This is a genomic window from Nocardia sp. NPDC051321 (assembly GCF_044455225.1).
Lineage (GTDB): Bacteria > Actinomycetota > Actinomycetes > Mycobacteriales > Mycobacteriaceae > Nocardia.
The window spans coordinates 1-57035 of sequence record NZ_JBITEM010000017.1 but is presented as its reverse complement, the minus strand read 5'-3'; the positions used below and the strand labels follow the sequence as shown (position 1 = coordinate 57035).

50 protein-coding genes (1 of these 50 running past the window's edge) are annotated in these 57035 nt (G+C 67.6%); 20 read left to right on the top strand and 30 right to left on the bottom strand.

Annotated features, from left to right (window positions below; translation table 11 throughout):
- The 3 genes in view from ACIA8C_RS34985 to ACIA8C_RS34975 are tightly spaced (at most 15 nt apart) and all read right to left on the bottom strand, a layout consistent with a single transcriptional unit that may run on beyond the window.
- Positions 1-3812: the 5' portion of a condensation domain-containing protein gene (locus ACIA8C_RS34985; RefSeq protein ID WP_397142263.1), read on the bottom strand. It extends 1204 nt beyond the left edge of the window; 3812 of the gene's 5016 nt are visible here — the first part of the coding sequence; its start codon is at positions 3810-3812; its stop codon lies beyond the left edge, outside the window.
- Positions 3796-7098 carry a type I polyketide synthase gene (locus ACIA8C_RS34980; RefSeq protein WP_397142261.1) on the bottom strand — a complete coding sequence of 1101 codons (3303 nt, stop codon included), beginning with the start codon at positions 7096-7098 and terminating at the stop codon, positions 3796-3798. Before ACIA8C_RS34980 ends, ACIA8C_RS34985 begins: the two co-directional genes overlap by 17 nt.
- Before the next feature lie 15 nt (positions 7099-7113).
- On the bottom strand, positions 7114-7950 hold the full coding sequence (locus ACIA8C_RS34975) for a type II CAAX prenyl endopeptidase Rce1 family protein (protein WP_397142259.1): 837 nt from the start codon (positions 7948-7950) through the stop codon (positions 7114-7116).
- Between the two features lie 660 nt (positions 7951-8610).
- Between ACIA8C_RS34975 and ACIA8C_RS34970 the strand changes: the two genes are divergently transcribed.
- The gene (locus tag ACIA8C_RS34970) at positions 8611-10023 is read left to right on the top strand and encodes an MDR family MFS transporter (RefSeq protein WP_397142257.1); all 1413 of its coding nucleotides are present in this window, start codon (positions 8611-8613) and stop codon (positions 10021-10023) included.
- Here the strand turns inward: ACIA8C_RS34970 and ACIA8C_RS34965 are convergent, their stop codons facing one another.
- From ACIA8C_RS34965 to ACIA8C_RS34950, 4 genes are all read right to left on the bottom strand, one after another.
- Entirely contained in the window at positions 10024-11010 is a 987-nt protein-coding gene (locus ACIA8C_RS34965) for an endonuclease/exonuclease/phosphatase family protein (RefSeq protein ID WP_397142255.1), read from the bottom strand.
- Positions 11011-11157: 147 nt separating this feature from the next.
- Positions 11158-11412 (bottom strand): 2Fe-2S iron-sulfur cluster-binding protein, encoded by a 255-nt coding sequence (locus ACIA8C_RS34960; protein WP_397142253.1) that lies wholly within the window; start codon positions 11410-11412, stop codon positions 11158-11160.
- The gene (locus ACIA8C_RS34955; RefSeq protein ID WP_397142251.1) at positions 11409-12752 is read right to left on the bottom strand and encodes an oxygenase MpaB family protein; all 1344 of its coding nucleotides are present in this window, start codon (positions 12750-12752) and stop codon (positions 11409-11411) included. The genes ACIA8C_RS34960 and ACIA8C_RS34955 overlap by 4 nt, the downstream gene beginning before the upstream one ends.
- 3 nt (positions 12753-12755) lie before the next feature.
- Positions 12756-13775, bottom strand: a complete 1020-nt coding sequence (locus tag ACIA8C_RS34950; protein WP_397142249.1) for an oxygenase MpaB family protein — start codon at positions 13773-13775, stop codon at positions 12756-12758.
- A 95-nt stretch (positions 13776-13870) separates the two neighbouring features.
- Between ACIA8C_RS34950 and ACIA8C_RS34945 the strand changes: the two genes are divergently transcribed.
- The gene (locus ACIA8C_RS34945) at positions 13871-14488 is read left to right on the top strand and encodes a TetR/AcrR family transcriptional regulator (RefSeq protein WP_397142247.1); all 618 of its coding nucleotides are present in this window, start codon (positions 13871-13873) and stop codon (positions 14486-14488) included.
- A gap of 93 nt (positions 14489-14581) precedes the next feature.
- Here the strand turns inward: ACIA8C_RS34945 and ACIA8C_RS34940 are convergent, their stop codons facing one another.
- A complete protein-coding gene (locus ACIA8C_RS34940) occupies positions 14582-16027 on the bottom strand; it encodes an amino acid permease (protein WP_397142245.1) in 1446 nt (481 codons plus the stop codon).
- A 187-nt stretch (positions 16028-16214) separates the two neighbouring features.
- Between ACIA8C_RS34940 and ACIA8C_RS34935 the strand changes: the two genes are divergently transcribed.
- Positions 16215-16976, top strand: coding sequence for a siderophore-interacting protein (locus ACIA8C_RS34935; protein ID WP_397142243.1), 762 nt, complete (start codon positions 16215-16217; stop codon positions 16974-16976).
- A gap of 54 nt (positions 16977-17030) precedes the next feature.
- Here the strand turns inward: ACIA8C_RS34935 and ACIA8C_RS34930 are convergent, their stop codons facing one another.
- Positions 17031-17795 carry an alpha/beta fold hydrolase gene (locus tag ACIA8C_RS34930; protein ID WP_397142576.1) on the bottom strand — a complete coding sequence of 255 codons (765 nt, stop codon included), beginning with the start codon at positions 17793-17795 and terminating at the stop codon, positions 17031-17033.
- Positions 17796-17999: 204 nt separating this feature from the next.
- Here ACIA8C_RS34930 and ACIA8C_RS34925 point away from each other — a divergent pair, with 204 nt between their 5' ends.
- Positions 18000-18257, top strand: coding sequence for a hypothetical protein (locus tag ACIA8C_RS34925; protein ID WP_397142241.1), 258 nt, complete (start codon positions 18000-18002; stop codon positions 18255-18257).
- A gap of 58 nt (positions 18258-18315) precedes the next feature.
- On the opposite strand, the gene ACIA8C_RS34920 is transcribed toward ACIA8C_RS34925, so the two are convergent.
- From ACIA8C_RS34920 to ACIA8C_RS34910, 3 genes are read right to left on the bottom strand one after another with little or no spacing between them, the layout of a single operon-like run.
- On the bottom strand, positions 18316-19365 hold the full coding sequence (locus ACIA8C_RS34920; protein WP_397142239.1) for an ABC transporter substrate-binding protein: 1050 nt from the start codon (positions 19363-19365) through the stop codon (positions 18316-18318).
- A 3-nt stretch (positions 19366-19368) separates the two neighbouring features.
- A complete protein-coding gene (locus ACIA8C_RS34915) occupies positions 19369-20256 on the bottom strand; it encodes an ABC transporter permease (RefSeq protein WP_397142237.1) in 888 nt (295 codons plus the stop codon).
- Complete coding sequence (locus ACIA8C_RS34910) at positions 20246-21052, bottom strand: ABC transporter ATP-binding protein (protein WP_397142235.1); 807 nt, start codon at positions 21050-21052, stop codon at positions 20246-20248. Before ACIA8C_RS34910 ends, ACIA8C_RS34915 begins: the two co-directional genes overlap by 11 nt.
- Before the next feature lie 146 nt (positions 21053-21198).
- On the opposite strand from ACIA8C_RS34910, the gene ACIA8C_RS34905 reads away from it, so the two are divergent.
- Both ACIA8C_RS34905 and ACIA8C_RS34900 read left to right on the top strand, forming a co-directional pair.
- A complete protein-coding gene (locus ACIA8C_RS34905; protein WP_397142233.1) occupies positions 21199-22887 on the top strand; it encodes an ATP-binding protein in 1689 nt (562 codons plus the stop codon).
- Positions 22869-23558 carry a response regulator gene (locus ACIA8C_RS34900; RefSeq protein WP_397142231.1) on the top strand — a complete coding sequence of 230 codons (690 nt, stop codon included), beginning with the start codon at positions 22869-22871 and terminating at the stop codon, positions 23556-23558. The genes ACIA8C_RS34905 and ACIA8C_RS34900 overlap by 19 nt, the downstream gene beginning before the upstream one ends.
- A gap of 10 nt (positions 23559-23568) precedes the next feature.
- Here ACIA8C_RS34900 and ACIA8C_RS34895 read toward each other — a convergent pair whose 3' ends face one another.
- From ACIA8C_RS34895 to ACIA8C_RS34885, 3 genes are all read right to left on the bottom strand, one after another.
- Positions 23569-24018 (bottom strand): MarR family winged helix-turn-helix transcriptional regulator, encoded by a 450-nt coding sequence (locus tag ACIA8C_RS34895; RefSeq protein ID WP_397142229.1) that lies wholly within the window; start codon positions 24016-24018, stop codon positions 23569-23571.
- On the bottom strand, positions 24011-24454 hold the full coding sequence (locus ACIA8C_RS34890; protein ID WP_397142227.1) for an SRPBCC family protein: 444 nt from the start codon (positions 24452-24454) through the stop codon (positions 24011-24013). Before ACIA8C_RS34890 ends, ACIA8C_RS34895 begins: the two co-directional genes overlap by 8 nt.
- 64 nt (positions 24455-24518) lie before the next feature.
- The gene (locus ACIA8C_RS34885; protein WP_397142225.1) at positions 24519-25082 is read right to left on the bottom strand and encodes a carboxymuconolactone decarboxylase family protein; all 564 of its coding nucleotides are present in this window, start codon (positions 25080-25082) and stop codon (positions 24519-24521) included.
- Between the two features lie 68 nt (positions 25083-25150).
- Here ACIA8C_RS34885 and ACIA8C_RS34880 point away from each other — a divergent pair, with 68 nt between their 5' ends.
- A complete protein-coding gene (locus ACIA8C_RS34880; RefSeq protein ID WP_397142223.1) occupies positions 25151-25525 on the top strand; it encodes a winged helix-turn-helix transcriptional regulator in 375 nt (124 codons plus the stop codon).
- A gap of 17 nt (positions 25526-25542) precedes the next feature.
- Here the strand turns inward: ACIA8C_RS34880 and ACIA8C_RS34875 are convergent, their stop codons facing one another.
- The 3 genes from ACIA8C_RS34875 to ACIA8C_RS34865 form a co-directional block, all read right to left on the bottom strand.
- Positions 25543-25929, bottom strand: a complete 387-nt coding sequence (locus ACIA8C_RS34875) for an LppP/LprE family lipoprotein (RefSeq protein WP_397142221.1) — start codon at positions 25927-25929, stop codon at positions 25543-25545.
- A gap of 206 nt (positions 25930-26135) precedes the next feature.
- A complete protein-coding gene (locus ACIA8C_RS34870) occupies positions 26136-26837 on the bottom strand; it encodes an HAD family hydrolase (protein ID WP_397142219.1) in 702 nt (233 codons plus the stop codon).
- Positions 26834-28390, bottom strand: coding sequence for a mannitol dehydrogenase family protein (locus ACIA8C_RS34865; RefSeq protein WP_397142217.1), 1557 nt, complete (start codon positions 28388-28390; stop codon positions 26834-26836). Before ACIA8C_RS34865 ends, ACIA8C_RS34870 begins: the two co-directional genes overlap by 4 nt.
- A 586-nt stretch (positions 28391-28976) precedes the next feature.
- Between ACIA8C_RS34865 and ACIA8C_RS34860 the strand changes: the two genes are divergently transcribed.
- The 7 genes from ACIA8C_RS34860 (at position 28977) to ACIA8C_RS34830 (ending at position 36727) form a co-directional block, all read left to right on the top strand.
- Positions 28977-30026: a Gfo/Idh/MocA family oxidoreductase gene (locus tag ACIA8C_RS34860; RefSeq protein WP_397142215.1), complete on the top strand. Its 1050-nt coding sequence runs from the start codon at positions 28977-28979 to the stop codon at positions 30024-30026.
- Positions 30027-30143: 117 nt separating this feature from the next.
- On the top strand, positions 30144-31049 hold the full coding sequence (locus tag ACIA8C_RS34855) for a bile acid:sodium symporter family protein (RefSeq protein WP_397142213.1): 906 nt from the start codon (positions 30144-30146) through the stop codon (positions 31047-31049).
- 39 nt (positions 31050-31088) lie between these two features.
- Complete coding sequence (locus tag ACIA8C_RS34850) at positions 31089-32786, top strand: serine/threonine-protein kinase (RefSeq protein ID WP_397142211.1); 1698 nt, start codon at positions 31089-31091, stop codon at positions 32784-32786.
- Between the two features lie 47 nt (positions 32787-32833).
- Positions 32834-34390 carry an AMP-binding protein gene (locus tag ACIA8C_RS34845; RefSeq protein ID WP_397142209.1) on the top strand — a complete coding sequence of 519 codons (1557 nt, stop codon included), beginning with the start codon at positions 32834-32836 and terminating at the stop codon, positions 34388-34390.
- A gap of 9 nt (positions 34391-34399) precedes the next feature.
- Positions 34400-35197: a M50 family metallopeptidase gene (locus tag ACIA8C_RS34840; protein ID WP_397142207.1), complete on the top strand. Its 798-nt coding sequence runs from the start codon at positions 34400-34402 to the stop codon at positions 35195-35197.
- Positions 35198-35214: 17 nt separating this feature from the next.
- The gene (locus ACIA8C_RS34835; protein ID WP_397142205.1) at positions 35215-36099 is read left to right on the top strand and encodes a DUF5995 family protein; all 885 of its coding nucleotides are present in this window, start codon (positions 35215-35217) and stop codon (positions 36097-36099) included.
- 67 nt (positions 36100-36166) lie between these two features.
- Complete coding sequence (locus tag ACIA8C_RS34830) at positions 36167-36727, top strand: DJ-1/PfpI/YhbO family deglycase/protease (protein ID WP_397142203.1); 561 nt, start codon at positions 36167-36169, stop codon at positions 36725-36727.
- Between the two features lies 1 nt (position 36728).
- Here ACIA8C_RS34830 and ACIA8C_RS34825 read toward each other — a convergent pair whose 3' ends face one another.
- A complete protein-coding gene (locus ACIA8C_RS34825) occupies positions 36729-37238 on the bottom strand; it encodes a gluconokinase (RefSeq protein WP_397142201.1) in 510 nt (169 codons plus the stop codon).
- A 13-nt stretch (positions 37239-37251) separates the two neighbouring features.
- On the bottom strand, positions 37252-38202 hold the full coding sequence (locus ACIA8C_RS34820; RefSeq protein WP_397142199.1) for a dihydrodipicolinate synthase family protein: 951 nt from the start codon (positions 38200-38202) through the stop codon (positions 37252-37254).
- 114 nt (positions 38203-38316) lie between these two features.
- Between ACIA8C_RS34820 and ACIA8C_RS34815 the strand changes: the two genes are divergently transcribed.
- Positions 38317-39237 carry an LLM class F420-dependent oxidoreductase gene (locus tag ACIA8C_RS34815; protein WP_397142197.1) on the top strand — a complete coding sequence of 307 codons (921 nt, stop codon included), beginning with the start codon at positions 38317-38319 and terminating at the stop codon, positions 39235-39237.
- 1 nt (position 39238) lies between these two features.
- Positions 39239-40108 (top strand): class I SAM-dependent methyltransferase, encoded by an 870-nt coding sequence (locus ACIA8C_RS34810; protein WP_397142195.1) that lies wholly within the window; start codon positions 39239-39241, stop codon positions 40106-40108.
- A 1-nt stretch (position 40109) separates the two neighbouring features.
- On the opposite strand, the gene ACIA8C_RS34805 is transcribed toward ACIA8C_RS34810, so the two are convergent.
- Positions 40110-42161, bottom strand: coding sequence for a CocE/NonD family hydrolase (locus tag ACIA8C_RS34805; protein ID WP_397142193.1), 2052 nt, complete (start codon positions 42159-42161; stop codon positions 40110-40112).
- A 265-nt stretch (positions 42162-42426) separates the two neighbouring features.
- Between ACIA8C_RS34805 and ACIA8C_RS34800 the strand changes: the two genes are divergently transcribed.
- Positions 42427-43332, top strand: coding sequence for a dienelactone hydrolase family protein (locus ACIA8C_RS34800; RefSeq protein WP_397142191.1), 906 nt, complete (start codon positions 42427-42429; stop codon positions 43330-43332).
- A 7-nt stretch (positions 43333-43339) separates the two neighbouring features.
- Here ACIA8C_RS34800 and ACIA8C_RS34795 read toward each other — a convergent pair whose 3' ends face one another.
- The 3 genes from ACIA8C_RS34795 to ACIA8C_RS34785 form a co-directional block, all read right to left on the bottom strand.
- A complete protein-coding gene (locus tag ACIA8C_RS34795) occupies positions 43340-44842 on the bottom strand; it encodes an FAD-dependent monooxygenase (protein ID WP_397142189.1) in 1503 nt (500 codons plus the stop codon).
- Positions 44839-45423, bottom strand: coding sequence for a TetR/AcrR family transcriptional regulator (locus ACIA8C_RS34790; protein ID WP_397142187.1), 585 nt, complete (start codon positions 45421-45423; stop codon positions 44839-44841). The genes ACIA8C_RS34795 and ACIA8C_RS34790 overlap by 4 nt, the downstream gene beginning before the upstream one ends.
- Before the next feature lie 73 nt (positions 45424-45496).
- Complete coding sequence (locus tag ACIA8C_RS34785) at positions 45497-46396, bottom strand: LysR family transcriptional regulator (protein ID WP_397142185.1); 900 nt, start codon at positions 46394-46396, stop codon at positions 45497-45499.
- A gap of 118 nt (positions 46397-46514) precedes the next feature.
- Between ACIA8C_RS34785 and ACIA8C_RS34780 the strand changes: the two genes are divergently transcribed.
- On the top strand, positions 46515-47633 hold the full coding sequence (locus ACIA8C_RS34780) for a PQQ-dependent sugar dehydrogenase (protein WP_397142183.1): 1119 nt from the start codon (positions 46515-46517) through the stop codon (positions 47631-47633).
- A gap of 11 nt (positions 47634-47644) precedes the next feature.
- Here ACIA8C_RS34780 and hutI read toward each other — a convergent pair whose 3' ends face one another.
- The 5 genes from hutI to hutH all read right to left on the bottom strand — a co-directional run bounded on the left by hutI (position 47645) and on the right by hutH (position 54593).
- A complete protein-coding gene (gene hutI / locus ACIA8C_RS34775; RefSeq protein WP_397142181.1) occupies positions 47645-48790 on the bottom strand; it encodes an imidazolonepropionase in 1146 nt (381 codons plus the stop codon).
- Entirely contained in the window at positions 48778-50082 is a 1305-nt protein-coding gene (locus ACIA8C_RS34770) for a formimidoylglutamate deiminase (protein WP_397142179.1), read from the bottom strand. The genes hutI and ACIA8C_RS34770 overlap by 13 nt, the downstream gene beginning before the upstream one ends.
- Positions 50079-51314, bottom strand: a complete 1236-nt coding sequence (locus ACIA8C_RS34765; protein ID WP_397142177.1) for an allantoate amidohydrolase — start codon at positions 51312-51314, stop codon at positions 50079-50081. The genes ACIA8C_RS34770 and ACIA8C_RS34765 overlap by 4 nt, the downstream gene beginning before the upstream one ends.
- A complete protein-coding gene (gene hutU, locus ACIA8C_RS34760; RefSeq protein WP_397142175.1) occupies positions 51311-52963 on the bottom strand; it encodes a urocanate hydratase in 1653 nt (550 codons plus the stop codon). The genes ACIA8C_RS34765 and hutU overlap by 4 nt, the downstream gene beginning before the upstream one ends.
- Positions 52964-53033: 70 nt before the next feature.
- Positions 53034-54593 (bottom strand): histidine ammonia-lyase, encoded by a 1560-nt coding sequence (gene hutH / locus ACIA8C_RS34755; protein ID WP_397142173.1) that lies wholly within the window; start codon positions 54591-54593, stop codon positions 53034-53036.
- 87 nt (positions 54594-54680) lie between these two features.
- On the opposite strand from hutH, the gene ACIA8C_RS34750 reads away from it, so the two are divergent.
- A complete protein-coding gene (locus ACIA8C_RS34750) occupies positions 54681-55463 on the top strand; it encodes an IclR family transcriptional regulator (RefSeq protein ID WP_397142171.1) in 783 nt (260 codons plus the stop codon).
- Here ACIA8C_RS34750 and ACIA8C_RS34745 read toward each other — a convergent pair.
- Positions 55460-56254 carry an SAM-dependent methyltransferase gene (locus ACIA8C_RS34745; RefSeq protein WP_397142169.1) on the bottom strand — a complete coding sequence of 265 codons (795 nt, stop codon included), beginning with the start codon at positions 56252-56254 and terminating at the stop codon, positions 55460-55462. The genes ACIA8C_RS34750 and ACIA8C_RS34745 overlap by 4 nt on opposite strands.
- A gap of 249 nt (positions 56255-56503) precedes the next feature.
- On the opposite strand from ACIA8C_RS34745, the gene ACIA8C_RS34740 reads away from it, so the two are divergent.
- Positions 56504-56956, top strand: coding sequence for a MarR family winged helix-turn-helix transcriptional regulator (locus ACIA8C_RS34740; protein ID WP_397142167.1), 453 nt, complete (start codon positions 56504-56506; stop codon positions 56954-56956).
- Positions 56957-57035 lie beyond the last annotated feature (79 nt).

Below are 57035 nucleotides of genomic sequence, written 5' to 3'. Positions count from 1 at the left end.
TACAGTTCAGCCCCGGCCGCTACCGCGCCGAAGGAGTTCAGCACACCGGCGTCGAAGGTGTAACGGGCGGGCGCGGCCACGACGTCGTCGGGCCCGATACGCAGCCGCCGCGCGTAGGTGACGGCGTGAGCCAGCGCGTTGCCGCTGCTCTGCGCCACACCTTTCGGGCGGCCCGTCGAGCCGGACGTGTGCAGGATGTAGGCGAAATCGTCGGCGCTGATATGGGACTTCGCCCAGGTCGACAGGTCGTTGGTGGGCACCGTGCTCAGTGCGGGCCCCGGTCGGTCGGTGCGCCCGGACGCGGCGAAGACATGCGCGCCCCCGGCGACCGAGCGGGCCAGCTCCACGAGCGACGGATCGCACAGTAGCGCGGAAACGTCGGCCTCCTCCAGGATTTCGATCAGCCTGGCCTGCGGCGCACGCGGGTCGAGGGGCACGTACGCCACCCCCGCGCGCAGGGCCGCCCACACCGCGACGAAACTCTCCGGCGTGTGGTCGTAGAGCAGCGCGACGCGGCTGCCGTCGAGTCCGGCGCCGATCAGCTCCTTGGCGATAACGGCGGTGATCGCGTCGAGTTCGGCGAAGCTGGTCGTCCGGTCGCCCGCGCGCAGCGCCGGTGCGCTTCCGCGCAGGTCGATCACGGCGTCGAGCCGATCGATCAGCCGCTCGTCCGGATCCGCCTCGGGCACCATCGGGGAGCCGGGCAGGGCCCAGATCGCCTCGGCGGCAGCCTGATCCGGGTTCTCTAGGCCGATCTCGCCGACGAGTCGTTCCGGGTCGGCGACGATGCTCGCGAGCGCGGTCGCGTAGTGCCGCAGTGTCCGAGCGGCGGTCGGCGCGTCGTAGAGGTCGGCGCTGTATTCCAGGACGAGCTTCGTCGGGCCGTCGGTCTCGTCGACGGTGAGGTCGAGGTCCATCTTGGCCGTCGTGCGCGGCGCGTCCACCAGTTCGACGTCGAGGCCCGGCATGCCGAGAGACGGTGGGGGCGTGTTCAAGTAGTTGAACATGACCTGGGCGAGCGGGGTGCGGCTCATGTCCCTGGTCGGCACCATCGCCTCGATGACCTTCTCGAACGGCAGGTCCTGGTTGGCGTGCGCCGAAAGGACGGTCTTGCCGACGCGCGCGACCAGCGCGGTGAAGGTTTCCTCGGGGTCGACTTCGGTGCGCAGCGCGAGGGTGTTCAGGAAGCAGCCGACGAGCGGCTCGACGGCCGAGCGGGTGCGCCCGGCGATCGGCGAGGCGACGATCAGATCCTGTTGGCGGGTATAGCGATTCAACACGGTGTAGAAGGCGGCGAGCAGCACCGCGAAGGTGGTGACGCCGCTGCGGGCCGCGAGCGCGCGCACCTCGGCCATCACCTGCGGGTCGACCCCGAGCCGCTCGACCGCGCCACGAGAGGTGCGGCGCGCCGGACGTGGCCGGTCTCCGGGGATCTCGGTGACGGTCGGGTCGGCCAGCTCGGTCCGCCAGAAGTCCAGCTGTCCGTCGAGCCCGTCGGCGTTGCCGCGTTGCCAGCCCGCGTAGTCCGCGTACTGCACGACAAGCGGCGGTAGCTGCGATGGCACACCCGCGACCTGCGCCTGGTAGTGCGCCGAAACCTCGTGGCTCAGTACGGCAATGGACCAGCCGTCACACACGATGTGGTGCAGCGCGATGGCGAGCAGGTACTCGCCGGGCCCCGACTTGATGAGGTGGTATCGCCACACCGGTCCTTCGGCCAGATCGAACGGTGCGCGATAGACGCTTGCCGCGAGCTCGGCTTCGGCGGTGCCGCGCCGCTCCGGTGCGAGGGCGCTGAAGTCCGTGAACTCCAGTGGCCGTGGCGAATACGGGCGGATCACCTGACGCAGCTGCCCGTCCTCGGTGGTCCGATAGACGCTGCGCAGCACCTCGTGCCGTTGTTCGACAAGTGCCAGCGCCTTTTCCACCGCGGCGACGTCGAGCTCGCCGCGCAACCGCAGGCCGCCGGGCATGATGTAGGTCGCGTTGCCCGGATCCATCGTCTCCAGGAACCACAGGCGTTCCTGGGCGTAGGACACCGCAAGCAGCTCGCCGCCGGTACGCGGCGCGGCGCGCAGCGGCGGCAGCGAATCCTGCTCGGCGGACGCGGCTTCGATCAGCCGCGCCGCCGTCACGATCGTCGGGCTCTCGAACAGCTCGCGCAGCGAGATACTGACACCGAACTCGTCGAGGATCTGCGAAATCACCCGGGTTGCTGCCAGCGACGTGCCACCGAGCAGGAAAAAGTCGTCGTGGCGGCCGATTTCGGCACGCTCCAGCGCTTGGGACCAGAGGCCGGCGAGGCGGATCTCCCGCTCGCCGATGGGGGCCTCGAACACCACGTCGTCGGCGTCGTCCGAATCCGATTCGGCTGCTTCGTCATTCACGGTGTACGCACGCACCGGCAGCGCGGCGAGCAGCTCGTCCACCGGAGTTTTCGGTGCGGCTGCGGCCGCCGCCGCGATCGCGAGGAAGTCCTGCGCCAGGTCCGCCGCGGCGGTCGCGCCGAGCAGCTTCGTGTTGTACGTCAGGTGACAGACCAGTTCCGGCCCCGACTCGGCGACGTGCATGACGAGGTCATAGAGCGTGGCGCCGGTGTCGATGGTCTGCCACTCGACCGTCAGTCCCCACTCGCTCAGATCGGGGCGCTCCAGCATCTGCTGCACGAACAAGGTCTGGAATACCGGGCTGTAGGCCGGATCCCACGGCCCGCCGATGGCCTCGACGACCTGCTCGAACGGGACGGTCTCGTCGTCGTAGGCCGCCATCGCGCTGTCCCGGGTGCGGCGCAGCAGATCGAGGAAGGTCTGCCCGTCGGTGAGATCGGCGCGGACCGGGACGGTATTCACGAAGTGCCCGATGGTTTTCGCGAGTTCGGCGTACGGCCGGGCCGCCATCGGGATGCCGACGCAGAAGTCGCGCTGGCCCGTGCGCTGCGCCAATGTCAGCTCGTAGCAGGCCAACAGGAAGACGAACGGCGGAATCCCGTTGTCCGCCGCGCAGGCACGCACCGCGTCGACCACCTCGCGGGGGAACGAATTCTCCACGCGCGCACCGTTGTTACCCACGCGCCGCGGTCGGCGGCCGACGGAAAGGTCCAGCGGCGGCGCATCGCGCAGCAGCGCGGCGCGCCGCTCGACCGCCACCGTTTGCGATGCGGGCGTGCCGTGTTCGGCATTCCACACCGCGTAGTCGGCGTACTGCCGCGGCGGCACCGACAGGATGGTCTCCGCGCCGTGCCGGACGGCACCGTAGGCCGCCCACAGCTGATCGATCAGCAGCGCGATCGACAATCCGTCCAGCACCAGGTGATGCGCGACGACCGCGAGTATCCACTCCTGTTCGGCCAGCCGGATCAACGCCCAGCGCACCGGCGGCCGGTCCGCCAGCTCGAACGGCGCGGCGGCCAGGGACTCGAGCAGCTGCTCGACCGCCGCCGCCCGCGCCTTCGCGGGCACCAAGCGCAGATCCGGTGTCTGCCAGTCGGCACCCGCGACGTCGACGACCTCGGCCCGCAAACCCTCCGGCGTCTCCTTGAACACGGTGCGCAACGAGTGCTGCTGCGTGGTGACCGCGTCGGCGGCCGTACGCAACGCCGCGACATCGAGCGGGCCGGTGATCCGAATGCCAAGCGGCACATGGTAGATCGCGGCGTGACCGGCCAGCTGCTCGTGCAGCCAGATGCCGCGCTGCGCCGGAGTCGCCGGGAACGGCCCCGCGCCCTCGCGCAGCGGAATGGTGGTCGTGGAGATGCCCGCGGCGCGGCGTTCGCGCAAGCGAGCCAAGGCCAGGCTGCTAGCCGGTGAGTTCATGATCGCTCTCCAAAAGGGCTGCATCGGCTTGCTCGACCATGAGCTCCTCCAGCGCCGCCGCCACCTGAGCCACGGTCGGCTCCTGCAACATGCGCCGGAGCGCGAACTCGATCTCGAAGAGCTCGCGGAGCCTGCGGACGAACTGGGTAGCGGCCAGGGAATGCCCGCCGATGCGGAAGAAGTTCTCGAAGACGCCGACCTGCTCCAGCCCGAGCAGCTCGGCCCACATCTCGGCGACGACCTGCTCGTATTCGGTGCGCGGCGCGACATAGTCGGCGTCGGCGGTGAACAGATCCGTGCTCGCGCGCGAGACCGGGGCGGCCTCGACGCTCGGCACGCCGCCGACGATCCGATACGACTTGCGGTCGAACGGGTACAGCGGCAACCGGGCCTGCGGCCGCGTCGCCGCGTCCACGCCGGACCAGCGCGCCTCGTGCCCTCGGACATGCAGTTCGCCGAGCGCCGCAAGCATCACCGAAAGGTCGTCGACGTCGCGGACCAGCGACGGCACCGCCACTCCGGCCCGATCATGATGGCGGAGCAGGCTTTTCAGCATGCCGTTGAGCGCGGGGTGCGGGCCGATCTCGATGAAGGTGCCGATGTTGGCGTCGATCATGGCGCCGACCGCCTCGGCGAACTGCACCGGGCGCACCACCTGATCGGTCCAGTAGAGGCCGTTCAGTTGCGCGCCGTCGATCCGGCCGCCGGTGACGGTCGAGAAGAACGGAATGCTGCCCTCGCGAGGCTGGATGCACGGCATGTCCGTCGCGAATTCCGGCAGGCAGTCGCGCATCAGCGGCGAGTGGAAGGCGTAGCGGCCGGGCAGCCGGCGGGTCATGATCTGCTCGCCGTCGAGCCGGTGCAGGAAGCCGTCGACCGCGCCCGTGTTGCCCGAGATCAGCGTCCACTGCGGGCCGTTCGTGCCTGCCAGGTAAACCCGTTGCGGCAGTTCGAGTTCCGCGGCGGGCCGGTTGACCACGGCCATGCAGCCGTTGTCGCGCAGGCGCGCAGTGGCTTTGGCGCGTGCCGCGATGATCTGCGCGGCGGTGCGCAGGTCGATCGCACCGCAGACGTGCGCGGCGGCCACCTCGCCGACGCTGTGTCCCACCACGGCGGACGGGGTGATCCCCCACGACTGCCACAGCGCGGCCAGGGCGACCTGCAGGGCGAACAGCACCGGCTGTGCGGTGCCGGTGTCGGCGAGCGCCTCCTCCTCGCGACCACGGTCGAGCACGGCGAAGGTGGACCAGCCGAGCTCGATGCGCAGCTCGCGATCGACCGCGAGCAAGGCGTCACGAAACACCGGCTGATGACGAATCAGCTTGCGTCCCATGCCGATCCACTGATTGCCCTGCCCGGTGAAGACGAAGCCCACCTTGCCGGGGCCATTGCGCGGCACTCGGCCCGCGGCAGCGCCGAGTGGTAACGAACCGCCGGAGATCGAGGTCAGCTGCTCGGCCAGGTCCGCGTGACCGCGGGCGGTGACGGCGACCCGGAACGGATGTTGGGCCCGGCGCGCGGTCGAGGTCTGCGCGAGCTCGGCGATCGGCGCGGCCGACCCGTCGCGCAGCATGTCGATCCAGCTGTCGACCAGGTCGAGCGTCGACTGCTCGCTCCGGCCGGAAATGCTGACCAGATACGGCTTTTCGGGTGCGGCTACCGCCGGGCTCTTCGCTACCTGCGCCGACGCCCCGGTGAGGACGGCGTGCGCGTTGGTGCCGCCGAAGCCGAACGAGCTCACGCCCGCCAGCGCGCGGCCACGACGCTGCGGCCACACCTGGTTCTCGGCGGGCACGTTGAACGGCAGTTCGTCGAAAGCGATGTGCTTGCTCGGCGATTCGAAATTCAGGTTGGCGGGCACCTGCCCGTGGTGCAGCGCAAGAGCGGTCTTCACCAGGCCGGTGATGCCCGCGGCGGCCTCGAGGTGACCGACCACCGTCTTGGCGGAGCCGACGAGGAACTTGTCGTCGCGGTTCTCGGCGAAGACGGTGCCGAGCGCCCGCGCCTCGATGGCGTCGCCGAGGATGGTTCCGGTGCCGTGCGCCTCGATGTATTGCACGTCGCCCGGATTCACCCCGGCTCGCCGGTAGGCGCGACGCAGCACGTCGACCTGCGACTGATAGCTCGGCGCGGTCAGCCCGTTGGTACGGCCGTCCTGGTTGATCGCGGAACCGAGCAGCACCGCGTAGACCCGGTCGCCGTCCTGCTCGGCCTGCGCCAGCGGCTTCAGCACCACCGCGGCGCTGCCCTCGCCACGGACGTACCCATCGGCGCGATCGTCGAAGGTCTTGCACCGGCCGTCGGCGGCCATCATGCCCGCTCCGGCAAGCGATTCGGTGACCCGTGGGTCGAGGGTCATGTTGACGCCGCCGACCACCGCGACATCGCAGTCGCCGTCGTGCAGGCTGCGTAACGCCATGTGCAGCGCGACCAGCGACGACGAGCAGGCGGTGTCCACGCTGACGCTCGGGCCGCGCAGATCGTAGAGATAGGACAGCCGGTTTGCCGCGATACTGCTGGCATTGCCGGTGACCGCCGCGATCGGCATTCCGGACTCCGCGGGGTCGCCCATGCCGCGCGCGTAGTCGCCCGCGGTGATGCCGACGAAGGTGCCGGTCGAGGTCCCGGCCAGTCGCTCCACCGGCACGCCCGCGTCCTCGAAGGCGTCCGCGACGGTTTCCGCGAGCAGCCGATGCTGCGGATCCATCGCCGCGGCCTCGGCGTCGCCGATGCCGAAGTAGTTGGCGTCGAAGGCGTACGGGTCCGCGAAGAAGGAGCCGAACCACGAACCGCGCTCGTCGCGGCGGGCGCCGCCCGAGGGCCAGTCATGCCTGGCATCGGGTGCCTCGCCGACCAATTCGCGGCCGTGCCACAGGGTTTCCCACAGCTGTTCGGGTCCGCGCAGCCCGGGGAACGAGCAGCCGATGCCGATGATGGCCACCGGTTCCTGCGCGGCACCGGTGCGAGGCGGGCGCCCCCCGACTGCGGGCTCCCGATCCGCGGCATCTCGCGGCGCCGGTTCGACGTGGTCCTGTGCCGCGGCAAGACCTTCGGCCAGGGCGTGCACGGTCGGGTACTCCCAGGGGAGGTCCGGCGGTAGTGGTTTACCCATCCAGGTGGAAATCTTGCCGACGAATACCAAGGCGACCGCCGAGGTGAGCCCGAAACTCGAGAAAGGCTCACTCAGTGCGACGTCATCCGTGGCAATGTCCAATAAATCTCCGAGCGTTTCGGTGAGAAACAAACTGATCTCGTCGGCCGTCCGACGGGCCATTTCTGCAGACATCTAGCACTATCCCTACTACGTAGAAACAGACGTACGTGGCTCGACTGAATTATCAGTATTGTCCGCAGCGGCGGGGACATTATGGTCGGTGAGGGTTTTCCCGGGGATCTCGGACAAGCCACGTTCGGCCAAGTTGCGGCGGGCTTGGGCCAGCGGGAACGCCAGCACGCGCAGATCATGGAAGAGCTTCACCGCGATCGTCGGCCAGATCGCTCCGGTCAATTTGTAGGTCAGCGCGAGGGCGACACCACCGAATATCACCTGAGCGGAAACGGCGGGACGGAATCCGTGCCGCAGGCCATCGATGACGCCACCGGCAACGATGATCAGGATCCAGAACGGCAGGTCCGGCCACAGCAGCGCGACCGCGTAGATGGTGAAGCCGCGGTAGACGACCTCCTCGGCGGGGGTGCTGAACGAGTTGGCCAGCCACCAGAACCGCTCGATCGAGCTCTCCGGCGTGATGAAGACGACGTACTCGATCTTGTGCGCGATCCAGTCCTTGCCGCGCCGGCCGCCGAGCAGTGGAATCAGCACGGGTCCAAGTAGATACGAGACGTAGATGGCGACGATGGCCAGGCTGATGATCTTCTCGGTGAGCGAGAAGCCGCGGAAGACGGCGAAGTCGAAGTGGGTCAGCCCGAGCTCGTGTACCGAGGTGCCGCTGACGGCGAAGGCGACGAGGATGACGGCGAGCGTCGCCCAGGTCCGGAAGACGCCACCCTGATACAGGCGGACGCGCGCGTCGGAGCGCTCACCGAATTCCTTCGTGAAGACGCGGACCGAGAATATCTCGAAGAATGGCTCGGCAAAGACGAGATAGACAAGCAGAATTATGCAGAAGATTTCCATCGGGAGGCCCCGTTCACTTCCGGTCGGGTCGGTCTTTACATTTCAGTGGAGTGGGGTCGTCCGCGCCCTCATGCTAGGGACAACTAATTAAACGCAGGTCGAGGAAAACATCGGTGATTTGCCCTACTGCCCGAGCACTGACATCACCTACCTACGGCGTCGTCCTGAACACATCGGCAGACAGTACAACCGTACTGAGATGACTGTCTACAGCTTCCACCTGGAAGCGCCTGTGAGCTGAGACACCGGTTTTATACGGAGTAAGGACCTCCGCATGCAGTGAGCGCCATACGTCCCATTCGCCGCATTTTTTCGTCCGATTCCACCTGGTCGGACAAACGACGTCAACCATTCACCACGTGGCATTCAACTGCCGGAAACGTTCTGCGTCAGTCAATGGAACATCTGGTTACGTCAATTTGATAGCTAATTGTTTGCCGAAGATGTGCGGGCGTCCAACTTCGTATGTACGGTCGTCCAACACCGGGCTACGGCACCCCTTCGCGGGCCGGCCTCGATCGGTGCCGAAGCCGGCCGATCGCAGGCTCGCCACGGACCACCTCGACACCCGAACGCCGAAAATATTCCGAGCGGGAATAGCTGGGACCGGACTACGTTCCTTGATGGTGGTTAGTCGAACAAACGAAAGGGGCCGCGCGCGTGGCAACCGAGACAGTGGCAACGTCGGTCGGCTTCCGATCGGAGCGTGGCGCCATACTCGGTGCGCTGATGCTCTCGACGGGCCTAGTAGCGTTGGATTCCACCATCATCGCCACCGCGGTGCTCACCATCACCAGCACCCTCGGCGGATTCGCGCAGTTCCCCTGGCTGTTCTCCATCTATCTCCTGGCGCAGGCGGTCACCGTCCCGATCTACGGCAAGCTCGCCGACACGGTCGGGCGTAAGCCGGTCCTCATGTTCGGGATCGCGGTGTTCGCGCTCGGCTCGCTGCTGTGCGGGCTGGCGACGAGCATGCTCGGGCTGATCATCTTCCGCGCCGTGCAGGGCATCGGCGCAGGCGCGATCCAGCCGATGACGATGACCATCGCCAGCGACCTCTACACACTCACCGAACGCGCGAAGGTACAGGGATATCTGGCGAGCGTGTGGGCGATGTCCTCGGTGGCGGGGCCGCTGCTCGGTGGCGTCTTCGCCGATTACCTCAGCTGGCGCTGGATCTTCCTGATCAACCTGCCGCTGTCGGCCGTCGCGGCCTGGATGCTGCTGCGCAAGTTCACCGAGAGCGCGCCGCGGCGCAAACAGAAGGTGGACTATCTCGGCGCCGCCCTCTTGACGGTGGGCGCGGGTGCGCTGATCCTCGGCTTGCTCGAGGGCGGGCAGGCATGGGCGTGGAACTCCCCCGCAGGCATCGGCATCTTCGTCGGCGGTGCGGTCCTGCTGGTGCTGTTCGGCCTGGTCGAGCGGCGGGCGGAGAACCCGATCCTGCCGCTGTGGGTGTTCACCCGCCGGGTGATCATCGCGAGCAGCCTGGTTTCCGTGCTCGTCGGCACCATCCTGATCGGCTTGACCTCCTACGTCCCGACGTTCACCCAGGGCGTGCTCGGCACCGGCGCGCTGGTCGCCGGACTCACCGTCGGCGTGCTCACCCTCGGCTGGCCGATCGCCGCCTCGCAGGCCGGAAAACTGTACCTGCGCATCGGGTTTCGGTCGACCGCGCTGATCGGCAGCGGGCTGGCGACCGTGGGTGCCGCGACAACGCTGCTGATCAACGAGGATTCCACGCTGTGGCAGGTCGCCGGATCGTGTTTCGTGATCGGCATCGGCATGGGCCTGGTCGCGACGCCGACGCTCATCGCGGCGCAGACGAGTGCGGACTGGTCAGAGCGGGGCGTGGTGACCTCGGCCAATATGTTCGGCCGCTCGATCGGCAGCGCGGTCGGCGTCGCGATCTTCGGCGCGATCGTGAACGCGCGGGTGGGCCACACCGATCATCCGGCGGCGTCGACCCTGTCGTCGGCGGTGCATCTGGTCTTCATCGCGGTCTTGGTGATGGCGGCCGTGATGGTGCTGGCCGCGGCGTGCATGCCGGGTCGCAAGACCGTCGTCGCCTAGTCAAGCGAACTCGAAGGTCGCGACGACCGGCGCGTGATCGGATTCGGGGAACTTCTTGTCCGTGGCGAAGTCGGCGGACTCGTCGTGCAGCAGTTCGTTGTGGATCTCGGTGCCGCGGTAGTTGGCGAGCAGGTTCCGGGTGACCAGCAGGTGGTCGAGCATCTGCCCCCTGCCGTGATGGAACAGCGAGTAGCGCGAGGATTCGGGGACGCTGGTCTCCAGTGGCACCAGTACTCGGCCCGCCAGCGCGCCGTTGCCGGTGTCCTCGACGTCGCCGCGGATGGCGACCAGCGGCACCTCGTCGGCGGTGGAATTGAAATCGCCGGCGACCACGATGCGGGCGCCAGGATCCTGGTCGAATATCTGATCGACCAGCCGCCGGACCTCGACGGCCTGGCTCATTCGTTTCATCGCGGACAGGAACGAGCCCTCAGCGGCCGCTCCCGCGTCGCGCCAGGTGAAGCGGTCGAGCTTCTGGCCTGCGATGTCGGTGGGTAGCTTCGACTTGAGGTGCACCACGATCACGTGCAGCGGCGAACCGAGCAGGTCGAGTTCGACGTGCAGGATCGGTCGCTCGATGGCGATCGACTGTGGTTGCGCCGCAGGTGGATTGGCGGTGAGCACCTGGTAGATCGGTGCCGCGACCAGATCGTTGAGCAATTGGGCGTGCGCGGTGACCGGTAGCGAGGTGACCACCGCGATGTTGCGTTCGTCGAATACCTCGCCGTTGGCCTTCTCGGTCGAGACGACGTTCCAGCCCGCCAGGGCGGTGCCTCGCAGCAGGTCGGTCAGCGCGATCAGCGACCGAGGTTGGCCGGGACGCTCCTGCCCGTTCACCTCCTGCAGGCACAAGACGTCGGCGCGGAGGCGGTTGATCTGCGGGCGCATCACCGCGATGCGGTCTGCCAGGGTCGGCTCGAAGGGCGTGGGGTTCGGCGTCTCATCGAAGTTTTCGAGATTGAACGTCGCGATACGCAGGGTGACCATTACACACATCCTCATCAGGCCCCGACGATTCGTACCCGTCAATTGTCGCGCCGCCTAGACGTTTCGAGGCGCGTACCGGACTACCCGAAAATGTCTGTTGGTCCCCGCTCCACGTGCTGAGTACGCCGTCGGGGATAGTGCTGGCGGTCAGAGGTCGAGGATGAGGTGGGTGAAGGGGCCTGGGGCGGTTGTGCAGAGACGGAGGGGGCGGGGGTAGTGGTCGCCGGGGTGGGGGCCGGTGGCGGCGAGGGCTACCGTTTCGCAGGTTCCGCAGATACCTGCTCGGCACATCGAGTCGATGGCGATGCCCTCGTCCTCCAGTGCCTCTAGCACGGTGAAGGCGGGTGGAACCAGCACTGTGCGGCCGGATTTGCGCAGTTCGACCACGAGGGGCGGAATCATCGGACGGGGCAGCGGGCCAGGCCGGCGGCTGACTCGTCGTGTTGGTCGTAGGGGGTGCCGTAGATACCGACACGGGCGGCGAGCAACTTCGCGACCTTGGTGTTGCGGCGCCAGACCGGGTCGTCGGCGGCCGCTCGGCGGACCATGCGGGCGTTGGCGCCCGGTAGTGCGTCATCGAGTGCGCGAAGCCGGACGTCGAGTGCGGCCGCGACGCCGGTCAGTGACGACCATGGTTGTACCGGCACGTCACGTAATGGCGTGCTGCGGACCAACTCTCGCACGAGTGCTTCGCTGCTGAAGTAGGTCAGCAGGCCGAGCAGCGGTGCCGTCGCCTGGACTTTCAGTCGATCGATGACGCTGGTTGCGCCCGCGAGGCGATGTGTTGCCGCCCCGGCCATGTTCGCGGTCCACTCCGGCGCGACACCGGCCGTGGCGACCATGTAGTCCGACATCTCCATGCCTTCGACGGCGGTGCGCGGGATCAGTTCGTCCGCGACGCCGAACACGTAGGCGATGTAGGCCCAGTAGTGCATCACCGCATTCAGTTGCCGCTCAGTGGATTTGCGACCGTGGGTGTGGTCGAAGCACATCGGCGACAGGCCGAAGGTCACCGCCGCGCCCAGCATCGTGCTGTTGGAGATGGGGTTGCCGTGCGTGGCGAAATGGTCGGCGCCCCAAGCGCGGCGCAATCCGGCGCGCACCTGGGCGTGCATGAGTCGCACGCGCACCGTGTCTTTGAACACCGGTGACCAGCGGTCCATGCCGCCCCGGACCGTCACATTGCGAAACCAGGTGGAGGTCTCCAGGTTTCGCCGGTAGGGATCGTTGACGAATCGGCCGGTGGCGCCGGTCGCGGAGGCGACCTCGGCGCCGACGAAGGTGCCCATGAAGTCCTGCACGCCCATGGCGAGCTTGCCGGAGGTGGAGACGTTGATCCACAGTTGGCGGCCGCGCTCCCAGAGGTCGGGGTCGTACCAGTCCGGTGGATTGTCCAGCGTGGTGAACAGCGCGACGAGTTCCGGTGGCGGCTCGTCGAGTGCGTCGATGCCGTGGTCGAGCGCCTGATCGAGGAGCCGCCTGCCCTCGGCGGTGCCGATTCGGTGGAACGCGGCGACCAGCTGGTCCATCGGCTCGTCGCCCTGCCAGAGGTGGTCGGCCATCAGTCGGGTGCGCGGGGTTTCGGCCGGGACCGGCCGTACGTCGATCCACGGTGACAGGATCGATTTTCTTGGCTCGTACCATAATTCGGAGGCGACGGCACGCGGCGGTGGCGGGCGCAGCGGCATGCCCTCGCGATAGTAATAGTCGAACGCGTGCGCGGCGGTGTTCACGTCCAGCATCGGTCAAAATCCTGTCAGTTGCCGGAATTTCGAGGCGGGGGTCGACCCGTGATCGGCGTGCACCGGGCAGTAGTGCTTGGGGTCGTCGCGGTGTTCGGTTGCGGGCCAGAGCAATTCGGGCGCCTCCGGCGGCGCCAGCGTCGCGGGCCGGAGACCGCGTTCGCGGCGGCGACCGGCCCGGATGCGGGGGAAGAAGTAGCGGATCTCGTCCGGCGTCACCCGGTTCATCGCCGTGAACAGCGCACACCAGCGGTCGAACAGGAACTGGTCCCGTCGCGTCCAGCTGAAGCCCATCGTGCGCCGGATAGCCGGGTCGCACAGGCCGACCGTGACGAACTTGTAGAACTTGGCACCTGACGGGCGAAAGAGTTTCTCCCACAATGGTTTCGGAAGCAGTTCCAGCAGCGGGAACGGTGGCACCGGGGCGTTCTCGGCCAGCCGGTACACCTCCCATGCGGCCTGCGTCGGCTCCAAGACGTTCTCGCACATGTCATTCCAGTAGTCCTGGAACTCCGGCCAGCTCTTCGGGACGACCCGCATGCTCATCCCGTACATCTCGTACCACTGGTATTGCTCGCGCCACAGCTGTTCGCGTTGCGCGGGTGTGAGCCCGCCCATGAACAGTTCGCCCGCGCGCAGCGTCTGCACGAAAAACACCGCGTGTGCCCAATAGAAGGTGCCGGGGTCCAGCGCGTGATACCGCCGCCCCTGCGCGTCGACGCCCTTGATGGTGCGGTGGTAGTTCACGATCTCGCGGGCGGTCTGCTCGGCCCGCGGACCGTCGAAGACCACGCCGACAATCGGATACGCCGAGCGCAGGACCCGCTGATAGAACTCGTCCTTGATCTCGGAGTGGTACTCGACGCCCGCGCCGAGACCGGGATGCATGTTCTGCACCATGCCAAGGAACAGCCCGCTTGGCGCGAAGTAGAGCGACCCGAAGATCCGCCAGGTCAACGAGTCCGGACCGAGTGGCACGGGTGCGCTGGGGCTCTCGTGCAGCACGTCATTGTGTGCGACCATGAATTGATGCTGACACGAATAAATACTCGCGTTCAATTCGTCTTCTGATGCCGCCGAGGACGCGGAAAACGCCGCAGCAGGAGCGCTCTCGCACGATGGTGCGGCGCATCGTCGATGCCGGGCAGGCCGTGCTGATCGAGCACGGTTATGACGGCGCGTCTACCAATCGGATCGCCGAAGCGGCGGGAATCAGTCCGGGTTCGCTGTACCAGTATTTTCCGGGCAAGGACGCGATTGTCACCGCGGTGATCGACCGCTACAACAGCGAGGTCGCGTCCCGGGTGCACAGCAGTGTGCTTTCCCAACTCCAACAGCCGCCCGAAACCGCCGTTCCCGCAGCAATTTCCGCGCTGCTGGATGCTTTGGGCAGCCATCCGGCGCTGCTACGCGCGGTTATCGAGCAGACGCCGCGGCTCAGCGGTGACAACACCGTCTTCGCCTTCGAACAACAGATCGGCGAGCTGGCCCGCGTCGCACTGACCATGCACCGGGACTCACTCCCCGACGACGTGGACTTCGAAGCGGCCTCCTGGATGCTGGTCCGCGCGGTCGAACACCTCGCCATCCGCTACATCCTCGACCAGCCCGCAGTCTCCCGCGAGCGCTTCCTCGCCGACATCACGCGGCTCGTACTGAACTACTTCCGCTCAGCCCCAAGCCCTCCACCTGCGAAAACCCCAGCGCACCAGCGTTCACGAGCAAAACGCGAGTAGACCTCCGGACAGCCGCACCACTCTTGATTTTCGGCACCTGGAATCGCATGCGAATTCCGGTGCGGGAGATCAGGAGTGGTGCGGCTGGCGTGCTTAGCGGCCTGCGGAGCTGCGCGCGGGATCTGTTGTGCTGCCGGTCTTTCCGAGGCGGGTTAGGGCTAGGTAGCCGGCGGATACGAGGAGCGCCCAGACGACGCCGACGAGCACGGCGGTGCGGCCACTGTCGGTGAAGAAGAGCAACACGACTACCAGTGCGAGGAACGCCAGTGCCAGCACGGTCGTGTAAGGCGCGCCGGGCAGGCGATAGTCGGTGGCCGGGAGTTCACCGCGAGCCACCCTGGCGCGGTAGATCAGGTGGCAGACCAAGATCATGCCCCAGACGAAGATGATGCCGATGGTGCTCACCGAGGTGATGTAGGCGAACGCCTTGTCCGGGGAGATGATGTTGACGATCACGCCGATCACCATCGCCGCGGCCGACGCCGAGATGCCGATGTAGGGCACGTGGCGCGAGCTCAGCTTGTTCAGCGCGGCCGGGGCTTCCCCATGCAGCGACAGGGTGCGCAGCATGCGGCCGGTCGAGTAGATGCCTGAGTTACACGACGAGAGCGCCGCGGTCAGCAACACGAAATTGATAATGCCCGCGGCACCGGGAATGCCGATCTGCTGGAACACCTCGACGAACGGGCTCTTGCCCGCGTGGAAGGTCCGCCAGCTGGACACCGACATGATCACCAGCAGCGCACCCACGTAGAACAGGCCGATCCGGAACGGCAGCGTATTGATCGCCTTGCGCAGGGTCTTGCGCGGATCGCGGGCCTCACCGGCGGTGACGCCGACCAGCTCGACACCGACGTAGGCGAACAACACGATCTGCAGCACCAGCAGCGACTGGCCGAAGCCGTTCGGGAAAACGCCGCCGTCGGCCCACAGGTTGGTCACGGTCGGGTTGGCGGCGTGGCCGAAACCGATGGTCAGCACGCCGATACCGAGCAGGATCATACCGATGATCGCGGTCACCTTGATGGTGGAGAACCAGAACTCGCCCTCACCGAACAGCCGCACCGAGATCAGGTTCGCCGCGAACATCACCGCGAGCACCACCAGCGCCGTGATCCACGGCTGGATGTCGAACCAGTACTGCACATACTTCCCAGCGACGGTGATCTCGGCCATGCAGGTGGCCACCCACACCGCCCAGTACGACCAGCCGGTGACGAAACCCGCGTAGCGGCCGAGGAATTCGTGCGCGTACTCGGCGAAACTGCCGGAGACCGGACGGTAGGTGAGCAACTCGCCCAGCGCCCGCATGATCACGAAGATCGCCACGCCCGCCGCGAGATAGGCCAGGATCAGCGCCGGTCCGGCCTGCTCGATCGCGCCGCCCGCGCCGTAGAACAGGCCGGTGCCGATCGCGCCGCCGATGGCGATCATCTGAATGGTCCGCGGGCTCAGGCCGCGTGAATAGCCCTCCGAATCGCCGGTGCCGGTCGAATCTTGGGTTCCAGCGTCCGATAAATGACTGTCGGCGGCTGTCATAGTGCGGTCCTTCTCTCTTGCGGCACTTCCGGGGGCGTCGGTCGGTGACCCCGGACACATGACATGGGATCATCGCATGTTCCGGAATCGGACAGCACGGCACGCTACCGGTAAATCAGCTGTGCAGGGAGATCAACTCGGAGTAGGGTCGGTAAGGTAACCCTAATTAGCAGTGGGAGGAACACCTATGGCCCGACCCCGCACCACCCTGACCGTGCAGCACACCGAATGGTTGAGCCCGCACCTGATCCGGGTCCACCTCGGCGGCCCCGGCTTCGCCACGTTCCAGGCCAGCGAGTTCACCGATTCCTACGTCAAGTTCATCTTCGAACGCGACGGAATCGACGTGCTGCGCACCTACACCGTCCGCTCGATCGACCAGGACGCAGGCCAGCTCGCGGCCGATTTCGTGTATCACGGCGCCGAGGGCATCGCGGGACCGTGGGCGGCCGAGGCCAAGCCCGGCGACACCATCGATCTGTTCGGTCCCGGCGGGGCATACGCGCCTCGCACCGACGCCGACTGGCACCTGCTGGCCGGTGACGAGGCCGCGCTGCCCGCCATCGCCGCCGCACTCGAGGCGATGGATTCGACGGCTGTCGGCTACGCGTTCATCGAGGTCGCCGGACCCGACGACGAGCTGCCGCTGCGCAAGCCCGACGGTATCGAACTCACCTGGCTGCACCGCGGCAGCCAGGCACCGGGCGAAGCGCTCGCCGAGAGTGTCCGCAACGCACCGTGGAAAGACGGCCAGGTGCAGGTCTTCATCCACGGCGAGGCGCAGGCCGTCATGCACGACATGCGCCGCTACGTCCGCCGGGAACGCGGCGTGTCCGCCGAGTGGGCGAATTCGATCTCCGGCTACTGGCGGCGCGGACGCACCGAAGAGGGCTTCCGCGAATGGAAGGCCGAGCTCAAGGAGAAAGAGACCGCGCCGGCGAACGGCTGAACGTAACGCAATCCCGCTGCCGCGCAAGGCTTTTCCAGCCGCGCGGCAGTGGGATCAGTTCAGGACTTCATCGATCGCCGATCGCGTCGCCGCGACATATTTCGCCGGGTCGGTAAGAAAAACATCGTGTGCGGCGTCGAGTTCGATCACCGTGGCCTCGAGCAGAGCGGCCAATTCACGCTGATCTTTGGGCGGCACCGCACCGTCTCGCGTGGTCACCACCACTGCCGTCGGCAATCCGGCGAGCTCCGACGCGTGCGGCCGGAAATCGAACACATACTCGGCGAGAATCACGTCGACGATCACCCGCGGGTGACACTGCCCCAACTCCGCCCGCAGCCACGGCCACAGCCGCGCGACCTCATCGGACTTGATTCGAGCCTTCCAGAAATAAGACAACGGTACCGACCGGCCGATCCCGCCACTGCGATGCGCGAACGGCCGCAGGCCCCGGAAAAATACCCGCCCGATCTTGTCCTCGGTACTGTCGAACGCCATCGCGGTCGCCTCGAATACCAACCCGCGCACCCGATCTCGGTGTCGCCGAGCGAACTCCAAGCCGACCGGCCCGCCCAGCGAATACCCGCACACCACCACCTGATCGATACCGAGCGCATCCAACACGACGGCCGCGTCATCCGCGCACTGCGCAATGTCGAACCGGTCCCCCGGGCCCAACGGCAATCCCCGACCATGCCCCCGCATGTCCATCGCGACCAAGCCGTATTCGTCGGCGACAGGTCGCATCAGGTGACAGAAGTTCACATCCGCCGTCAATGCCCAGCCATGTAGCAAGAGGATCGGAGGGTCCCCAGGCACGAACCGGACGTCGACGCTCGAGCCGTCGGGCAACTCAACCGTTCGGCGCGGCGGCAACGCGACCGGAGCAGCGATGGCAGCACCACTTCGTGGAAGGCTCGTCACCTACTCGACGGTAGCCGATCGGCGTTTCTCCGCGACCGCGGCTGATGGACGTCGACTGCCTTCAGCAAGTCGGCAGACTGCCAGGTGCTGCCAGGCTGCTTGCCACGATCCAGCAAACCTAGTTACGCTCGGGCCCTGCTGGAATTCATCACGAACGGCTTCTTCCTCTGCTTCGAGGGCACCGGCCAGTCCTGGACGAGCACCATCAACGGCGTGGTGAGTATCTGGTCGGGGCCATACACGGTGGTCGCCTCGACCGGCCAGGAAGATCCGGTCATCGTGCCGCCGTACACCACGAATTCCGATGGGTCCGGACGTCCGTACACCATCATCGATGTCCAGCTTCTGCAACTGTAGAGTCCACGACTTCGGGTCCCGCGCCATGATTCAGCGCGGGACCCGAAGTGCTGCATCGCTATTGATTGGTGCGCAGCGCCTCCTCCACGAACTTCGTGGTGTAGGTCTTGTCCAACTTGATCCGGTCCCGCACCGGCGCCACATTGTGCGAATACTTGCCGAGAATATTCAAGACGTTCTCCGCCCCTTCGGCTTTCATCAGACCGTCACCATTGAACATGCCGATCGAGTCACGAATGGATTGGATGTAGAGGTCCTTGCCCGCGTTCGCGTACTGCGAGGGCATCTTGGCGGCAATCTCCTCCGGCGTGTGCTTCTTGATCCACTGCAGCGTCTGCACGAAGGCCGACGCCAACTTCTGGACGATGTCCGGGTGCGACTCCACGGTTTCGCAGCGCATGTACAGCGAGCTCGCCGGGTACAGCCCGCCGAGGGCGGCACGGGTGCTGGCCTCGGTGCGCATGTCGACCAGTATTTCGGCCTCGCCCGAGTTGACCATCTGCGCCACCGTCGGATCGGTGGTCATACCGGCGTCGATGCCGTTGTGGTTCATACCCGCGATGAAGGTCTGGCCCGCACCGGCGCGCACCCGGGTGTAGTCCGCGGTGGTCATGCCTTCGATTCCGGTGAGCGCCTGGGTCAGGAAGTCGGTGGAGGAACCGAACGACGTGACGCCGAGATTGCGACCACGCAGATCCTTCACCGATTTGACGGTGTCCGCATCAGCCTTGGCCACCAACTCCACCTCGCCGGGCACATCGGCGAACTGCACCACCGAGGTGAGGCACTGCTCCTTGGCCTGCAGGTCGACGGTGTGGTCGTAGAAACCGACCACGGCCTGCACATCGCCGGTCAGCAACGCTGTTTCGGCATTCGCGCCGGACTGTTCGCCGAGCAGCGAGACGTCGATGTCGTTCTTCTCGAAGAAGCCGAGTTGCTTGGTGAGCATGGCGGGCAGGTAGATCACCTTCTCCAGTCCGCCGACCATGATGGTGATCTGTGGCCGCCCGTTGGACATGGGAATGGTGCGTGACTCGCGGCAGCCGGTGACCAGCAGTAGCGCCGCGATGGCGAGAACGACGATCCCAGAGTTCTTGATGTACTTCATCACTCAGATCCCGTGGCTCGACTGCGCTTGCGAAGGACGCCATTTCAGCAGCTTGCCCTCGGCGAAACCGATCGCCCACTCCGCGAGCAAGGCGATCACCGTGATGATGATCATGCCCGCGTAGATGCCCGCCGAATCGAAGGTGCCCTGGGCGTTACTGATCAGCAAGCCCAAACCCTTACTGGCACCGGCGTATTCACCGACCACCGCGCCGATCAGGGCGAAGCCGAACGCGGTGTGCAGGCTGGACAGAATCCAGGTGGTGGCGCTGGGCAGCACGATCGCGGTGAGCACCTGGCGCTTACTCGCACCGAGGATGCGCGCGTTGTTGATGACGTTGCCGTCGACCTCGCGGGCACCGGTGAAGGCGTTGAAGAACACCACGAAGAACACCAGCACGACCACCGTCGCGACCTTCGAGCTGAGCCCGAGACCGAACCAGATGATGAACAGCGCGGCGAGCACGATGCGCGGTACCGCGTTGAGCGCCTTGATGAATGGCGCGAGCACGTCGGCCCAGTACCGGCTCCGGCCGAGCAGGGTGCCGAGCACGACACCGGCGACCGCGCCGATCAGGAAGCCGAGCACGGCCTCCTCGACGGTGGTGAATATCTGCAGCCAGATCGTGCCGAATTGGGTGCCCTCGGTGAACCATTCGACCAACCGGTCCCAGATCAGCGTGGGCTTGGAGTAGAAGAACGGATCGATCCACAATGAGGCGGTGAGCTCCCACGAGCCGAGCCACAGTGCGATCAGGGCCAATCGCAGGCCCCAGGTGCGGATGCGCGCGCGGCGGGCGTTGGTGCGCACCCGGGTGAGGATCTGCTCCTCGGTCTCGTTCTCCGGCACCGGCGAAGCGGCAGAACCCTTTTCGAGGACGTTATGCGACACGGGAGGCTCCCTTGGCTCGAGCCGCATCGACCTCATCGCGCAGCGTTTCCCAAATCTCTTTGTAGATATCGCGGAACTCGGTGGTGAGCCGCACCTCTTCGACATCGCGTGGCCGATCGAGGCCGACGGTGAAGTTGCCGCACACCGTCGCCGGGCTCGCCGTCATCACGACGACCCGGTCGGCCAGCACGATCGCCTCCTCCAGGTCGTGGGTGACAAAGATGACCGCGGCGTTGGTCCCCGCCCACACGCGCAGCAGTTCATCCTGCATGAGCTGGCGGGTCTGCACGTCGAGCGCGCTGAACGGCTCATCCATCAGCAGGATTTCCGGATCGTTGACCAGCGTCTGCGCCAGCGCGACGCGCTTGCGCATGCCGCCGGACAGCTGATGCGGGTAGTAGGTCTCGAACCCGGCCAGGCTGACCTTGTGCACCCAGACCGAAGCCTTCTCGCGCGCTTCGGTTTTCGACGCGCCACGCAGCCGCGGGCCGAGGGCGACGTTGTCCAGCACGGACTTCCACGGCAGCACGGCGTCCTGCTGGAACATGTAGCCGATGCCGTCGGGGATGCCGTCGACGTCCTTGCCGCGCACCAGCGTCCGGCCGGCCGAGGCGGGCTCGAGCCCGGAGACCAGGGACAGGGTGGTCGACTTGCCGCAGCCGGTCGGGCCGACCACGGAAACGAATTCGCCGGGGCGGACCTCCAGGTCGAGGTTCTTGACGGCGGTGTGGATGCCGCCCCCGGTGCCGGGGAAACGCTTCGTTGCGCTCCGCAGCTCGATGAGTGGGTGGTTCATGGTGCTTGCTCCTGCGAGATCGAGGTAGAGCGAACGTACGTGTCCCCGGTCACACGGCGGAGCTTGTGCGCACAAGCCGTGCAAAGTGCCGATTCGCTGGTTCTGCGCATTCTGCTCACCCCTGGGCAGTGGTCTATGCTGCGGCAATGGCGAATGAGGGCGCGCCTGCCGTGCGATTGAGGACTCAAGTTCTGCTGCTGCAGATCGTGGTGGTCACCCTGACCCTCGGCGTCGCCTTCGCCGTTTTCGGCTACCTCAGCGACCAACGCTTGCGCGACGGGTACGGCCAGCGCGCCCTCGCGATCGCGCGCACCGTCGCCGCCGACCCAGTGGTCCGGGACGAGGTGACCAAGTACGCGCCGGGTGCCATCAGCGCCGACCCGCAGCTGCGCGAGCGGCTGGCCGCCGGGCCGCTGGAGCGGATCGCCGTGGACACGACGCAGCGAACCGACGCCTTGTTCGTGGTGATCACCGACGATTCCGGGATCCGGCTTGCGCATCCGGACGCGGCGCGGCTCACCGAGCATGTGAGCACCGATCCCTCGGGCGCGCTCGCCGGGCGCGAGGTGATCGCCGAGGAGCGCGGCACGCTCGGCGACTCGGTGCGGGCGAAAGTCCCTGTCCTCGAACCTGGTTCGGATCGCATCGTGGGCGCGGTCAGCGTCGGCATCGCCACCGACGCGGTGCGCGACCAGTTGCTCGACGATCTGCGGACGGCGGGTCTGCTCGTGGGTGCCGCGCTGCTGGTCGGGATCGCGGGATCCATGCTGCTCGCCCGGCGCTGGCGCGGTCTGACGCTCGGGTTGGAGCCCGCCGAACTCGCCGAGCTGGTGCGCGGTCAGGCCGCGGTGTTGCACGGCATCGGCCGTGGCGTGCTAGCGGTCGACTCTTCTTGGCGCACAACGTTTGTCAATGACGAGGCGCGCAGGCTGCTCGGGATCGGCGCGGACATCGGGCGGCCGGTCGACGAGATCGGGCTCACGCCGCGGGTCCTAGAGGTGTTCCGCGGGCTCGACGAGCAGCCCGCGTCGGCGACGGTCGGTTCGCACATCGTCGTCGTCGCGGCGCGGCCGGTGCATCGGGACCGCCGCGATCTGGGCGCGGTGCTGACCGTGCGGGATCGCACCGACGTGGAGGCGCTGACCCGCCAGCTCGACGCCGTGCAGTCGATGAGCACGGTGTTGCGCGCGCAGCGGCACGAGTTCTCCAACAAGATGCACCTGATCAGCGGGCTGTTGCACGGCGGACGCACCGAGGAGGCGTCGCGCTCGATCGACGAGATGATCGGCGCCGGTCCGCTCGGCGCGGCCGCGCCCGGCATCGACGCCATCCACGATGCCTATCTACAAGCGTTCCTCGCGGCGAAAGCGGCGCACGCGCGCGAAAGCGGCGTCGAACTGGTCCTCGGCCCGAACACCTGGGTGGACGGCAGCCTCGTCGATCCCGTCGACGTGACGACCGTGCTCGGCAATCTGCTCGACAACGCGATCGAGGCGGTGCGCGCCTCGGATCATCCGATCAAGCAGGTGGAAGTCGAACTGGTGCAGGAAGATTCGACGCTGCACATCGTGGTGGCGGACAGCGGTGACGGTGTCGCGCCGGAGCTGATCGATGTGCTGTTCACCGAAGGCACCTCCACCCGCGACAGCGGCGACGTGCCCGGCGGCCGCGGCGTCGGCCTCGCGCTGATCCGGCAGATCGCCCGCAACCACGGCGGCGACGTCCGACTAGCCAGTCCGCGCGGTGGCACTCCCCCGCTGACCGGTGCCGAATTCAATGCCCGCATTCCCGAAGTGCTCGTAGACAGCAAGGTGTCATGGCTCCATCAGACTTAACCGTTCTCGTCGTCGACGACGACTTCCGTGTCGCAAACCTGCATGCCGGAATAGTCGACTCCATCGCGGGTTTCACCGTCGCGGGTACCGCCAACACATTGGCCACCGCCCGCGACATACTGGCGGCCGGACCGGTCGACCTAGCCCTGGTGGACGTCTACCTTCCCGACGGCTCCGGCATCGACTTCGTCCGCGAATTGCGTTGCGATGCCATGGTTCTGACGGCCTCCACGGACAGCGGCGCCGTCCGTGCCGCGCTGTCCGCCGGAGCGCTCGCCTTCCTCGTCAAACCGTTCCCGCACACCGAACTCGCCGCCCGCCTAGCCGCCTACGCCCGCTACCGCCGCATCCTCACCACACCCCAGGTGGACAACGCCCGAGTAGACGCCGCCCTGCAAGCCCTGCGCCCGCCCGGCGCCACGACCAGCACCCCCACTACCGTCACCTCACCCACCAAAGACCTTGTCCTGCACTCGATCCTAGAAGCAGGCACGCCCCTCTCCGCCGGCGAAGTAGCCACCGCCATCGGCATCTCCCGCGCCACCGCCCAGCGCTACCTGGCCACCCTCGTAGGCACCGGCGTCCTGCGCATGAGCCTGCGCTACGGCAGCACCGGGCGCCCCGAGCAGGAGTACTCGGCGGCTCCCCGCGAGGCGAGATCGGAACGTTGAGATCCTGGCGTCAGTCGTGGTCGAGGTTCGGGATACGTTGGGCGGCAATAGATTGCAGGCGTTCCGTGAGGTCCGCGCTGTCGGGGCCGAAGATCTCGGCGTCGGTGTCGACGACTAGCTGGATGCCGCGACGTGCCACGTCCTTGCCTGCCGCGGTGGCTTCGATGCGGAGGATGCGGGCATCGGCAGGGTCGGCGATCCGGGTGAGGAGGCCGCGGTCCGCCAATGCGCGGATTACCCGGGAGCCCATCATGCGGTCGGCGCCGGCCATGTCGACGACCTGCTGCTGGGTGGGCAGGTCGCCGTGGCGGGCGAGCCAGCCCGCGGACGCGAGAAGGTTGAACTGGGTCAGGGTCAGGCCGAGAGGGCGCAGGTTTCGCTCGACGGTGGCGCGCCATTCCAAGGCGGCGTGGTGCAGCCAGAAGCCGGGGCTCTGCAGCGGGCCTTGCGGCTCAGGCATGGGCGGCGTCCGCCGCGCGTCGGCGCTGCGCCTCATGTTCGAGGGCGGCGAAGCTCAGGAGCATGTCGGAGCGAATGCCCTTCTCCCAGATGAGCCGGAAGATCGGGCGGAACGGGCCGTGTATCTCCATTCGCTTGACCACCCGCACGGCGCCCGCGCCGACCGGCGTGTAGGTGTAGTGGCCGCGGATCTTGCCGAACGGGATGCCCGCTTCGCTGGTCCATGAACTGCCCTCGTCGACGGCGGTGATCGTAAACGGACCCGCCGGTGCGCCTTTGGGCTTCACCCAGCCCTTGGTGCCAGGCGCGAACGGCCCGTCGATGCGGGCCTTCTCTTCGTGTGGGTCCCAGTCGGCCCAGTGCGCGACATCGGTGGCGGTCTGCCAGATCGACGCGATCGCTCCGGTGATCATCGCTTCTTCGGAAATGACGTACATGACGCTCCCTAGTTGTTGTTGTGACAACGGTATCCGTTGTCGCGACAACAAGTCAAGAATCAGTTCATGCCGGGAAGCGGCGGGCCCAGGGCTCATGTTCGATACGGGCGGTGTTGATCACCGTGCTCAGTAGGCGGTACCAGCCGGTGATGGTGATCAGTTCGAGGATTTGGTCGGCAGGATAGCAGGTGTGCAGATCGGACCAGAGAGTGTCGGAAATTGTTGCGGTGTCGTGTATTTCGTCGACCAACCGGATCAGTGCGGTGTCGCCTGCCGACCACGCGGGGTCGTCGGGCGTGCCGATGGCCGTCGCCTCGATTTGCCCGGGGGTCAACCCGACTTCGACGGCCTGGAGGACCGCGTGAATGCCCCATTCGTACTCGGCGTTCGCGCGGGCGCAGGTGCGGAGGATGACGATTTCGCGGTCGCGGGGTGGCACGCGGCCGTGGCCGAGGATGCCCGCGCCGAGGGGGCGCATTCGGCCGAAGAGGTCATCGTGGCGGGCGAGGGTGCGAAACAGCACCAGGGGCTCGGTGGCCGAGCCCGGCGGCATCCATTTGAGCAGCTGCGCCTCTATTTCCGGAGCGTACGGCGGACTCAGTGGCGCGATGCGCGGGGTGTCACTCACGGTCAATCCTCATACTTCCAGCGATGACGGGTACTCTTGCTTCGAAATCCAAAGCAAGGACGGTGACGATGGTAGCTTCGGAATCCGAAGCAGACAAGACCCCGGTGATCGGCAGGCCGGTGCGCGGGTCGCGGACCGGGCGGCCGATCATGGTGCTGCTGGATCTGCTCGGCAGGCGGTGGGCACTGCGCGCGCTGTGGGAATTGCGCGACGGGCGGGCGGTGACGTTCCGCGAGTTGCAGGCGCTGTGCGGTGGAGTGTCGGCCAGCGTGCTCAACGATCGGCTGCGCGAACTCCGGGAGGCGCGGGTGGTCGTCGCGGAACCCAACGGCTATCAGCTCAGCGCGGACGGCCTCGACCTCGTCGCGGCGCTCGCGCCGCTACAGGTTTGGGTGCAGCGCTGGGCGACGGATCCGGAACCTCCTGCGGCACAACAGCACTGACACCGGGCGGCGCGCGCCTATTTCGGCGGCGTCCCGATCATCCGCACTTGCTGTCCCTCCCAATGGAATTGGACGCGGGTGACGGTGCCGTCGGCGCAGGCGTTGCAGCTGCCCGGCGTCTTGTAGGCCAACCCGACGGTGTCGTCGGTGGTGCGGTCGACGTCCAGCGACGTGAACCCGTGCGCCTCCGGCGTCGCGGTGCCGAGGTACGCACCCTTGTGGAACAGCAAGGCCTGGTTCGGCGAACTCCCGGTCGCGCCCTCGACCGTGACGATCACGGTGGACAAGGTGGCGCACGGATCGAAGTTGCCCTCGAACCCCCGCGCGTCGACCGACCACGGTGCCTGCGTGACCGGCTCCGCGGGCAGCGCCGCGATGGCGGATTGAATCACCTGCGCCGTCAAGTCGACACCGCATGCCGGGGGCATGCTCGCCGTTGTCGGGGCCGCATTGTGACCGTGGGTCTCCGATGACCCACGGTCACCGTCATCGGCACATCCGGCAGCCATCATGACGAGTCCAGCACACACCAGTACCACGGGCCGAGCTATCCGCACCACGAAAGATCCTCTTCAGGTCCGCCGACAGATTCGATCTAGCTCGGATCAGCCTAGGCGGTCGACGCGGTCGACGCGGTCGACGGCGCATTGGCCACCGCGAGGTATTCGATCACCTGATGTAGGTCCGGATACAGCCGGTGCGCGAGCCGCCGGGACTCCTCGGTCGGCCGCACCAGATCGGGGACGAGGATGCAGCGCAGCCCGGCGGCGCACGCCGCGCGCAGGCCGTTGGTCGAATCCTCCAGCGCGAGTGTCGTTTCCGTCTCGCCACCGAGGGCGGCCATCGCCTTCAGGTACGGCTCGGGGTCCGGCTTGCCCTTGGTCACGTCCTGCCGCGTCACCACCACCTCGAACCGGTCGGCGATCCCGGCCAGTTGCAGATGGTGATCGGCACGGTCGCGCGACGACGAAGTGGCGATCGCCTTCGGCACCCCTTGCGCCTCCAGCGCGTCGAGCAACGCCACCGCGCCCGGCTTGGTCGTCAGCCTGCCGCTGTCGACGAGCTGACGCAGGTGCACGTCGTGCAGGTCGAAGTACTCCTCCAACGGGAAACCCCGGCCGTACGCGGCCGCGGCGAGCGTCCGGCAGCGATCGGCGGGCACGCCGATCATGCTGCGGCAGAACTCGAACGACATCTCGTAGCCGAGCTCGGTGCCCGCGCTGACCAATGACTCCATGGCCAGGCTTTCCGAGTCGATCAGCAGGCCGTCCATATCGAAGACGACCGCGCGAACCGGACTTTCGGCGTTCACCCGTTACTCCCTTCCGATTGCGGCGCCAACCGGCGCCGGACCGCGGCCTCGACACCGTCGCGGCTGATCTCGGCCAGGGCGTCACCGACCTGCCGCTGCACGTTCTCCAGTTCCGGTAGCGTGCCGAAAATATCGGTGCGCTGCAAGAACGCCTGCGCACAGCGGTGCGGATCGCTGTCAACCAGCACCGCGAGCGAATCTTCCCTCGGGTCGATCAGCTCCATCACCGCGCCGGGCGCTTGGCTCGCGGTGAACCAGCGAATCCACGCGGCGATCAGCAAGGTCGCGCCGGGGGTCGGCCTACCCGCCTCGATGTTGTCGCGCAGCGCGTCGACGACCCTCGGCATCATCTTGTCCGAGCCGTTGCGGCCGATCCGCGTCATGTCTTGCGCGATAGCCGGATTGCGGAAGCGACGCATCAAATCGTCGACGGTCCTGCGCAATTCGGGCGTACCGAGGGCCAGCGTCGGCCCCTGCTCGTCCAGCATGAACTGCCGGGCCAGCGCGGCGAGCGCCGGATTTGCCGTCGCCTCGGCGATGGTGCGGTGACCGGCCACCCCGCCGAGGTAGGCGAGCAGCATGTGCGTCCCGTTGAGCAGGCGCAGCTTGGCGAGCTCGTAATCCTTGACGTTGGAGACGAATTGGGCGCCGCCGAGTTCCCACTGCGGGCGCTCGCCGTCGAAATCCTCGATCGTCCAGGTCATGAACGGCTCGGCCGAGACCGGCGCGAGATCCTCGATGCCGCCGAGCCAATTGCGGGCCACCGCGGCGTCGGTGGGCGCGGTCGGCTGCACGATGCGGTCCACCACGCTGTTCGGGAACTGCACGTGCCTGGCGATCCACTCGGCCAGATGATCGTCGCGCAGCAACGCGAAATCGATGACCGCGCGGCGCAGCGTGCTGCCGTTCGCGCACAGGTTGTCGCAGCTGATGACCACCGGCGGGGTGCCGCCTCGGCGGCGGACCAGCTCGAGGCCCTGCGCGAGCATGCCGATCGGGGTGATCGGCCTGGTCGGTGAGCGCAGGTCGTGGCGGACGCCTGGGCAGTCCACCTCCAACCGCCCGGTGACCGGCGAAACGCAGTAACCGCTGGCGGTGACGGTGAGCGTGACGATCTTGACGCGCGGGTCGGCGATGCGCTGTGGCACCCCGATCAGGTCCGTCGGGGCGTGTACGGCCTCGGTGATCGAGCCGACCACTTCCACCCGCGCCCGCCCGTCCTCGTGCAGCAGCGTGGTGTACAGGTGGTCCTGTGCCCGCAGCGCGTCGACGACGGTCGCGCGGTTGATCGCTACGGCGGCGATGCCCCAGCGCGGATCGCCGGTCTCGTTCATCGCGTGCTGGGTGGCCAGGGCCTGGTGGGCCCGGTGGAACGAACCGCAACCCAGGTGCAGGATGCCGGTGGTCAGGCTACGCGGAGCAAACCCTGGCCTGGCAACCGTGGTTGGCAGCTTGACGAGCATGTCGGTGGACAGGCGCGGCACCACCTTGCCCGGTATCCGGGACGTCATTTCGGTTCGAGTTTTCTTCACCGTAATCAGCGGCACACGCATGTGCGGCCTCCGTTGGGTCTGCGAGAAGGGGCGATATAGAACGCCGTATCAGCATTGACTAAGCGCCGTTTCACACGGTAGGTCAGGCCCGCCAGTATTTCGACAGCTAACCGCGAATCGACCAACTGAAGGCAGTTCGCCGCAGGTCATCTGACGTATTGCAAATATTCCGTAAAGCACCACTTCAGGCCGCGTGAATCCGCGGTAACTATTAGAAATATGCACCGCAGAAATGCGGCCTGGTGACCTCTGTCACGCGTCGACATTTCCGATTTGCCCGATAGGAAACGCTTTAGGATTGCTCTCAGATTTGCTGAATAATTGCTGATATTTCAGAGGAGAATACGGCGTAAACCGGGCTCGTACGCGGCGGCCCGATGGCGAGAAGCGGTGTGGCATAGATAGTTCCGAATGGAAGCAGCAGCGGTCGGCGGCGACACCCGGCAACCACCGGGCACAGTTCGTAAGCGAGGCTAAGGGTTGCTTCGCAGTTGCGGGAGGGCCCTCAGGTGCGAAACGAAGGGATTCCACTCAGCGGCCGCCGAACATGGGCCGGATTCCTGGGACGATCCGCTAGCGTCGAGCCATGAGCCTGGACGTCGCTGTAGTCGGGTACGGGTTGGCCGGGTCGGTCTTCCACGCTCCGCTGATCGCCGCCGAACCGCGCATGCGGGTCGCGGTGGTGGTCACCTCCTCCCCCGAACGTGCCGCCCAGGCCGAACGCGAACACCCTGGCGTTCGGGTCGTGGCCAGTACCGACGAACTCTTCGCGGACACTTCCGGCATCGACCTCGTTGTCATCGCGACGCCCAACCGCACCCACGCGCCGCTCGCCGCGCAGGCGCTGGACGCAGGACTTCCGGTCGTGGTCGACAAGCCGTTCGCGGTGACGGTCGCCGAGGGCGCTGACCTGGTCGAGCGAGCCGAGCAGGCCGGTCTCGCGCTCACGGTGTTCCAGAATCGTCGCTGGGACGGCGACTTCCTGACCGGACGTGCCCTCATCGCGGCAGGGCGGCTCGGTGCGGTGCGGCGCTTCGAGTCCCGATTCGAGCGCTGGCGCCCGGTGCCGAAGGGCGGCTGGCGAGAAGTGGGCGGCGCGGCCGACGGCGCCGGGCTGCTCTTCGACCTCGGTAGTCACCTCATAGATCAGGCGCTCACGCTGTTCGGGCCGGTGGCATCGGTGTACTGCGAACTGAATCACCGGCGCACCGGCGTGCAGACCGACGACGACGCCTTTCTCGCGCTCACCCACACCTCGGACGTCCGCTCACACCTGTGGATGAGTGCCGTTGCGCCGCAACTGGGTCCACGATTCCGGGTGCTCGGCTCGCAAGCGGCCTACGTCACCTATGGCCTCGATCCGCAAGAGAGCGCGCTCCGGGACGGCCGCCGCCCCGACGACGGCAAGCCATGGGGCACAGTCGAATCCGAGCACTGGGGTACGTTCGGCGCCGACCCCGCCGTCGAGCCGGTTCCCACGATCGCGGGCAACTACCCCGCCTTCTACGCCGAGCTTGCCGCCGCCCTGCTCGACGGCGGCAAGGTCCCGGTCGACCCGCGCGACGCCGTCGCCACACTGCGGGTGCTGGAAGCCGCGCGCCGATCGGCCGCCGAGGGCGCGGTCGTCACCGGGTAACCCGACGGCGGCTGACCCCTCAGTTATTGGGCTGGCGACCGGCGTCATACGCCGATAACGTCGACGCTCGGTGTCGGCCGTGGGTAGGCCGAATGTTCGGCTGAGAGGAGATCCCCGGTGGGGTCAACGATTTTCGCGGTGTTCCTGCCGCTGGCCCTGGCCTTGGTGATGTTCGGACTCGGCTTGACCTTGGCCGTAGCCGATTTCGCCAGGGTGCTGCGCTACCCGAAGGCGGCGGTGATCGCGCTGCTCTGCCAGATGGTGCTGCTGCCCGCCGTCTGCGTCGGCCTGATCTACCTGTTCCGGCTCGAAGGCGCGCTGGCCGTTGGCATGCTGTTGCTCGCCGCGTCGCCGGGCGGGCCGTCGGCGAACCTGTTCAGCCACATCGCGGGCGGCAACGTCGCGCTGAATATCACGCTCACCGCGATCAATTCGGTGCTCGCCGTGTTCACCATGCCGCTGATCGTCGCGTTCGCGTACAGCCAATTCCTGGACGGTGACGGGTCGTTCGGGTTGCGGCCGGACAAGTTCGCACAGGTGTTCGCGATCGTGCTGGTGCCCGTCGCGATCGGCATGTGGGTGCAGCACCGGTTCACCGGGTGGGCCGAACGGATGCGCGGCAACGTCAAGATCCTCTCGATCGTGGTGCTCGCGCTGGTCGTGCTCGCGGCCGTGGCGAAGAACTTCAGCACGCTCACCGAAAACATCGGCAAACTGGCCACGCTCAGCCTGATATTCGCCGTGATCAGTCTGGCCGTCGGGTATTTCGTGCCGCGGCTGTTCCGGGTCGACGCCGATCAGGCGATCGCCTCGGCCATGGAGATCGGCATCCACAACGGCGCGATCGCGATCGCCATCGCGGGATCCGTGCTGCACAACGACGCGATGGCAGTCCCGGGCGCGGTGTATGGGGTGCTGATGAACATCCCCGCCGCGATCGCGGCCTATCTGCTGGCCAGGTACGTGCGGCAAGACCGCCCGGCGCCGGTGCCGAGCACAGACACGGCGTCGAGCAGTAGGTAACCTTTCGATGTTCGACACTCGAAGGGAACCAGCATCGCGATGCGACCGCTCGGCGCAGACGATCCGACGCGGATCGGCGGCTACCGGCTACTCGGCGTGCTCGGTGCGGGCGGCATGGGCCGGGTGTATCTGGGACGCAATGCCGGTGGTCGCACGGTAGCGGTCAAGGTGATCCGGCCGGACCTGGTCGGCGACAACGAATTCCGCGAACGGTTCCGGCGTGAGGTGACCGCGGCCCGGCGGGTCGGCGGGCAGTGCACCGCGCCGGTCCTCGACGCCGACGTCGACGCGGACCCGCCGTGGCTGGCAACGGGTTACGTGGCAGGCTTCTCGCTGACCGAAGCCGTCGACGAGTACGGGCCGTTCTCGGAGAACTCGCTGCTGGTGCTCGCGCACGGGCTGGCCGAGGCCCTGGTCGCCGTGCACGCCGCCGACCTGGTGCACCGCGACCTCAAGCCGTCCAACGTGCTGCTCGCCCTCGACGGCCCCAAGGTGATCGACTTCGGCATCGCCCGCGCGATCGACGACAGCCAGTTCACCACCACCGGAAAGGTCATCGGCTCACCGGGATTCATGTGCCCGGAACAAGTGACCGGCGATCCGGTCGGCCCGGCCACCGATGTGTTCGCCCTCGGCGGGGTGCTGGTGTTCGCGGCCACCGGGCATGGCCCGTTCGGGATCGGCGAGATGGTGCAGATGCTGTGGCGGGTGGTGTACGAGGAGCCCCGGCTCGACGCGGTGCCGGATCGGCTGCGTCCGCTCATCGCGGCCTGCCTCGCCAAGGACCCCGCCGCCCGCCCGACCCCCGAACGCATCATCGCCGACCTGACCGCCCTCGGCCTGCCCAGTCGCGGCGGCTGGCTCCCCGGCCCCGCGCTGGAAGAGGTCAGCAGGCGCGCGGTGCAGTTGCTCGATCTGGACTCCGGACCCTCCGATGTGCCCGGCGCACTGGGCAACGCCGCGCAGCCGACGCGGACCGCCGAAACGGTGGTGCGGCCGTTCACAGATCCGAACGTGCGGACCGCCACCGGGCTCCCCGGAGCCGGTCAACCGGATGTCACGCCGCGATCGTGGTGGCAGGGCGCGCCTGATACCGGGGGTCAGCCGTATCTTTATGGGTCGCAAGATAGTTCGTACACGCCGCCGTCAGCTGGGCAGCACGGCTACCAGCAGGCACCTGGGCCGCAAGATGTCTCATACGGTTACCAGCAACCGGCGGCACACTCCGCATCACCGCCCATCCGCCAACGCCCCCGCCGTCGTGCCGCGCTGATTGCCGGTGCAGTGGCGCTGTGCCTCGTTATAGCGGCCGCCGCCTTCGTGATAACCCAGCAGTTCACCGGCTCCAACGGCGCCTCCGATCGGTCGGCCTCGACGCCGGGCGGTCCCGCTGCGGAATTGCCGGACGCGTTTGTCGGCGAGTGGAAAGGCGTAGCCAAAGACCACATCACCAGCTTCGATATCGTGCTGACCCTGAACGCGGGCACGGTCGGCGAGGAACTCGGCAGCTCGTCCAACACCGGAAAAGTCTCCGGCACGACATGCGGCCGAGCGGAGACATTGACGGCCGCCGCTGCCGAGGAACTCACGCTGACCGCGCGACTCACCGAGGACGCCGGCGGCTGCAACGACGACGGCAACACAACGCACGTCAAGCTACTCCCCGACGGCACGCTGTCTTATCGGACCGACAGCGTCATCGGCGACATGGCGGGAATCCTGACCAAAACCTCGTGACCCAGCTTGCGCTACCAGGTAGCTGAGGAAGTGGCAGACTGCGAATCATGGGCGATGCTTTGGGCAGCATTTCAACTCCAACCATTACTTGCGCGGGCCGGGTGCGGTCGCAGGCCGAGGCGCATCAGCGGGCGGGACGGTTAGCTGCCGCGCTAGCCGGGGCGGGGATTCGGCCGGGCGACCGGGTCGCGATGATGGTTCGCAACGATATCGAGTTCGTCGAGGTTTCCCTGGCCATCGCGGTGTGCGGGGCGAATTCGGTGCCGATCAATACCGGGTGGCAGGTGCCCGAGGTCGCGCACGTGCTGGTGGACAGCGACGCGCGGCTGATCATCGCGCACACCGAGTTCATCGACATAGTCGAACAGGCTGCGCCACAAGACGATACGACCATTCTCGAGATCGAGATGCCGAGCGAATTACTCGCCGAGGCGGGCCTCGACGCGGCGCTGGCGAAGCCGACCGGCAGGCACGCGACCCTGGAGCAGTGGCTCGATGCCCATCCCGAGCCGCTCGGGCGCATCGAAGGCTCCCGCGACGACTCCACCGGCCTGATCTACACCTCCGGCACCACCGGCCGCCCCAAAGGCGTACTGCGCGAACGGATGACGCCACATCAGTGGTTATCGATCGCGGGTAGCGCGGCCAAGCGGCTCGGCCTCACCCCACGCGGGCATGCGGTGATCCCCGGGCCGCTGTATCACGCGAGCCCGAACGGGATCGCGACGCTGGCGCTACGGGTTGGCACCAACATCACCATCATGCCGCGCTGGGACGCCGAACAGTTCCTGCGCATCGTCGACGAGCGCCGGGTCACCCAGGCCAAGGTGGTGCCGACCATGCTGTCCCGGCTGCTCTCGCTGCCCGCGGACGTGCGCGGCCGCTACGACGTCTCCAGTCTGACCCACGTCATCCACTCGTCGGCGCCGTGCCCGCCCGCGGTGAAGCAGGCCGCGATCGAGTGGTTCGGGGACGCGCTGGTCGAGTACTACGGCTGTGCCGAAGCGGGCACCATCACCTGGATCTCCGCGAGCGAGTGGCTGGCGCATCCCGGCAGCGTCGGCCGACCGGCGGACGGCGCGGCCGTCGTCGTGGTCGATGACGCGGGCGAGCCGCTGCCCGCCGGCGAGACCGGCCGGGTCCTCGTGCGCGGCGCCGACTACTGGCCGAAGTTCCGCTACCTGCACGACACCGGCGAAACCGACAGTCCGATACCGGGCTTCCTCGCCGTCGGCGACCGCGGCTATCTCGACGACGACGGCTACCTCTATCTCACCGGACGCTCCAGCGAGATCATCATCTCCGGCGGCGTGAACATCTATCCCGCCGAGATCGAGAACGCGATCATGGCACTGACGGGCGTCGAGGACGTCGCGGTGTTCGGTATCCCGCACCACGGTGATCTCGGGGAAGCCGTTGCCGCCCAAGTTGTTCCGCGACCCGGCGCCGAGCTCACCGAGGACGGCATCCGCGCGGGCCTCGCCGGGCACCTCGCCGCGTACAAGATGCCGAAGGCGCTGCGGATCGTGGCCGAACTCCCCCGCGACGATGCGGGCAAGATCTACAAGCGCCGGCTCCGAGCGGAGATGTCCGACGCCGGATAGGGTGCGGCGGTGGACAGAGCCGAATGGGTCGAGCGTGGCACCTCCATCGTCGACCGCTTGACGACAACGCAAACCCAGCCGCCGTGGTGGTTGGTGGCCGGCGCGGGCGTGGTCGCGCTCGTGCTGGTCGGATACACCCCCCTCTGGCGATTCACCCGCAATATCGTCACGATCGCGCACGAGGGCGGGCACGCGCTGGTCGCGCTGCTCACCGGCCGCAGGCTCAACAGCATCCGATTGCATTCGGACACTTCGGGTCTCACCGTGTCGAGCGGAAAACCCTACGGCCTCGGCATGATTCTCACGACCATGGCGGGCTACCCGGGACCGCCGCTGCTCGGGCTCGCCTTCGCCGCGCTGCTCGGCGCGAGCCGGATCACGCTGATGCTGTGGGTGGCCATCGCGCTGCTGGCCGCGGTGCTGATCATGACGCGCAATGTCTACGGCATGCTGACGGTGTTCGTGGTCGGCGCGACCGTGTTCGCCGTGTCCTGGTTCGGCACCGACACGCTGCAGGCGGGTTTCGCCTATCTCGGCGCCTGGCTCCTGCTGCTCGCCGGAGCGCGGCCGGTGCTCGAATTGCAGCGCGGCCGCTCCCGCCAGCTACGCAGCCGTTATCAGGAGGACGTCGCCTCCGACGCCGATCAACTCGCTCGGCTCACCCATCTGCCCGGCCTGCTGTGGGTCGGCTTGTTCGGGGTGATCGCGGTCGGGTCGCTGGTCATCGGCGCGGGGTTCCTGATCTCCGATATCTCCGGGATCTGTCTGCAGAGTGTGTCCGGCGGGACCTGCCCCACCGGACAATAAGAAGGTAGGAGCAGCACATGATCACCACCATCCGGCTCGCCCTCGTCTCGGCTCTGCTGTTCGGCGGCGCCACGCTGTTCGGCGCGAGCCCGGCAGGCGCGGTCGTCGACTCCGCCTGCGGCACCGCGCTGTCGCCCGCCGAAGTCTCCTCGATCGCCGAGCTGTCCGACACAAGCACGCTCACCGGTTCCTCGCTGGAACAGCTGGAACAGGCCGTCGAACAGCATCGGCGGCTCACCGAGATCCTCGTCGAGCATCGGGATCTGCGCGGCGTCTTCGCGCTCGGCCTCGATGCCGTCGAGCAGGCCGCCGTGATGCCGTTGCAGCGCAACCCGGCCGCCTTCGCCGATCCCGAGTGGGCGCATCGAATCAGTCTCGAACTGCTGTCCCGGTTCCTGCGCAACGTGCACGCCGAATTCACCGGTGCGCGGACCGATCCGCAGTGGGCCAACTACTTCGACCTCGCCCGCCGCTGCGACCTGTCCCCGGCCCGCGTCGCGATGGCCGGATACGACGCGCATCTGTCCGTCGATCTGTCCTATGCGGTGGCCGCGGTCAACGGCATACCCGCCAATGCGCCCGACTACTTCAAGATCGTCGACGCGATCGCGCAGCAGGGTTCGCTGATCGTCAGTGCGACCAAGGAGATCTATCACGGCGACCTCGGCCCGCTGTGGCGGTTCTACTTCGTCGGCGAGGGCCTCGACCTGCTCGTCGGTCAAGGTGTCGCCACGCCACAGCTGCTTCGTCTCGCCGATGCGGGTGCCAACGTGGTGATTTTCGGCAACGGACTAGCGCTGACCGATCCCGCGCTCGCCCCGGCGGCGCGCGTCGAGATCGACGCGTTGTGGCGCAGCGCCGACGTGGCGTTCGAGGTGCTCACCCGACTCGGCGGGCTGTAGAGGTTTAGCTTTCCGGATTCGCGGCACGCCTACTCCTGGGACGAATGATGGAAGGGAGTTGTCGGCCATGCCGGAAGACCTGAATGGGACGCGCGTACTGATCATCACTTCGAACACGGGTGTTGAGCGCGATGAGCTGCTTGTTCCGCAGAAAGAGTTGAAGCAGCGGGGTGCCACCGTGGTGCACGCCGCGCCCAAGAACGAGCAGGTGCAGACCTTCGAGCACGACACCGAGAAGGACGTCACGGTGCAGCCGGATTCGTCGTTCGATGACGTCGACGTCGACGATTTCGACGTGCTGGTGGTGCCCGGTGGCACCGTCAACGCCGACAAGCTGCGTGCCGAAGATCGCGCCGTCGAACTGGCCAAGGCGTTCGCAGGCGCGGGTAAACCTATCGCCGCGATCTGCCACGGGCCGTGGCTGCTCGTCGAGGCCGAGCTCACCCCGGACAAGACGCTGACGTCGTACTTCTCGCTGCGCACGGATCTCACCAATGCGGGCGGCAGGTGGGTCGATCAGCCGGTGGTGCGTTCGGCCGAGAACGGCTGGGCGCTGATCACGTCGCGTAATCCGGACGACCTCGACGACTTCAGCCGGGCGATCGCCGACGAGCTGATCAAGTCGTAGGTCAGAGCTCGCGCAGTGCCGCCGACGTTTCGCGAGCCAGCTCGGCCGGGTCGCGGGTCGCGTCGACGGTGCTGCCGCGCTCGTCGCCGGCCAGCGGCTCGAGCGCGGCCAGCTGCGAATCGAGCAGGCTCGACGGCATGAAATGTCCAGTGCGATCGGTCATTCGGTGCGCGAGTTCTTCGCGGGGCGCGGCCAGATGCAGGAAGAACGCGTCGGGTGCGGCGGCGCGCAACCGGTCGCGGTAGGCGCGTTTCAGCGCTGAGCAGGTGATCACGCCGCCTTGCTCGGTTCTATCGCCCATCCAAGCGGCAACCAGGTCGAGCCAGGGCGCCCGGTCCGCGTCGTCCAGCGGGATACCCGCCGCCATTTTGGCGATGTTCGCTGCGGGGTGGAAATCGTCGCCCTCGGCGTATTCGACCCCGAGCTCGGCGGCGAGCGCCCTGCCTACCGTCGACTTGCCGGACCCCGACACCCCCATCACCACTACGACGGGCAGCGCTCGCTCCGGCACATCGGCTCCTTTGCTATCGCGCGCCACCCGACACCGGGCGGTGCGGCATGTCCGAACCAGACATTAGCGCGACCGTAGCGATGTCTGGTCGAGCACCTGCGATCAGTTCGGCGAGCGCGCGACAGGTGTCGGTGTCCAGGGGCAGCAGTGGTGGTCGCGGATCGCCTACTTCGATCCCGAGCGACCGCAGTCCCGCTTTGACAGTCCTCGGCAGTCCGCCGCGGGTCATTGCGGTGAGCAATGGTGCCAGCCGCTCGAAAAGCTCTGTCGCTGCCGCGGTTTCGCCCGAATTCAGTAAGCGCCATACGGCCACGATCTGCTCCGGCATCAAACACGGTGCGGCCGTGCACCATCCGACGGCACCGGCTTCGAACGCCTGCAGCGCAAGCCGATTGCTGCCGTTGAAGAACGGCACACCCGCGCCACCGAGCTCCGCGATCCGCCGCATCCTCGCGATATCCCCGCTGGATTCCTTGATCATCGTGATGTTGTCCACGCCCGCAACGAGTTCCACCAGAAACTCCGGTGCCATGTCGATGCCGCTCGTGCCTGGATTGTTGTACGCCATGATCGGCAGCGCCACCGCGTCGGCCACGGCGGTGAAGTGCCTGCGCAGCTCCGGCTCGGTCAGCCGCCAGTACGCCACCGGCAACATCATCAGCGCCGTCGCGCCGAGCCGTTCGGCAAGCCGGGCCCGCGCGATCGTGCCCGCCGTGGTCAACTCCGACACCCCGACCACCGTCGGCACCCGCCCATCGACCTGCTCCAGGCAGATCGACGCCACCGCCGCCCACTCCTGATCGTCGAGGTACGCGCTCTCCCCCGTACTCCCCAGTGGCGCAATAGCATCCACGCCCGCGTCGACCAGCCGATCGACCAGTCCGCGCAGCACCCTCTCCTCGACCTTGCCGCTGTCGGCACTGAACGGCGTCACCGGATACGCCACGATCCCCGCGATACTCATCGAAAACCTCCATTCCTCGCCCCCATCTTGCTCGGGTGGCGAAGTTCATACTGAGGGATGAACCGCACGCCCCGGTCGTACCGTACGGAAGTGCCCTCGGGCACCATGGGGACCATGGAATTGCGCATCTTCACCGAGCCGCAGCAGGGTGCGAGTTACGACACGCTGTTGACCGTTGCCAAAGCCACCGAGGACCTGGGATTCGACGCGTTCTTCCGGTCCGACCACTACGCGGCGATGGGCGGCGCGGATGGCCTGCCCGGCCCCACCGATGCCTGGATCACCCTGGCCGGGCTGGCGCGGGAGACCAAGCGGATCCGGCTCGGCACGCTGGTGACCGCCGCCACCTTCCGGCTGCCTGGACCGCTGGCGATTCAGGTCGCCCAGGTGGACCAGATGTCCGGTGGCCGTGTGGAACTCGGCCTCGGCAGCGGCTGGTTCGCCGACGAGCACGCCGCCTACGGCATCCCGTTCCCCGCGGACAAGTTCGCGCGGCTGGAGGAGCAGCTGGCCATCATCACCGGGCTGTGGTCCACCAAACTGGGTGACACCTTCGACTTCGACGGCAAGCACTACCAGCTGGCCAACTCCCCCGCCCTGCCCAAGCCGGTGCAGGATCCGGTGCCGGTGCTGATCGGCGGACACGGCGCCACCCGGACGCCACGGCTGGCCGCGCAGTACGCGACCGAGTTCAATATGCCGTTCGCTTCGCTAGCCGACAGCGCCGCCCAGTTCGAGCGGGTCCGCGCGGCCGCCGTGGCGCGCGGACGCCGGGCCGACGACCTGGTCTACTCGAACGCGCTCGTCGCCTGCGTTGGCGCCGACGACGCCGAGGTGGCGCGCCGGGCCGCGGCGATCGGCCGCGAGGTGGACGAGCTGAAGGCGAACGGCCTGGCCGGTTCGCCCGCCGAGGTGGTCGACAAGATCGGCCGCTACGCCGAGATCGGCGCGCAACGGATCTACCTGCAGATACTGGACCTCGCCGATCTCGACCACCTCGAGCTGATCGCCGACCAGGTGCAAGGGAAGATCTGACATGGAGGTCGGGAAGCCCAGCCGGACGGCCTTCGCTACCGCGTCCGCGCGTGCCTATCATCAAATCGCTCCCGAGCCTCGCGTTTTCACCGATCCCTTAGCCGTGCCGATCACCGGTGTGACCGCGCAAGAGCTGGCCGAGAAGGCGATTGCCGCGACGGCCAGCGAGCCGAGCGAGGAGATCGCCTTTTATCGCGTCCGCCGGTTGTTCATGGCAAGCCGGTCGCGCTTCGCGGAGGAGACGGTCGCCGACGCGGTGTCGGACGGGGCGCGGCAGGTGGTGATCCTCGGCGCGGGGTTGGACACCTTCGCCTATCGCAATCCCGATCCGGCGCTGCGCGTATTCGAAGTCGACCATCCGGCGACGCAGGCGTGGAAACGGCAGCTGCTCGCCAAGGCCGCGATCCCCGTCCCCGATTCTATGACCTTCGCACCGATCGACTTCGAGAGCGAAACGCTGGCAACAGGTTTGGCCTCGGCAGGCTTTACCAGAGACCAGCCTGCCGTCTTCGTCTGGCTCGGCGTCGTGATGTATCTGACCGGGGACGCCATCCGGTCGACGTTGCGCTACATGGCCGAGCAGGCGACCCCGGTTCGGTTGGCGTTGGATTACGTCCCGCCCGCCGCCGACGCCGCGCCGGAACACCACGCTCAACTACGAGCGAGAGCGGACCGTCTTGCCGCACTCGGTGAACCAATTTTGAGCCACTTCAGCCCCGCCGAACTGGCGGCGGAACTGCGGGCGGCAGGCTTCGACGACGTCGAGGACCTCAGCGCATCCGACCTGATCGCGAGTTATGTAGGGCGAGCGGAGCTCGGGCCCGATCCCGAGCGACTGCACGCCCGCGTCGCCCGCGCCCGCCGCACCTGATTCAGCCGAGCGGCCTGCTGGTCGGCAGGTTCACGAAGCTCGGCCGGGCCGGATCCAGCTGCAGGGACTGTGGTTTGAGTTCGGTGTTGTTGAGCATCGGCCGGAAAGGCAGTGCCTTGGGCGAGTTTCCGGCGAAGACGTCGACGCGTAGTCGATGTCCGGGCCGCAGCACCGCCTGGATGGGGATGACGGCGATGTCCAGCGTGACGGGCTCGCCTGGCACGACAGGCAGCAGGCTGGCCAAGGTGATCGGGTTGTACGGCGCGGTGTAGTCGCCGTTGGCCGAGCGGCTGCTCTTCGCCTCGTCGACCGCGCGCATCGAGGCGGTGAGCTGGCCGGTGCTCAACACCGTCGAAGTTCCCTCCGGGGCAACGTCATTCACGGTGACCGCCCAGTAGCCGTCGGTCGCGTCGTGGACGGTGTTGAGGTGCAGGTTGATCGGGCCGGAGATGACCGTCGGTTCGGTGACCGGGGTGCCGGTGAAGGTCAGCGCGTCGTGTTCGGCGATGCGAGAGTCCTTGGCGCACATGTCCACTACCGCGGTTAGTCCGGCGGCACCCTGGGCGGTGTCGCGTGAGCAGGCATTGGCGAGGCCCGGCGACACCGTCAGCGTCCGGTGCTCGTCCGGCTTTGTCGCGGACAGCGATCCGTCGTACACGCTCTCGGCGGTGCCGCTGGGCGCCGCGGACAGGTAGACGCGGCGATGGGTGGTGTTGTCCTGCGGGAACTTCTCCAGCGTCTTCCAGCCGCCGCCCTGTTCCCACACGGTCACCGGGCCGAATTCGCCGAGGCCATGGTCGATGTCCTTGAGCCACTTGTCGAACCACACCCGCTGCAACACTTCTAAGCGCGCGGGGCCGCCGGGCACGCCCGTGCCCGCGCCGGGATTGGCGTGATAGGTGTCGCCGACGAGTAGCTGTTTCTTGCTCGCGGGCAACGGGATCGCGTTGAACACCGTGGTCGCGCTGTTGGCGAAGATGTCGTGCCAGCCGCCATAGACGAAGGTGGGCACCGTGATTCGCTCCGGATGTCCGAGAATGGCCTGCCGGAAGTCGCTGTCATCGTCCAGCGCGGCGGCCAGCGTCTGCGGAATCCGATCGAGCGACGGTACGAGCAGCGCCTGGCTGAGGAGATCGGAATTGGTTGCCGGGTCGGCCATCCGGTCGTTGAACCAGCGCCAGTCGAAGGTGCCGTTCAGCATCGACCGCACGTCGGGGATCAGCTTCATCTGGTTGACATTGCTCAGCCAGAGCGGCAGAAAGGTGGTGCCGACGCCGCCGCCCGGCGCGACGACATCGCGCATGAGGTCGCTACCCGGTTCGACCGGGAAAATGACTTTCAGTGCGGCCGGAGCGTTTTCGGCCGCACGCAGCTGGTTGATGCCCGCGTAGGAGCCACCGCTCATGCCGACCTTGCCAGTGGACCACCGCTGCGCGGCGGCCCAGCCGATCACCTCGCGGGTGTCCAGCTGTTCGCGGGTGCCGAGGGTGTCCCACGTGCCCTGGGAAAAACCGGTACCGCGCACATCTGCGACAACCAGGGTGTATCCGCTGCGAATCAGGGCGCGGTCGACGCCGAGTACGGTCTGCACGGTGCCGCCGTCGAGCGCGTGCAGCAGATCACCGAAGCCGCTGATCGGCGTCCCCGATAGGTTCATCCGCCCGAGCAGGTCCATCACCATCGGCTGCAGGCCGGGTGCCGCCAGCGCCGAATCGACCAGGTTCGTCAGCAGTTTCGTGTACGGCGTGAGGTTCACGATGGTCGGCAGCGGGCGCTGTTCCACCGCCCCGAACCCGTCCACCGGCCGGTATACGTTCGCCTTCAGCACCACCCCGTCGCTCATTCGGATCGGCACATCCCAGTCGATGTGTACATCGGCGTATGGCTGCGGGCCGTCGTGCAGTGCGGTCCATTGTTCGCTGCGTGCCCCGCTGTCCGGCTGGGCCGCCACCGACCCCACCGCAAATCCACCGCCAACTACAACGATCGATAGCACCGTCGCCAATCGAGCCGCGCGGACAAACTGTTGTGCCACTTGCTGCCCCGAAAGCATCCTGCTCCTCGACCGATGTACCGCACGTTGATGGAGTTCCGCGTATCGGTTTGTCAAGATAGCAATCTGTGCGCAAATCCCCGGGAGGTACGGCCCGGTCGGTTTGTCGTGTTGGTCCAGCCCGACGAACCGATCCGATTGCGCGATAGCGTATTTGCGCAAATCGGGCATATCGAATACCGCGCAGTTTGGTTTAAGAACTGGGCAGCAGCAACTCGCCCGGAATGCCACGCGGATCGTCGCGGCGGGGCCTACCTTGGTGGGCATGACGCCGCTGCAGCGCTATATCGCGGAAGAAATCGCCGCCGATCATGCCGATGGGCTGCTGAATCGCCGCGAGACGCTGCGCCGCCTCGGGCTGCTCGGGTTCGGCATTCCGGCGGCCGCCGCCTTGCTCGCGGCCTGCTCGACCGAGCCCAAGGACCAGCCGGCAACCTCGCAACCACCCTCCGCCGCAACACCATCCACGCCGCCTGGATCCAGCTCGGCACTGCCCGCGATGCCGATCACCTTCGCGGGTCCCGGCAATCGGCAATTGCAGGGCGCCTGGGCCGAGGCGGCGCAGCCTCGCGGCGGCGTGCTCGTCATCCACGAGAACAAGGGCCTCACCGATCACATCCGTTCGGTAACAGGACGATTCGCCGGTGCGGGTTACTCGGCCCTCGCCGTCGACTTGCTGTCCGAAAAGGGTGGCACGGCGAGCTTCACCGATCCGGCGCAGGCCACCGCCGAGCTCAGCAATACGCCGCAGGAGCAGTTCATCGCCGACCTGCGGGCCGGGCTCGATGAGCTCGGACGGCGTGTCCCTGGCAAGAAGCTCGGCACCACGGGGTTCTGCTTCGGCGGCGGGCTGGTCTGGCTACTCCTCGTCTCGGGGCCGTCGGCTCTCGCCGCGGCAACGCCGTTCTACGGCCCGTTCCCCGACAACGGCGACCTCTCGGCCTCGAAAGCCGCCGTGCTGGGCATCTACGCGGCGGCGGATACTCGCGTGGACGCCACCCGCCAGGCCGCCGAGGACGCGCTCAACCGGGCGGGCACGCCGCACGAGATGTGGGTCGCGCCGAATGCCGACCACGCGTTCTTCAACGACACCGGGCCCCGTTACGCACCGGCCGCCGCCACCGAGGCCTGGCGGCGGGTACTCGATTGGTACGGAACACATCTGAGCTGACCGGGCGCTACCAGGCGGCAAGGAAGTCTTGGATCGGCGCGGAATCCGTTGCGACGACGCCGATGTAGCCGTCGGGACGGACCAGGACCAACGTGCCAGGCCCGGACGGGTCGATGTCATAGTTGCGGAAGGCCGCAGGTGAACCAGTTTCGTGAGGTTCGAGCACGCGCCCACGTACCCGATCACCCTGCGCGCGTACGACTTCGTCAACAGCCGCGGCGGTGTCGGCGCCGAATCCGAGCACCGTGAAATGCGTTCCGCGGAACAGATCGAACAGGCTGGCATCACCGCACTGAGCGTCGGGCGCACGGTCGCCCGCACGCACGGCACCCGGCGTCTCGCGCGCGTCAACGGCCAACGGTCCGCCACGATAGTTGACCTTCAGCTGGAAGATATCCAGACTTCCCTCCCCCGGCTCCGCGTCACGAAAGTCCTGGCGATGCGAACGCGTCGTCACATCGAGCACCCGTGCCGCGATCGGAAACCGCTCGGCCTCATAGGTATCCAGCAGCCGGTCCGGCGCGCCGGACAGCACGGCGGCCAGCTTCCAGCCGAGGTTGTAGGCATCCTGCACGCTGGTGTTCAGGCCCTGCCCGCCGGACGAGGAATGCACGTGCGCCGCGTCGCCCGCCAGGAACACCCGGTCGACCCGGAACCGGTCCACCATGCGGACATTCACCCGGTACACCGAGATCCAATTCAGGTCGTACAACCGGATATCCGAGCGGCCGGACCGTTCGTCGAGGATCTTCTGCACGGCCGCCAGGGTCAGCTCGGGTACATCGTCGGCGGTCATATTGGCAATGAACTGGTAGTAGTCGGTTCCCGGCATGGACCATAGCGAAAAGCGTTCCTGCACACTGCCGGTCGTCAGCATGTGGCAGTAGGTGCCGGTCAAGCCTTCAGCTTTGACGTCGCCGATCAGCGTTCGCTCGGTCTGGAAGGTTTCGCCCTCGAAGCCGACGCCGAGCGCCTTGCGCACCGCGCTGCCGCCGCCGTCCGTCCCGACCAGGTATCGGGAGCGCACCCGCACGAGCTCACCATCGCGACGCAGCGTCGCCGTGACACCGGTGTCATCCTGAACGAAATCGACGAACTCCGTGTTCAATTCGAGGCGGCCGCCGAGTTCGAGCAGCCGGTCCCGGAGCAGTTCGTCGGTGCGCCACTGCGGCAAGATCCACGCGTTCGGATAGGGCACGCCGTGCTCGCGTTCGAGTGGCTCGATGCCGAGCATCTCGTGCAGTGTCCGCGTCCATTTCACCTCTGTGTCGGCGTACATGCGGAACGAGGGGAACGGCGCACCGTTGGCGATTACCGCATCGATCAGGCAGAGGTCGTCGAAGACCTCCAGAGTCCTTGGCTGTAAACCCTTTCCGCGCGAGCCGAGGAACAGCCGCGCGGCCTTGTCCACCACCAGGCACTCGATCCCGCGCCGAGCCAGGTCGCAGCCGAGCGTCAGCCCGGTGGGTCCGGCGCCCACGATCAGCACCGGTAGGTCTGTTGTTGTCATCTGTCTGCTTTCGCCGGGAAGGTGCGGGTGAGGATGGGCAGTAGCAGCTCGTCCACCAGGCCGGTGAGGAAGGCCCGGTCCAGCGGCTCGCCGAGAAACATCCGGCGCATGATCTGCCCCTCGGAGACCTGGTGCGCCAGTTCGGTTTCGGTGCCTTCGGGCAGTTCGCCACGGGCGATGGCGCGGTCGACGACGGTGCGGAACGGGCCGAGGTCCTCGTCGGCCACGTGTTCGCGCAGCGCTTCGGCGAGTTCGGTGTCCACCCGCATGGCGTGCATGACGCCGGTCATCATGGTCACGTAGTGGTCGTCGACCTGCGCGGTCAGCGCGAGCAGCGCCGCGATCAGGTCGCCGCGCGCGGTCCCGGTGTCGGGAATGTCGGCGACATATTCGGCGTCGTGCGCGTCCATCGCCGCCTTCACCAGCGCGGGCTTGCCCGGCCACCGCCGGTAGATGGTCGCCTTGCTGGCCTGCGCTCGTGCCGCGACGGCATCCATTGTCATTGCCGCGTAACCGATCTCGCCCAACAGCTGATAGGTGGCGGCGAGTATCGCCTGCTCGCGTTCAACACCCCTGACCACAACTCCTCCTAGTGAACGGTACGGTTCCGTTCACTTCAACGATAACGAAGGTTAGAGATCGACACAAGGCCAACTACAGAATTTGATCGCCGAGCGCGACGTCCTGGCATGCCTCCAGCAGCGGCTGCAAGCGCTCCATGGCATTGGTGCGCACGGCGAGCACGGTCGGCAGCGCGAGCACACCCGGCGTGCATACGGGCAGGAAGGCCACCCGGCTGCTGTGCAAGAGTCGTGCGTGCGGCGCGTAGAGGACAGTCCAGCCTGCGGCACCGGCGCCGAGTGCGGCAAGGGTGTCCTGGATCGAGACTTGCTCGGGACCGAACACCGGCTCGAATCCCGCTTTGCCGCACGCGGTCAGCACAAGATCATCGAGCAAAGCGTTGTTCTGCCGGTTTGTCAGATAGAGCGGCAGCTCGGCGAGCTCAGCGAGATCGACACACCGGTCGGCGGCCGAGGGATGATCGGCGGGCAGGGCGACGACCAGTTCGTCGTACCACACCGGAATCTGCCGCACGCCTTCCGGCGCGGCCACCTCGCCGCGCAGGAACGCCGCGTCCCACTCGTGCTCCGACACCTTCCGCAGCCGCTGCCCGAGCGCCGCCGACGTCAGTTCCACCTTCACCCCGGGCGCGCGGTACTTCAACGCGACGAGCAGCCGCTCCAGCCGTTCGCCCATGCCTCGGCTGGTTCCGATCCGCAGGACGGTCGGCGTGGTCAGGAAGTCGGCGACGCTGGTCCTGGCGCGCTTCTCGGCGGCGAGCACCTTCTTGGCGGCAGGCAGGAACGCCGCCCCGGCTTCGGTGAGCCGGACGCTACGAGGCGAGCGCTCCAGCAGCACGACGCCGAGCTCGCGTTCGAGTCGGCCGAGCTGCTGGCTGACCGACGATTGCACAATCATCAGTCGTTCCGCCGCCCGGCCGAAATGTAGCTCCTCGGCCACCGCGACGAAATACCTCAGTTGACGAAGTTCCATGACCTCAGCGTGGTTCGGGGGACAAGACTGGGTCAGGCTACCGCCCGTGGTGCGCGGCCAACCGATGTGGCTTCATCCCGCGCGCCGCGCACGCACAAATATCGTCGGAGGTGCCCGCGTGAGTTATCCGGAAGTCAGGTCAGCGCGGCGTCGCATTGCCGGAGTCGCGGTCACCGTATTACTTGCCGTGTGCGTGATCGGGTGCGAGAGCGGCGACCGGCCCGAACCCTCCCCCGCCACCGTGCGGAGCACCGCGCCGAGTAAACCGTTCGGTGCGCCCGACCTCGGCGCGGCCGAGGAGATCGCGCACGGCATCGAGGTCCCGTGGGGGCTGGTGTTCCTGCCCGACGGCAATGCGCTGGTGGCGGAACGCGACAGCGGGCGCATCCTGCGGATCGGGCCCGGTCACGCGCCGGAGCAGGCGTACCGGGTGCCCGGGGTCGTCGCGAGCGGCGAGGGCGGCCTGCTCGGGCTGGCGTTGTCGCCGCAGTACGCCGAAAACCATTACGTCTATGCCTATTTCACCGCCGAATCCGATAATCGGATCGCCCGGTTTCGGCTGGACGGACCGCCGGAAGTGCTGTTCGAGGGGATCGCCAAGTCGGCCAATCACAATGGTGGCCGGATCGCCTTCGGGCCGGACGGCATGTTGTATGCCGGTACCGGCGACGCGGGACAGAGCGCTCGGTCGCAAGATCCGGCGAGCCCCAACGGCAAGATTTTGCGGCTGACGCCGGAAGGCCTTCCGGCGCAGGGCAATCCGGCCGAGGGATCGCCGATGTACAGCCTGGGGCATCGCAATGTGCAAGGGCTGGCCTGGGATCGCGCCGGGCGGCTTTTCGCGGCGGAGTTCGGGCAGAACCGGTTCGACGAGATCAATCTGATCGAGCCGGGACACAATTACGGCTGGCCGGCGGTCGAGGGGGCAGGCGGCGCGGATCGCGGGTTCACCGAACCGTTGGTGACGTGGTCGACGTCGGAGGCTTCGCCCTCGGGGATCGCGATTGCCGGGGACACCTTGTACGCCGCGGCACTACAGGGCCAGCGGCTGTGGACCGTGCCGCTGCGCGACGGCGCGGTTGGTCAACCCCGAGATGTTTTGCGGGCCAGCTACGGCCGGTTACGCACGGTGGCGGTCGCACCGGATGGCGCGCTGTGGCTCACCACCTCCAACACCGACGGCCGCGGCGAACCGCAGCCGAATGACGATCGCGTGCTTCGCTTCCCGGCGCGGTGAGCGGGCCTCGGTCAGCCGAGCACCCGCCGGCCGAGACGCCACACCGCGTAGGTCATCGGCACGCCTGGGCGGTAAGCCAGGTGCGTGACCGACGGCGCGTCCAGCACCTGCAGATCCGCGCGAGCGCCGACGCGCACGACACCGACATCGTCACGACGCAGCGCTCGCGCGCCACCCGCGGTCGCGGCGTGCACCGCCTCGGCTACCGAAAGCCCCATCTGCAGTACTGCCGTCGCGACGCAGAAGGCCATCGAGGTGGTGTACGAGCTGCCGGGGTTGGCGTTGGTGGCCAACGCGACTGTGGCACCGGCGTCCAGCAGCGCGCGGGCCGGAGCGAGGCGCTGCCTGGTGGACAGGTCGCAGGCGGGTAGCACGGTGGCGACGGTGTCGGAGGACGCGAGGGCCTCGATGTCGGCGTCGGTCAGGTAGGTGCAGTGGTCGACGCTCGCCGCGCCGTGGCGCACCGCCAGTTGGACGCCCGGCCCTTCGCCCAGTTGATTGCCGTGCACCCGAAGGCCGAGCCCATGCGCCCGCGCGGCGCGCAGCACCCGATCCGACTGGTCCTGATCGAAAGCGCCTGTCTCGCAGAAGACATCGGCCCACCGCACGTAGGGCGCGACGGCGTCCATCATCTCGCCGCACACGAGATCAACGTACTTCTCCGCGTCCATCTCGGACGGGACCAGATGGGCGCCGAGGAACGTCACCTCATCGGCGGCCGCCGCGGCGAGCCTGGCCGAGCGGAGTTCATCGGCGACGCTCAGCCCGTACCCGGTCTTGGTTTCCAGGCAGGTGGTGCCCTGCCGTCGCGCCTCCGCGATGTGCCGCGCCAGGTTGACCGACAGCTCGTCGTCCGAGGCGGCCCTGGTGGCGGCCACGGTCGTGGCGATGCCGCCCGCGCGGTACGGCCGTCCGGCCATCCTGGCCTCGAACTCCGCGGTGCGATCGCCCGCGAAGACCAGGTGGGTGTGGCTGTCGACCCAGCCGGGCAGCGCGGCCCGGCCGCCGAGGTCGACCCGCTCGTCGGCGGCGGGAGCCGCGCTCGCCGGGCCGATCCAGGCGAACCGCTCGCCGTCGAGGATCACCGCCGCGTTGCGCGCCGGGCCGTCCTCGGTGTTGGTGGTGAGTTCGCCGATGCCGGTGATCAGGGTCGACACAATGCCTCGATTTCCTCGCGCAACACGGTTTCCGGACGTTCCACCCGCAGGTGACGATGCTCGGACACGACCTGACGGCCCGCGACGAGTACCGAGCGGACATCGCTCGCGGTCGCGGCGAACAGGGCGGCGGCGGGCGCGGCGCCCGCGGTGCGGATCGAGTCGAGCGCGATGGTGACCAGGTCGGCTGCCGCGTTCGGGGCGATCCGGCCTGCCTCGGCCCAGCCGATGGACGCGTGATCGGTTGCGGCGCGGTACAACTCGGCCGGACTGAAGCGGCCGCGGGCCCGGCTGGCGAGCCGCTCGTCGAGTTCGAGTGCGCGCCACTCCTCGAAGGCGTCGACCACCGCGTGGCTGTCGGTGCCGAGGCACAGGCCAACACCGGCGTCGGACAGCGCGCGGGCCGGGCCGATACCGTCGCCGAGGTCGCGTTCGGTGGTAGGACAGAAGCACGCGCGGGTGCCGCTGTCGGCGAGCAGGGCGATGTCGGCGGTGGTGAGGTGGGTCGCGTGCACCGCGACCGTCCGCGGGCCGAGCAGGCCCGCTTCCGCCAGCAGCGCGGTCGGTGTGCGGCCGTGTGCGGCAAGGCAATCGGTGTTCTCCGACGGCTGCTCGGACAGGTGCACGTGCAGCGGCCGTCCCGAGGCCGCCTCGGCGATCACCGGGAGCGCCGCCGCGGGCACCGCGCGCACCGAGTGGGCGGCGACCCCGGTCCGCACCAGCTCCGATTTCGGCGTGAACGCGGCGGCCCGTTCCGCCCACGCGGCCACGCCGCCGTCGCTGAAACGGCGTTGCCGCTCCCCCAGCTCCACACCGAATCCGCCTGCCAGATAACACGTATCGAGCAGGGTGAGCCGAATACCGGCGTCGTCGGCCGCGGCCGCGAGTGCGGCGCTCATCGCGTTCGGATCCGTGTACCGCGCACCGCCCGGTGCGTGATGCAGGTAGTGGAATTCGCCGACGCTGGTGTATCCCGCCAACACCATCTCGGCGTACACCCCGCGCGCAAGCCGATAGTAGGAGTCAGGATCCAGTTGGGCGGCAACGGCATACATGCGTTCGCGCCACGTCCAGAAGTTGCCTTGGTCGTGCTGCGTGCGGCCACGGAGGGCGCGGTGGAAGGCGTGGGAGTGCGCGTTGGCGAAGCCGGGGATGGTCAATCCCGGCAGTACCGTGCCGGTTCGATCGGTGCCGCGGCGCACCGACTGGATCGTCGCGCCGGTCACCTCGATCGTCACCGCCTCGGCCAGACCGTCCGGCAGCCAGGCGTATTCGGCCCAGTAGGTGGTCATCCGGCGAGTTCCTCCAGCACTCGCGCGAGACTCTGTGCGCCACTGTCGATGTCGGCGGCCTCAGCGAATTCCTGCGGTGCGTGGCTGATGCCGGTCGGGTTACGCACATACAGCATGCCGGAGGGGACGTGCGCGGCGAGGACGCCCGCGTCGTGACCGGCGCCGGTGGGTAGCGCGGGCACACCGCCGAGCACCTTGTCCATCCGGCTCCGGAGCGGCTCGTCGAAAACGACGTCGTCCGAATAGGACTCCTCGGTGACGGTGAGCTCGCACCCTTCGGCCTCGGCGGCGGCCCGCGCCGCCTCGGTGATGTCCTCGACCAGCGCCGCGGTGCGGCCGTCACCGGCGGCACGCGCGTCCAGCCACAAATCGACGCTGGACGCGATGACATTGGTGCCGCCGGGGTTGGGCACCAGCCTGCCGACCGTCGCCCGCGCGTCCGACATCGCGGCGGCGGCGCGGCGCGCGGCCGCCACCACCGTCGCGGCCGGGAGCATCGGATCGTGACGATCGACGAGACGGGTCGCGCCCGCGTGATTTCCCTGTCCGGAGAAGGAGAACCGGTACCGGCCGTGCGCGATGATGCTGCTGCCGGTGGCGACGGGACTGTCCAGTTCGATCAGCCCGCGCCCCTGCTCCACGTGCAGTTCCACGAAACAGCCGATCCGGGCCAGCGATTCGGGATCGGCACCGAAGCGCTTCGGATCGTGCCCCGCCTTCACCGCCGCCTCGGCGAGCGTGACGCCCTCGGCGTCGCGCAGACCGCGGGCCCGATCGGCGTCGATGGCGCCGGTGAGCAGCCGCGAGCCGAGGCACGGCACCCCGAACCGGCCGCCCTCCTCCTCGGCGAACACGAGCACCGCGAGGGGCTTAGTCGGCGCAAAACCCTTGCCCTGCAGGATCTCCACCGCGGCCAGCGCACTGGCCACGCCCAACGGGCCGTCGTAAGCGCCGCCACCGGGCACCGAATCGAGGTGGCTCCCGGTGACGACCGCTCCGGCCCCTGGACTTCCCCACCAAGCCCAGATATTGCCGTTGCGATCGGTATTCACGTCCAAACCGGTGTCCAAGGCCTGGTCGATGAACCAGTCCCGTAGCTCGAAGTCGGCGTAGTCGTAGACGTGGCGCGAGTAACCGCCGCGCCGGGAATCCCGTCCGACGCCGGCGATCTCGGCCATCAGCTGATTCACGCCCACCGCTTTGCTCCTGCCGTGCTCTGGGGTCTGGTTCATGGCGCCTCGTGCATGGGGATGCGCACACCGCGCTCGGCGGCCACCTCGCTCGCGCGGTCGTAGCCCGCGTCCACGTGCCGGATCACGCCGGTGCCAGGGTCATTGGTGAGCACGCGCTCGATCTTCTCGGCCGCCAACGGCGTACCGTCGGCCACGCACACCTGTCCGGCGTGGATCGACCGGCCCATGCCGACGCCACCGCCATGGTGAATGGACACCCACGTCGCACCGGACGCGGTGTTGAGCAGCGCGTTGAGCAGCGGCCAGTCCGCGATGGCGTCGGAACCGTCGGCCATCGACTCGGTCTCCCGGTACGGCGAGGCGACGCTGCCGGAGTCCAGGTGATCGCGCCCGATCACCACCGGCGCGGACAGCTCGCCGCTGGCCACCATCTCGTTGAAGCGCAGCCCGGCGAGGTGCCGCTCGCCGTAGCCGAGCCAGCAGATGCGAGCCGGAAGCCCTTGGAAGGCAACGCGTTCGCTCGCCATCCTGATCCAGCGGCGCAACGACTCGTTCTCCGGGAACAGGTCGACGATGGCCCGGTCGGTGGCCGCGATGTCCTTCGGGTCACCGGACAGCGCCGCCCAGCGGAACGGGCCCTTGCCCTCGCAGAACAGCGGACGGATGTAGGCGGGGACGAAGCCGGGGAAATCGAAGGCCCGCGCGCAGCCGCCGAGCGCGGCCTCGCCGCGCAGTGAGTTGCCGTAGTCGAACACCTCGGCACCCTTGTCCAGGAAGCCGAGCATGGCCCCGACGTGCTCGGCCATCGATTCGCGGGCCCGATCGGTGAACTCGTCCGGCTTCTTCGCCGCGTAGTCGGCCCAGTCCTCGACGGCGATGCCGCGCGGCAGGTAAGCGAGGGGGTCGTGCGCGGAGGTCTGGTCGGTGACGATCTCCGGGTCCAGCCCGAGCGCGAGCAGCTGCGGCAGCACCTCGGCGGCGTTGCCGATCAGGCCGACCGACAAAGCCTTTCGCTGCCTGCGCGCGTTGGTCACTCGGAGCACCGCGTCGTCGAGGTCGGTCGCGATCTCGTCGAGGTAGCGCTCCTGCACCCGACGTTGCGCCCGGGCCGGGTCGCATTCGATCACCAGCGCGACGCCGCCGTTCATGGTGACCGCCAGCGGTTGCGCGCCGCCCATCCCGCCGAGACCGGCCGTCAGGGTGAGCGTGCCTGCCAGGGTGCCGCCGAACCGCTTGTCCGCCACCGCCGCGAACGTCTCGTAGGTGCCCTGCAGGATGCCCTGCGTGCCGATGTAGATCCACGAACCGGCGGTCATCTGCCCGTACATGGTCAGCCCGAGCGCTTCGAGCCTGCGGAACTCCGGCCAATTCGCCCAGTCGCCAACGAGATTGGAGTTCGCGATCAGCACCCGCGGCGCCCACTCGTTGGTGCGGAACACCCCGACCGGCTTGCCCGACTGCACCAGCAGCGTCTCGTCGGACTCCAGCGTCGTCAGCGACCGGGTGATCGCGTCGAAGCTGGCCCAGTTCCTGGCCGCCTTGCCGGTGCCGCCGTACACGACCAGATCCTGTGGCCGCTCGGCCACCTCCGGATCAAGGTTGTTGTGCAGCATCCGCATTGCCGCCTCGGTCTGCCAATTCTTGGCAGTCAGCTGCGTGCCCCGCGCCGCCCGAACGATCCGACTCATAGAACCAACCTCCAATGAATTGCTGCCGCGAGCGAGACGTGGCCGCGGCAAAGTTCGACAAGCCTCGTTGTCATGACCCGTTGGACGAGGCCAGATGTGGGGCGACGGCACGGGTGAACTCGCCGGAGCGGATCAGCGCCTCGGCGGCGGCGATTTCGGGCGCGAGATGCCGATCCGTGCCGGGCCCCTCGACCTTGGTGCGCAGCAACGCGAGGGCCGCGCCGGTGACGGGCGCTGGACGCAAGGGTGCGCGGAAGTCCAGCGCCCTTGCGGCCGTGAGATATTCGACGGCGAGCACGGTGGTCAGTCCGGCCACCGCCGTGCGCAGTTTGCGGGCGGCGGACCAGCCCATCGACACGTGGTCCTCTTGCATCGCGCTGCTCGGAATCGAGTCCACCGATGCGGGCACGGCCAAGCGCTTGAGCTCGCTCACCACGGCGGCCTGGGTGTACTGGGCGATCATGTGGCCGGAGTCGACGCCAGGGTCGGCGGCCAGGAACGCCGGAAGTCCGTGCGACCGTGCGACATCGAGCATCCGGTCGGTGCGGCGCTCGGCCATGCTCGCCACGTCGGCCACCGGGATGGCGAGGAAGTCGAGCACGTAGGCGACGGGCGCACCGTGAAAATTGCCGTTGGATTCCAGGCGTCCGTCGGCCAGCACCACGGGATTGTCGATGGCGGAAGCCAATTCGCGACCGGCGACCAGTTCCGCGTGCGTGACGGTGTCCCGCGCCGCGCCGTGCACCTGCGGGGCGCAGCGCAGCGAGTAGGCGTCCTGCACTCGATTACAGTCCGGCCCGCGATGACTGGCCACGATCTCCGAGCCGGCCAGGGCGGCGCTGATCCGGGCGGCCGAGCTGGCCTGGCCGGGGTGTGGACGCAACGCTTGCAGGTCGGCGGCGAACACCCGATCGGTGGCGAGCAGCGCCTCCACGCTCATGGCCGCGGTGATGTCGGCGACGTCGAGCAGCATGTGCAGATCGGCCAGCGCGAGCACCAGCATGCCGAGCATGCCGTCGGTGCCGTTGGTCAGCGCCAGGCCTTCTTTCTCGGCCAGCACTACCGGCGTGATTCCGTTGGCGCGCAAGGCCGTTGCCGCGTCCGTCACGGTGCCGGAGGCGTCGGTGACCTCGCCCTCGCCCATCAGCGCCAGAGCCACCGCGGCCAACGGCGCGAGATCACCGGAGCACCCGAGCGAGCCGTACTCGTGCACGATCGGGGTGATGTCGGCGTTGATCAGCGCGGCGAGTGTGGCCGCCGTCTCCGGCCGGATCCCGGTGTGACCGGTTGCCAGCGTGCGCAGCCGAAGCACCATCTGCGCGCGCACCACCTCCCGCTCGACCGGGCGGCCCGCGCCCGCCGCGTGCGAGCGGATCAGCGAACGCTGCAACGCGACCCGGCTCTCCTGCGGAATGTGCCGGGTCGCCAGCGCGCCGAAGCCGGTGGACACGCCGTAGGTCGGCACCGTCCCCGCGGCCAGCGCGTCGACGTGCGCACGCGCCAGCGCCAGCCGGTCCTGCGTGGCCTCGCTCAGCTGGACCTTGGCGCCGAGGCGCGCGACGGCGACGACCTGTTCCCCGGTCAATGGTCCGTCGAGCGCCACGGTGGGGAGCTGTGCAGTTTCGGGCATGGGGTCCATTCCACCGTCGCGGCGGGCAGTGGAGAATGAGGGTCGGTCCGAATCTGTCTGATATCCAAGACTTGCCGAGGAGATGGCATGGGAACGAGCAGCGACGTCCCGGCGTTGCGCCGCGGCCTTGCGGTGTTGCAGCTACTCGCGGGGCGAGCCGGGCCCATCTCCGCCTCGACGATCGCGCGCGAGCTCGGCCTGCCCCGGTCCACCACCTATCATCTGCTCGGCGAGCTGGAGGCGGCCCGTTTCGTCACCCGCCTGCCCAGCGAGCGCCGCTACGGGCTCGGCATCGCCGCGTTCGAACTCGGTTCCGCCTATCTGCGCCATGATCCGCTCGAACGGCTGGCCGGGCCGTTGCTGCGGGAACTGGTCGAGGAGGTCGGGCACAACGCGCACCTCGGCGTGCTGCACGGCAACGAGTTGCTGTACCTCATCAAGGAACGCCCGCTGCGCCCGGAAACCCTGGTCACCGGCGTCGGCGTGCGGCTGCCCGCGCATCTGACCGCCTGCGGCCGCGCGATCCTGGCCTACCTTCCGGCCGCGCAGATTCGCGCGCTGTTCCCGTCGGCGGCCTCGTTCGTCCGCCGCACCGAGCGCGGACCCAACTCGCTCGCGTCGCTGCGTACCATCCTCGGCACCGAGCGCCATCGCGGCTGGGCCTGCGAAGACGGCCACGTGACGCCAGGCTTCGCCTCGGTCGCGTATCCGGTGTTCGATCACAATCAACGTCCTATCGCGGCCATCAGCGTCACGTTGCGGCATCACTGCGAGGCCACCCCGTGCCCCGCCGACTGGGCTCCGCTGGCCGGCCGGGTCCGCAGCACCGCCGACAACCTCACTCAGCGCATCGGCGGCCGGGCTACCTAAAGCTTGCGACCGATGCCGCCCCACGCCGCCGAAGGTTCCTCGCCGGTGGCGTCGGAGTCGGTGCGCCACTGGTTGACCGGCACGACACCGGGCGGGACGAGGTCGAGATTCTTGAAGACCTCGCGCACCTGATCGACGGTTCGCACGTAGTACGGAACGGCTCCGGTTTTGGAGTAGTAGTCCGATAACCGAACCAGCCGTGGATCTTCGGTGGTTCCTTCGTACATCGCGAAATAGCTTCCGGACGGAATGGCCTGCTGCAACGCGCCGGTGATCCGGAGAACATCGTCCCAGGTTCGCGCGTGCCCGAGAACACCCATGAACATAACGGCGATCGGCTTGTTGAAGTTCAAAATATTGCGCGCTTCGGTAACCACCTGATCGGTATCGTGGAAATCCGCTTCGATCAAGGCGGTCACGCCTTCGTCGGTGGTATTGACCAACAACGCGCGGGCGTGGGCGAGAACGAGCGGATCGTTGTCCACGTAGACGATCTTGGATTCCGGTGCGACGTCCTGCGCCACCTCGTGCGTGTTCTGCATGGTGGGCAAACCGGTGCCCACGTCGAGGAACTGCCGGATACCGGCCTCCGCCGCGAGGTAACGCACCGCCCGAATCAAGAACTTGCGCGATTGCCGCGCCATGGTCCCGATATCGGGATACACCGAGATCCCGGACTCACCGGCTATTCGGTCGACCTCGTAATAGTCCTGACCACCGAGCCAGTAATTCCAGATTCGTGCGGAATGGGGTACATCGGTGCGGATCAGCCGATCGCTTTCGCGGACCATGATGCGGCTCCTCGAGAGGTGGTACGTGCGGCTGACTGTACAAGCGCCCAACGGCCCGTGTCGGTCAATTCGGACATAAACAGCGAAGAGTCAGATTGGACACGAGTCGCGTGTTCCGCGTGCACGGAAGTCGGTTCTCGCCAGCCTGGCGGGCTTGGACACTCTACCTCCAGGCGGGCCCCGGATTGTGACTGGGAACACCCAGTTGATTGGTTGTGCACAATATAGTTGCGGACTACTTTGTTGGACATGACCGATCATCTCACCCTCGATGAGCAGCTCTGCTTTCCGCTGTACGCGGCATCCCGGGCGATGACGGCGGTCTACCGGCCGAAGCTGGAACGGCTCGGGCTCACCTACCCGCAATACCTGGTGATGCTCGCCCTGTGGGAACAGGACGGGCGTAGCGTCGGCGAGGTGTGCCACGCCCTCGCGTTGGACTCCGGCACGCTGTCTCCGCTGCTCAAGCGGCTGGAGGCGGCGGGACTCGTGCGGCGGCAACGCGCCGAGGACGACGAACGTCGCGTCGACATCCAGCTCACCGAACGCGGCCGCGACCTGCGCGCCGAGGCACGCGGCATCCCGGCCGAAATGGCCGAAGCGTGCGGCCTTTCCGTCGACGAATTCTTAGCGCTGCGGGCCACCCTGCGGCGACTGACCAGCGCACTCTCGGCAGCACCGAACGAAGGAGACTCTCAATGACCGTGTCAAGCCGCAGCGGGCTCCGGGGTCGGGTTTTCCATGCTGAATTCGCGGCCGTCGCGCAGCAGTGCCCACAGCA

What these genes read in the sequence shown, in the direction of transcription:
- ACIA8C_RS34810 (WP_397142195.1), top strand. Translation starts at nt 39,239, where the DNA reads ATGGAGGTCGGGAAGCCCAGCCGGACGGCCTTCGCTACCGCGTCCGCG.
- ACIA8C_RS34910 (WP_397142235.1), bottom strand. Translation starts at nt 21,052, where the DNA reads ATGAACCACCCACTCATCGAGCTGCGGAGCGCAACGAAGCGTTTCCCC.
- ACIA8C_RS34980 (WP_397142261.1), bottom strand. Translation starts at nt 7,098, where the DNA reads ATGTCTGCAGAAATGGCCCGTCGGACGGCCGACGAGATCAGTTTGTTT.
- ACIA8C_RS34795 (WP_397142189.1), bottom strand. Translation starts at nt 44,842, where the DNA reads ATGACAACAACAGACCTACCGGTGCTGATCGTGGGCGCCGGACCCACC.
- ACIA8C_RS34975 (WP_397142259.1), bottom strand. Translation starts at nt 7,950, where the DNA reads ATGGAAATCTTCTGCATAATTCTGCTTGTCTATCTCGTCTTTGCCGAG.
- hutH (WP_397142173.1), bottom strand. Translation starts at nt 54,593, where the DNA reads ATGCCCGAAACTGCACAGCTCCCCACCGTGGCGCTCGACGGACCATTG.
- ACIA8C_RS34830 (WP_397142203.1), top strand. Translation starts at nt 36,167, where the DNA reads ATGCCGGAAGACCTGAATGGGACGCGCGTACTGATCATCACTTCGAAC.
- ACIA8C_RS34745 (WP_397142169.1), bottom strand. Translation starts at nt 56,254, where the DNA reads ATGGTCCGCGAAAGCGATCGGCTGATCCGCACCGATGTACCCCATTCC.
- ACIA8C_RS34880 (WP_397142223.1), top strand. Translation starts at nt 25,151, where the DNA reads ATGGTAGCTTCGGAATCCGAAGCAGACAAGACCCCGGTGATCGGCAGG.
- ACIA8C_RS34890 (WP_397142227.1), bottom strand. Translation starts at nt 24,454, where the DNA reads ATGTACGTCATTTCCGAAGAAGCGATGATCACCGGAGCGATCGCGTCG.
- ACIA8C_RS34935 (WP_397142243.1), top strand. Translation starts at nt 16,215, where the DNA reads ATGGCCCGACCCCGCACCACCCTGACCGTGCAGCACACCGAATGGTTG.
- ACIA8C_RS34740 (WP_397142167.1), top strand. Translation starts at nt 56,504, where the DNA reads ATGACCGATCATCTCACCCTCGATGAGCAGCTCTGCTTTCCGCTGTAC.
- ACIA8C_RS34950 (WP_397142249.1), bottom strand. Translation starts at nt 13,775, where the DNA reads ATGGTCGCACACAATGACGTGCTGCACGAGAGCCCCAGCGCACCCGTG.
- ACIA8C_RS34940 (WP_397142245.1), bottom strand. Translation starts at nt 16,027, where the DNA reads ATGACAGCCGCCGACAGTCATTTATCGGACGCTGGAACCCAAGATTCG.
- ACIA8C_RS34905 (WP_397142233.1), top strand. Translation starts at nt 21,199, where the DNA reads ATGGCGAATGAGGGCGCGCCTGCCGTGCGATTGAGGACTCAAGTTCTG.
- ACIA8C_RS34955 (WP_397142251.1), bottom strand. Translation starts at nt 12,752, where the DNA reads ATGCTGGACGTGAACACCGCCGCGCACGCGTTCGACTATTACTATCGC.
- ACIA8C_RS34960 (WP_397142253.1), bottom strand. Translation starts at nt 11,412, where the DNA reads ATGATTCCGCCCCTCGTGGTCGAACTGCGCAAATCCGGCCGCACAGTG.
- ACIA8C_RS34860 (WP_397142215.1), top strand. Translation starts at nt 28,977, where the DNA reads ATGAGCCTGGACGTCGCTGTAGTCGGGTACGGGTTGGCCGGGTCGGTC.
- ACIA8C_RS34785 (WP_397142185.1), bottom strand. Translation starts at nt 46,396, where the DNA reads ATGGAACTTCGTCAACTGAGGTATTTCGTCGCGGTGGCCGAGGAGCTA.
- ACIA8C_RS34865 (WP_397142217.1), bottom strand. Translation starts at nt 28,390, where the DNA reads ATGCGTGTGCCGCTGATTACGGTGAAGAAAACTCGAACCGAAATGACG.
- ACIA8C_RS34895 (WP_397142229.1), bottom strand. Translation starts at nt 24,018, where the DNA reads ATGCCTGAGCCGCAAGGCCCGCTGCAGAGCCCCGGCTTCTGGCTGCAC.
- ACIA8C_RS34805 (WP_397142193.1), bottom strand. Translation starts at nt 42,161, where the DNA reads ATGCTTTCGGGGCAGCAAGTGGCACAACAGTTTGTCCGCGCGGCTCGA.
- ACIA8C_RS34845 (WP_397142209.1), top strand. Translation starts at nt 32,834, where the DNA reads ATGGGCGATGCTTTGGGCAGCATTTCAACTCCAACCATTACTTGCGCG.
- ACIA8C_RS34820 (WP_397142199.1), bottom strand. Translation starts at nt 38,202, where the DNA reads ATGAGTATCGCGGGGATCGTGGCGTATCCGGTGACGCCGTTCAGTGCC.
- ACIA8C_RS34750 (WP_397142171.1), top strand. Translation starts at nt 54,681, where the DNA reads ATGGGAACGAGCAGCGACGTCCCGGCGTTGCGCCGCGGCCTTGCGGTG.
- ACIA8C_RS34850 (WP_397142211.1), top strand. Translation starts at nt 31,089, where the DNA reads ATGCGACCGCTCGGCGCAGACGATCCGACGCGGATCGGCGGCTACCGG.
- ACIA8C_RS34965 (WP_397142255.1), bottom strand. Translation starts at nt 11,010, where the DNA reads ATGGTCACCCTGCGTATCGCGACGTTCAATCTCGAAAACTTCGATGAG.
- hutU (WP_397142175.1), bottom strand. Translation starts at nt 52,963, where the DNA reads ATGAGTCGGATCGTTCGGGCGGCGCGGGGCACGCAGCTGACTGCCAAG.
- ACIA8C_RS34765 (WP_397142177.1), bottom strand. Translation starts at nt 51,314, where the DNA reads ATGAACCAGACCCCAGAGCACGGCAGGAGCAAAGCGGTGGGCGTGAAT.
- ACIA8C_RS34815 (WP_397142197.1), top strand. Translation starts at nt 38,317, where the DNA reads ATGGAATTGCGCATCTTCACCGAGCCGCAGCAGGGTGCGAGTTACGAC.
- ACIA8C_RS34770 (WP_397142179.1), bottom strand. Translation starts at nt 50,082, where the DNA reads ATGACCACCTACTGGGCCGAATACGCCTGGCTGCCGGACGGTCTGGCC.
- ACIA8C_RS34800 (WP_397142191.1), top strand. Translation starts at nt 42,427, where the DNA reads ATGACGCCGCTGCAGCGCTATATCGCGGAAGAAATCGCCGCCGATCAT.
- ACIA8C_RS34835 (WP_397142205.1), top strand. Translation starts at nt 35,215, where the DNA reads ATGATCACCACCATCCGGCTCGCCCTCGTCTCGGCTCTGCTGTTCGGC.
- ACIA8C_RS34900 (WP_397142231.1), top strand. Translation starts at nt 22,869, where the DNA reads ATGGCTCCATCAGACTTAACCGTTCTCGTCGTCGACGACGACTTCCGT.
- ACIA8C_RS34920 (WP_397142239.1), bottom strand. Translation starts at nt 19,365, where the DNA reads ATGAAGTACATCAAGAACTCTGGGATCGTCGTTCTCGCCATCGCGGCG.
- ACIA8C_RS34945 (WP_397142247.1), top strand. Translation starts at nt 13,871, where the DNA reads ATGGTGCGGCGCATCGTCGATGCCGGGCAGGCCGTGCTGATCGAGCAC.